Genomic DNA, 53,270 nt, shown 5'->3' with positions numbered 1-53,270 from the left:
ACTCATGGCATTCAGCCCTTCTTCGTGGTCGTTCGGAGGCTCGGAGATTCGGTTCAGTACGTGGAGGACAGCGATCCGCTGGCGGCACCGGCCATGAGGATCGCGATGACCACGATGATCCAGATGAGGCCGGCGGCGAGGCCGACGTAGCCGATGATGAGGCCCGCGATCGCGAGACCACGGCCCTGCTCGCCGGTCTTCTTGATCTGGCTGAGCGCGATGTGGCCGGTGATGACGGCCGCCAGCGAGACGAAGAAGGCCGACACGAGCGAGACGATCGCGAGGACGTTGGTCTTGCCGGCAGGCGCCTGGGCGTACGCCGGCTGGCCGTAGGCGGGCGCCGGCTGGCCGTAGGCGGGCGCAGCGGGCTGGCCGTATGCCGGAGCCGCGGGCGGCTGCGGCGCACCGTACGCGGGAGCGGCAGGGGCGGCAGGCGCAGCCGGAACCTCGGTCGCAGCCGGCGGGACCGGCGGGACCGGCGGCACGGCGGGCTGTTCGGGAAGGTTCGGATCGGTCACGGTGCAGGGTCCCCTCGAAGTCGTCGACTGCGTTCCCACCACAGTGGCAGGCGCTCCCGGGCGCCGTCAACGACGGCGGCATCCGGTCTCCCGCTCACACTATCGCGCCACGCGCGCCGGTGCACGGACTATGCGACGCCTGCCGCCATCTGGATCTCGGTGGCCGGGAGCGTCGAGTCGGCTCCGAACTCGAGCGTCGACGGCGGATGCCCCGCCATCGCGAGCTGCGCGCCGAGCGCTGCGATCATCGCGCCGTTGTCGGTGCAGAGCGACAGCGGCGGAATGCGCAGTGCGATGCCCGCGGCATCCGCTCGCTCGATCGCCACTTCGCGGAGACGCGCATTGGCGACGACTCCGCCGCCGAGCAGCAGGCGCGGCACGCCGAGGTCGGTGCACGCGGCCACCGCCTTCGAGACGAGCACGTCGACGACGGCCTCGCGGAAGCTCGCGGCGACGTCGGCGAGCGGCACCGGTTCACCGGCGGCCTCGCGCTGCTCGACCCAGCGGGCGACGGCCGTCTTCAGCCCCGAGAAGCTGAAGTCGTATCGGTGGGCGATGAGGTCCTTCGGCTGCGTGAGCCCCCGTGGGAAGCGGATGGCGCGCGGGTCGCCGCCGATCGCCGCCCGGTCGATCTCGGGGCCGCCCGGGTAGCGGAGGCCGAGGAGCCTGGCGACCTTGTCGAACGCCTCACCGGCCGCGTCGTCGATCGTCTCGCCGAGGAGCTCGACGTCGGAGACGAGGTCGCGCACGAGCAGCAGCGAGGTGTGCCCGCCGGAGACCAGCAGCGCGACCGTCGGCGTCTCGAGCGGTGCAGCGGTGTCGAGCAGGTCGGCACCGACATGGCCGACGAGGTGGTTCACCGCGTAGATCGGCACGTCGAGCGAGAGGGCGAGCGCCTTCGCCGCCCCGACGCCGACCATGAGCGCACCGGCGAGACCGGGCCCGCTCGTCACCGCCACGGCATCGAGATCGTCGAGGGTGACGGATGCCTCGGCGAGCGCCGCCCGGATCGTCGGGCCGAGCGCCTCGAGGTGGGCACGCGCCGCGACCTCGGGCACGATGCCGCCGTACCGCGCATGCTCGTCCATGGAGGAGGCGATCGTGTTGGCGAGCAGCGTCGTGCCGCGGACGATGCCGACGCCGGTCTCGTCGCACGACGTCTCGATGCCGAGGATCAGCGGGGCTTCGCGGTTCATCGCTTCGCCTCCGCGTCGTTCGCCTCGAGCGGGGTCCGCTCGGCCGATGCGGCGCCCGTCGCACCCGCCTCGGCGGGCCGGGCCACCGCGGGCGGCACGGTCAGTCGCATGTGCACGGCGTCGATGCCGCCGCGGTAGTACCGACGGCGGATGCCGATCTCCTCGAAGCCGAGCGAGTCGTAGAGCGCCCGGGCGATGGGGTTGTCGGCGCGCACCTCGAGGAAGATCTCGGCGACGTGACGGCGACGGGCCTCGGTGATGAGCGCGTGCATGAGCCCGCGACCGAGGCCGATGCCCCGGATCGCGGGTGCGACCGCGATCGTCTGGATGTCGCCCTGCCCGCCGCCCGCGGGCGCGAGGAGGCCGGCGTAGCCGAGCAGGCCGGCGCCGTCGTCGTCGGCCTCGTCGTCGACCGCGATGAGGTAGTAGGCGTGCGGGCTCTCGAGTTCGCGGCGCATGGCGTCCTCCGGCCAGGCGTCGGCCTCGAACGTCTCGCGCTCGAGCACCATGATGCGGTCGAGGTCGGAGACCTTGGCACGCCGCATGAACACGCTCATCGCAGCACCTTCTTACCGGCCGAGGGGGTCACATCGGGCGCGCGCAGGTAGATCGGGGCATCGGCCGCGAGCGGCAGCCGGTCCGCCGCGAAGGCGAGTTCGGCGAGCATCCCGATCGCGCCCGCCGAGACGATCGTCGCATCGAATCGGATGCCTCGTGCGACCGGCACCTCGTCGCGCGGCACGAGTCCGGGCCCTCCGACCCGCACGGGCAGCCCGTCGCCGTCGATCCCGTCGTAGTCGGAGACGGCGAACTCTCGCCGACGGGCATCGGTGACCACCTGCAACGCCCCCGAGTCGCCCGCCGTGTACCGGCTCCAGGCGATCGCGTCGTGGCTGACCACCGGCACGAAGGGACGACCGATGCCGAGTGCGAAGGCGTGCGCGGCCGCGATGCCGACGCGGAGGCCCGTGAACGGACCCGGCCCCATGCCCGCGGCGACGCCCGACAGTTCTCGGCGGTCGATGCCCGACGTCGCGAGTGCGTCCCTGATGAAACCGCCGATCACCTCGGCGTGCCGCATCGTGTCGTCGGTTCCGGTCTCGGCGAGGCAGCGCAGTTCGCCCGTGGCCCGGTCGCGATCGACGACGGCGACACTCGTGCCCGTCGAGGTGTCGATCGCGAGAAGCATGCCCCCAAGCCTACGCGCGCGCGGCGTACGGGGTGTCCGCCCAGCGCGGGCCGTACCCCGTCGCGGTGACCGCGCGAGGCTCGTCGGCGTCGAGGGCCTGGTCCGGGTCGAGTGCCTCGTCGCCCGCGGCGTCCGCTGCGCGCTCGACCGCGCGACTCGCCCCGGTCGGCCGCTCGATGACGATCTCGAGCCAGGAGTCGGTGACGTCGTCGACGAGGCCTGCGCCCCACTCCACCACGACGACCGAACCCTCGAAGTCGAGGTCGAGGTCGTCGAGCAGCGCGGCGCTGCCGAGCCGATACGCATCGACGTGCACGAGCGGAGGGCCGCCGACGAGGCTCGGATGCGTGCGCGCGAGCACGAAGGTCGGGCTCTGCACGGGCCCGCGGATGCCGAGGCCGGCGCCGATGCCGCGCGTGAGCGTCGTCTTGCCCGCCCCGAGCGGGCCCGTGAGCACGACGACGTCGCCGGCTCGGAGCACCGCCCCGAGCTCACGGCCGAACGCCTCCATGGCCTCGCTCTCGGGCACCTCGAAGCGCATCATGCGCCGCCGAGGTAGCGGCGCGGCACGCGCGCGCCGATGCGGGTGACGATCTCGTAGCCGATGGTGTCGGCGGCGTCGCCCCACTCGTCGGCGGAGGGCGCACCCGTCTGCGGATCGCCGAAGAGCACCACCTCGTCGCCCGTCTCGACCGCGTCGTCGCCGACGTCGACGACGAACTGGTCCATCGCGATGCGCCCGACCACCGGACGGCGGGCTCCCCCGATCCAGACCTCGCCGCGGCCCGAGGCCTGTCGCGGGATGCCGTCGGCGTAGCCGAGCGGCACGAGCGCGAGGTTCGTCGGTCGATCGGCCCGCCAGGTGTGCCCGTACGAGACACCGGTGCCCGGCTCGATGCGTCGCACGGCGGCCACCCGCCCGCGCAGGGTCATCGCCGGGCGGAGCCCCAGGTCGGCTGCGGTCGTGCCGTCGCCGAACGGCGGGATGCCGTAGGCGCCGATGCCGATGCGCACGAGATCGAACCGCGCGGCGGGCAGGCGCAGCGCACCGGCTGTCGAGGCGAGGTGGCGCACCTCGGGCCGGAGTCCGGCGGCCGCGGCCTGATCGAGGCCGCGCTCGAACGCCGCGAGCTGAGCGGCATCCTCTTCGGGAGAGGTGTTGGCGAGGTGACTGAACAGACCGACGACGCGGATGCGCCCCGCGGCCTCGAGGTCGGCCGCACGGGCGACGCAGTCGGCCCACCCCTCGGGCGCGACGCCGCTGCGGCTGAGCCCGGTGTCGAGCTTCAGGTGCACGCGCGCGATTCGGTCGACGGATGCCGCGGCCTCGGCGATGGCCTCGAGCTGGCCTCGGGAGGAGACGCCGAGATCGATGTCGCGGGCGATCGCGGGTGCGAAGTCGGCCCCGGGGTCGTGCAGCCAGGCGAGCAGCGGCGCGTCGACGCCTGCGTCGCGGAGCGCGTGCGCCTCGGCGATGTCGGCGACGCCGAGCCAGTCGGCGCCGGCTTCGAGCGCCGCACGCGCGACGGGAACGGCGCCGTGTCCGTAGGCGTTCGCCTTCACCACCGCCATCGTGCGGGCCGGCGCCACCGCCGCCGCGAGGGTGCCGATGTTCTCGCGCACGGCGTCGAGGTCGACGACCGCTTCGCGGAACGGCGGCGCCGCGGCGTCGGACGCCGTGGTCACGATGCGTCCCCGGCGCCGGTCTCGAGCACGACGAACGCGCTCGCGATGCCGGCGTCGTGGCTCATCGTGAGGTGCACGCGGTCGATGCCGAGGCCGCTCGTGAGCTCGGCGATCGCGCCGGAGAGCTCGAAGTCGGGATTTCCGTGCACGTCCTGCACGATGCGCATGTCATGCCACCGGATCACGGTGTTCCCGCCGAGGGCCTTGATGAGGGCCTCCTTCGCCGCGAACCGGGCTGCGAGCGAGCGAGCCGGGCGGTCGCGTTCGCTCTCGGCGAACAAGCGCTCGCGGAGCGCAGGAGTACGGGTCAGCGACCGCTCGAACCGGGCGATGTCGACGACATCGATGCCGATTCCCGCGATCACGGCGCCATCTCCCGCACCCACGTGCTCACTCGACCGTGACCGACTTCGCGAGATTGCGAGGCTGGTCGACGTCGAGGCCCTTCGCCTGCGAGAGCTCCATGGCGAAGATCTGCAGCGGCACGACGGCGAGCAGCGGCTCGAAGAGCGGCGCCGCGAGCGGGATGCGCAGCACCTCGTCGGCGAACGGCAGCACCGCCGCGTCGCCGGCCTCGGCGATCGCGATGACCCGGGCGCCGCGCGCACGGATCTCCTGGATGTTCGAGACGACCTTCGGGTGCAGCGTCGCCGAGCCGCGCGGGCTCGGCACGACCACGAAGACGGGCTGTCCTGGCTCGATGAGCGCGATCGGACCGTGCTTGAGCTCGCCGGCGGCGAAGCCCTCCGCATGGATGTACGCGAGCTCCTTGAGCTTCAGCGCCCCCTCGAGTGCGATCGGGTAGCCGACGTGGCGACCGAGGAAGAGCACCGAGCGCGTGTCGGCCATCCAGTGAGCGAGCTGCGCGACCTTCTCGGACTCTGCGAGCACGAGCTCGAGCTTCTCGGGCACCGCCTGCAACTCGTGCAGCTGGGTCGCGATCGCCTCGGCCGACAGCGTGCCGCGCACCCGTGCGAGGTGCAGGCCGAACAGGTAGAGCGCTGCGATCTGGGCGACGAACGCCTTCGTCGAGGCCACGGCGACCTCGGGGCCCGCGTGCGTGTAGACGACCGCATCGGACTCGCGCGGGATCGTGGCGCCCTGCGTGTTGCAGATCGAGATCGTGCGCGCGCCCTGTTCGCGGGCGTACTTCACGGCCATGAGGGTGTCCATGGTCTCGCCCGACTGGCTGATCGAGACGACGAGCGTGTCGTCGTCGAGCACCGGCTCGCGATACCGGAACTCGTGGCTGAGCTCGACCTCGACGGGGATTCGCGCCCACTGCTCGATCGCGTACTTCGCGACCGTTCCGGCGTAGGCCGCGGTGCCGCAGGCGATGATCGTGATGCGACGGATGCCACGGAGCTCCTCATCGCCGAAGGACTCGAGCTCGGGGATCACCACGGCGTCGTCGACGACGCGGCCGAGGAGCGTCTTCGCAACGGCTTCGGGCTGCTCGGCGACCTCCTTGCGCATGAACGACGACCAGCCGCCCTTCTCGGCGGCGGACGCGTCCCATGCCACATCGAACGGCTCCACCTCGACGGGCTGACCGTCGAAGTCGGTGACGACGACGTCGTCGGCGGTGATCACGACGATCTGGTCCTGGCCGATCGCCAGGGCGCGCTTCGTGTACTCGACGAAGGCCGCGACATCCGACCCGAGGAAGTTCTCGCCGTCTCCCAAGCCGATGACGAGCGGGGAGTTGCGGCGGGCGCCGACCACGACGCCGGGCTCCGACCGGTGCACAGCCAGCAGGGTGAACGCGCCGTCGAGGCGCGACACGGTGTTGCGGAAGGCCTCGCGGAGGTCGCCGGTCGACTGGTACTCCTTGCCGAGCAGCACCGCTGCGACCTCGGTGTCGGTCTCGCTCTCGAACGAGTACCCCTCGGCGAGGAGTTCGGCCTTCAGCTCGGAGAAGTTCTCGATGATGCCGTTGTGGATGAGGGCGAGTCGCCCCTCGTCGCCGAGGTGCGGGTGGGCGTTGCTGTCGGTCGGTCCGCCGTGCGTGGCCCAACGGGTGTGGCCGATGCCCGTGCCGCCGTGGCGCAGCGGGTTCGCCTCGAGTTCGTCGGCGAGCACCTGGAGCTTGCCGGCGCGCTTGGCCGTCTCCATGAGGCCGTCGTCGTCGACGACCGCAACTCCTGCTGAGTCGTAGCCACGGTACTCGAGGCGACGAAGGCCTCCCATAAGGACGTCGAGGCTGTTGCGCTCTCCGACGTATCCGACGATTCCACACATGGGTGAGATTCTATCGGCGCGCCGCTGGGTGCCCGCTCCGTCTGACTACACTGGCACGGTGCCCGATCCGCAGAGCCCGTCGTCGCACGCGGCGCAGATCTCCCCGTTCATCGAACTCGATCGGGCCGACTGGGCCGCGCTCGCGCCCTCGATGCCGTCGCCCCTCCGGGAGACCGAGATCGTGCAGCTCCGCGGCCTCGGCGAACCGCTCGACCCTCGAGAGGTCGCCGAGGTCTACCTGCCGCTCAGCCGGCTGTTGAACCTCTACGTCGGCGGCACGAAGTCGCTGCACAAGGTCACGAGCGAGTTCCTGCGCGAACGCTTCGAATCGACGCCCTTCGTCATCGGCGTCGCCGGTTCGGTCGCCGTCGGCAAGTCGACCATCGCGCGCCTGCTGCGCGAACTGCTCGCTCGCTGGGAGCACACGCCGCGGGTCGAACTCATCACGACCGACGGATTCCTCTTCCCCAACGCCGAACTCGAGCGCCGCGGGCTCATGGCGCGGAAGGGGTTCCCCGAGTCGTACGACCGCCGCGCCCTGCTCCGTTTCGTGAGCGAGGTCAAGGCGGGCGCCGCCGAGGTGCGCGCACCGTTCTACTCGCACCTCGCGTACGACATCGTGAAGGATGCGCAGGTCACCGTCCGCCGGCCCGACGTGCTCATCGTCGAGGGGCTGAACGTGTTGCAGCCCCCGGGCCCCGGACACCGTCTCGCCGTCAGCGACCTCTTCGACTTCACCATCTACGTCGACGCCCGCACGAGCGACATCGCCCGTTGGTACGAGGAGCGCTTCCTGAAGCTCCAGCGCGGGGCGTTCGCGAACCCGCGCTCGTACTTCCACCGATTCGCGAGCCTCACCGAGGCGGAGGCTCGGGCGCGGTCCCGTGAGATCTGGCACTCGATCAACGAGCCGAACCTGCTGCAGAACATCCGGCCGACGCGATCGCGCGCTTCCCTCGTGCTCCGCAAGGGCTCGGATCACACCGTCTCGAGCGTGCTGCTCCGCAAGCTCTGAACGCACGGCCTCCCTTCCGGACGCGATGGCGTTCGAAGGCGGCGTCGGGAGGGACGCGGCGTCGTCAGGCGATGGCGAGTCGTTCGCGCACCACGGCCGCGAGGGAATCGGCGTGCCGCTCGGCGGCATCCTGCTCTGCGGCCTCGACCATGACCCGAACCATCGGCTCCGTGCCCGAGGGACGCAGCAGTACGCGACCGCTCTCGCCGAGCTCGGCTTCGACCGCAGCCACGGCGGCCGCGATCTCGGCATCGGCGGCGAGGGCGTGGTGGTCCACTCCGCGCACGTTCACGAGCACCTGCGGGTACACGGTCATGACCGAGGCGAGCTCGGCGATGGTCTTTCCCGTGCGCGCCATCTCGGCCGCGAGGTGCAGGCCGGTCAGCACGCCGTCACCGGTCGTCGCGAACTCGCTCATGATGACGTGGCCCGATTGCTCGCCGCCGAGCGCGAGCCCCTCGGCCGCGAGGGCCTCGAGCACGTAGCGGTCGCCGACCTTCGTCTCGACGACGCGGATGCCGTGTTCGGCCATCGCGCGGCGCAGGCCGAGGTTCGACATGACGGTCACCACGAGGGTGTCGTCGGTGAGCGTGCCGCGCTCCTTCATCGAGACGGCGAGGATCGCCATGATCCGGTCGCCGTCGACGACGTTGCCGTCGGCATCGACGGCGAGGCAGCGGTCGGCGTCGCCGTCGTGGGCGATGCCGAGATCGGCGCCGTGTTCGACGACGGCCGCTTGGAGCTTCTCGAGGTGCGTCGATCCGACGCCGTCGTTGATGTTCATGCCGTCGGGGTCGGCCCCGATGACGATGACGTCGGCGCCCGCGTCCGCGAAGGTCTGGGGCGACACTCCGGCCGCGGCGCCGTGGGCGCAGTCGAGCACGACCTTGAGCCCGTCGAGGCGGTGCGGCAGCGTGCCGAGCAGGTGAACGACGTAGCGGTCTTCAGCGTCGGCGAAGCGACGGACGCGACCGACTCCGTCGCCGACGGGAGCGAGCTTCTGCTTGCCGAGGAAGGACTCGATGCGGTCCTCGACCTCGTCGGGGAGCTTCGTGCCGCCGTAGGAGAAGAACTTGATGCCGTTGTCGGGCGCCGGGTTGTGCGACGCCGAGATCATGACGCCGAAGTCGGCGCCGATCGAGTCAATGAGGAACGCGGTCGCCGGGGTCGGGATGACCCCGGCGTCGAGCACGTCGACACCGGAGCTCGCGAGGCCCGCCGACACGGCAGCGGTGAGGAATTCGCCCGAGACGCGCGGATCGCGAGCCACGACGGCGACAGGGCGCCGGCCGGCGGCGCGAAGCTCGTCGGCGTGACGCCCTTGAGTGAGGACGGCGGCAGCCGCCTGGGCGAGGCCCAGGGCCAGGTCAGCCGTGAGTTCACGGTTGGCCAGGCCCCGGACCCCGTCGGTTCCGAAAAGCCGAGGCATGTACGGAGAACCGGACGCTGGGATCAGCGCTTCGAGAACTGCGGCGCCTTGCGGGCCTTCTTGAGACCGGCCTTCTTGCGCTCGATGACGCGAGCGTCACGAGTGAGGAAGCCCGACTTCTTGAGGGTTGCGCGGTTGTTCTCGCGGTCGATCTCGTTCAGCGCGCGAGCGATGGCGAGACGCAGCGCGCCTGCCTGGCCCGAGGGGCCGCCGCCCGTGATCTTCGCGACCACGTCGTACGAGCCGATGAGCTCGAGCACCGTGAACGGGTCGGTGATGAGCTGCTGGTGCAGCTTGTTGGGGAAGTAGGCTGCGAACTCGCGGCCGTTGACGGTGATGCTGCCGGCGCCGGGAACGAGGCGCACGCGGGCGATCGCCTGCTTGCGACGGCCGACGGCTGCGCCCGACACGTTGAGCACGGGGCGGGGGGTAGCGGGAGCTGCCTCGGGGGCACTCTCGGTGGTGTAGCTCTCGGGAGCCGCTTCGATCTGGTCTGCGATCTTCGCCATGGTGGTGTGAATCCTTATTTCGAGAACGTCGAGGGTGCCGGTATTACTGGGCGACCTGGGTGAGGGTGTACGGCTTGGGCTGCTGGGCCGCGTGCGGGTGCTCCGGGCCGGTGTAGACCTTCAGCTTCTTGAGCTGGGCCCGACCGAGCGAGTTCTTCGGGAGCATGCCGCGGATCGCCTTCTCGACGGCGCGGACGGGGTTCTTCTCGAGGAGCTCGGCGTAGCTGACGGCCGTGAGACCACCCGGGTACCCCGAGTGGCGGTAGGCCTTCTTCTGCTCGAGCTTCTGGCCGGTGAGGGCCACCTTGTCGGCGTTGACGATGATGACGAAGTCACCGGTGTCGACGTGGTTCGCGAAGATCGCCTTGTGCTTGCCGCGCAGCAGGGCTGCGGTGTGGCTCGCGAGGCGACCGAGGACGATATCGGTTGCGTCGATGACGACCCAGTCGTGCTGGATGTCGGACGGCTTGGGAGTGAACGTGCGCGTCACGGAAGTACTGCTTTCTGATCGAGTGAGGGGTTCGTGAATCCCACTCCGGTGGGTGTTCGCCCGCGATGCGTTCGAACGCCCTGGTGGAGGGCTCAACTTCGGATGCCGCCGCAGAGGACGGCACCAAAGGGCAAGCTTAGCGGGTCGAGACGCACGCGTCCAATCGGCCGCCCCTCACTCCCCCGCGTCAGCCTCGTCGTCGAGTCGCACGCTCAGCTCGCGCCGCGCCCGGGTCTGCGCGGCACGGACCTCGAGTTCATGATCGTCGGGATACCCCACCTCAGTGAGCACGAGCCCCTTCGCCGGCATGACCATGAACGCGTTCGTGCGTTGCCGGGCGCGGAGCAGCTCGGCCGGAGCGTCGAGGTCGAGGCGCCCCTCGCCGACCGCGACCGCAGCGCCGATGAGCGCGCGCACCATCGAGTGGCAGAAGGCGTCGGCCTGCAACGACGCCACGAGCACGCCGTCGGCGTCGCGTCGCCAGCGGTACGCCTCCAGGGTGCGGATGGTCGTCGCTCCGTCACGCGGCTTGCAGAATGCGGCGAAGTCGTGCAGGCCGAGGAGGTCCTGCGCCGCGGCATCCATGCGCTCGACGTCGAGGACGCGCGGACGCCACACCGTCCGGTGTCGCGCGAGTGGATCCCGGACGGCGGCGGCGTCGGCGATCCGATACTCGTATCGTCGCCAGATCGCCGAGAAGCGCGCATCGAATCCATCGGGCGCGAGCGCGGCCCCCGTCACCACGACATCGGCATCGGATGCCCCGATCACACCGGCCAACCTGCGAAGCAGCACCGCCGCGGGCCCCGTGTCCTCGGGTGCGGGCGAGTGACCGCGGCGCGCTCGCGTCACCGCGGCGAGGGCCGACCGTGGGACATCGAAGTGCGCCACCTGTCCCAGGGCGTGGACGCCGGCATCGGTTCGTCCGGCGACCGTCAGGCGCGGTGCCGTTCCGGTACGCCGGAAGAGGATGCCGAGGGCATCCTCGACGACCCCTTGGACCGTACGCAGTCCGGGCTGGCGGCTCCATCCGTTGAAGTCGGTGCCGTCGTACGCGATCGCGAGCCGCACGCGGACCGCGCCGTCGGCGTCGTCTCCGGGCACGACCGGGCCCGCACCGGGGCTCGACGACACGACGGATTCGGAGACGACCATGCCATCAAGCCTACGATCGCGCAGCGGACGTCGGCGCCGCGATCGGCAGCTCGGCCGGCATCGCCTCGCTCCGCGGCCGGCGCCCGGGGCCGCCGACGATGAGCGCGACGACCGCCGCGGTGACGAGCACCCAGCCCAGCAGCCCGTTCTGCCACGGAACGTAGCCGAACGCGAGCAGGACGCCGACGCCGATCACCGCGAACACGCTCCAGAGGAGCACGGCGGCGAGGGGCGTCGCGCGCTCGACCGGTTTCGGCCACAGCGACTCGATGCGCGGCACGACCACGCAGCATCCGGCGACGACGACGGCGATGGCGAGGATCCAGAGCGGACGGGTCGCCCACCACGCCGGCGAGAGCACCGGCGGGAACGGCAGGCCGAACGCGAGGTGGAGCGCGGTGACGACGGCCATCGCGAAGGTGTGCCAGAGGTAGATGACCATGCCGTAGACGCCGAAGACGAACACCCCGCCGAGCATCGGCCGCCACGACATCATTCGCCGGATGAGCGGCTGCGCGAGCGCGAACAGGCAGACCTGCCCGAGCGCCAGGGCCAGGATCGCCAGCGTCGGCGGATTGAGGTTATCGAGCATGTCGTGCGAGTACCCGAACCAGGTCACGAGCACGCCGATGACACCGTATGCGCCGACGGCGCAGAGCACGAGCACGAGTCGCGAGCGACGTGCGAACCAGCCGTCGCGGAGGCCGAATCCCAACTGTTGGGCGAACAGCCAGACGAAGATCCAGTTGAGTGCGCCGACCGGTGCTCCGAATCCTCGCACGAGCACGTCGACGACGATCACCGCAGCAGCGAGACCGAGGTACGCGGGCCATGGCGCATGACGGTGCAACCACGACATCGTCGGCACGAATGCCGTGCAGATCAGGTACACCGGGATGAACCAGAGCGGCTCGGCGAGTCGCACCGCGAACGTCCGGACGAACTCGCCGTCGACCCCGGCCAGCAGCATGCCCGCGAGCACCGCGCCGACGGCCGCGACGAGCAGGACGACCGGTTGCGCCAGGCGGATGGCGCGGATGCGGAGGTAGTGGGACACGGTCTCGCCGTGTCCGCGGAGCCGCCGCCACTGCGTGATCGATGCGAACCCGCCGCAGATGAAGAAGATGGGCATGATCATGAGCGGCCACGTCGCCCAGGCGAGCGGCTCGAACCCGTCGAGCGCGTTGAACGCCCGCAGCGGGTCGCCGCCGATGCCCATCTGCAGTGCATGCAGCAGCACGACGATCGGCAGGCAGAACGCGCGGGCGAAATCGATCGAGAGATCCCGGTCGACGGGGATGCGGACGGCGGTCACGCTGCTCCTCTTCGAGCACCGTTGACTGCGGCACCGAGAACAGATTCTGGCACAACGCGATTCGGCGCGATACGCCCGCTCCGGACCCGTTTCGGGACCCGGCGCGATGCGCTCGGATCTCGTCGTGCGGCCTCAGAACACGATCGTGTAACTGGTCTCGGTGGTCGCCGCTCGGAAGCCCATCCGCTCGTACAGCGCGAACGCCCCGGTCGGACTCGCCGCATCGACTTCGAGCGTCGAGTACTCGAGTCCGGCGGCGGCCGCGGCGGTGAGGTGGGCGGCCAGGAGGGCCTTCGCCACGCCGCGTCCGCGGTGCCCGCGCACGACGCCGACCAGTGGAACGTGCACGCTCGAGAACCCCTGCCCATGCCAGTCGGCTTCGTTCACCTCGCCGAGCACGAACCCCACGACGCGATCGCTCGCCTCGTCGATCGCGACGAAGGAGAGATCCGCGCGGAAGACGGCGCTCGAGACGAAGGCGCCCCATTCCTCCTCCGACCTCGGCTGGCTGCCCCAGTGGTCGCGGAACGCGTCGTTCCGGGCCGCTCTCACCTCGTCGGTCCGCGACGCCCGCAGCACCTCGACGCGGATGCCATCGCCGGCGGGGGCGACGTCGATCGGCTCCCCGAGGTCGCGGCGCAACCCGGCGAAGTACCGCGCGGCGGTGAAGCCCTCGGACTCGAGCAGCTGTCCGGCCCAGCGCGCACGGTCGTCGGAGAACCCCATGATCCAGCCCGGAAGCGGCAGGTCGGATGCTGCGAGCTGCTGGGCCGCTCGCGCACGCTGCCAGCCGAGGAGGAGGCGACCGATGCCGCGACGGCGCAGCTCGGGATGCACGCCCCCCACGAGGATCGTGCGCACCAGGGTGTCGCGACCGGGTGGGTGGTACGCGACTCCCCACGCCACCGCACGGCCGTCGGCATCGAGTGCCACGATCGAGTCCCGCTCGCGGTCGACGAACGACATCCCGAGGTCGTCGGCGAGCTCTTCTCTCGGAACCGCGTATTCGGGGTGGTCGGCGGCCGCCATCGCCGCCTCGAGCTCCACGATCCGGTCGAGGTCGTCGTCGCCGACCGGACGCCAGGCGTGCACGTCGCGGTGCGCGAGGTTCGGGAGCGTCTCGGGAGCCGTGATGCGCTCGAAGAGCGGCGACGGTTCGTGCTCGTTCACCGCTCCAGACTAGACGGCGTTCATGCTGCAGGGACGGCGAAGGGCCCCGGTGCACGCTCCGGGGCCCTTCGTGATCGAGCAGGAGGCTACTTGGCCTCGGCGGACTCCGCCTCGTCGGCGACGACCTCGGTCGTCTCCTCGGCTGCTGCGTCGGTCGCCTCGACCTCGGTCGTCTCCTCGACGACCTCGGCCGGAGCCTCCTCGACGACGGGCGCCTCGGCGGCGGCCGGCTTCGCGGCGCGCTTCTTCGGGGTCACGGGCTCGAGCACGAGCTCGATGACCGCCATGGGCGCGTTGTCGCCCTTGCGGTTGCCGACCTTCGTGATGCGGGTGTAGCCGCCCTCACGGTCTGCGACCTGCGGGGCGATGACCGTGAACAGCTCGTGCACGACGGTCTTGTCGCCGATGACGGCGAGCACGCGACGACGCGCGTGCAGGTCGCCGCGCTTGCCGAACGTCACGAGACGCTCGGCCAGCGGACGGAGGCGCTTGGCCTTCGTCTCAGTGGTGGTGATGCGCTTGTGCGTGAACAGCGCTGCAGCGAGGTTCGCGAGCATCAACCGCTCGTGGGCGGGGCCGCCTCCGAGGCGGGGGCCCTTCGTGGGCTTCGGCATGGTTCGTTCTCTCCAGTAGGTGGGGGGTGGTGGGCGACCGCGAGGTCTGCCTAGTTCTCGTCGTCGAAGCCCGTGTAGAAGTGGGCCCCGTCGAATCCGGGGACGGAGTCCTTCAGCGACAGGCCCATTTCGGTGAGCTTGTCCTTGACCTCATCCACCGACTTCTGGCCGAAGTTGCGGATGTTCATGAGCTGCGACTCCGACAGGGCGACGAGCTCGGACACCGTGTTGATGCCCTCGCGCTTCAGGCAGTTGTAGCTGCGCACCGAGAGGTCGAGGTCTTCGATCGGGATCGAGAGCTCGCTGGAGAGCACGGCGTCGACCGGCGCGGGGCCGATCTCGATGCCCTCGGCAGCCGTGTTCAGCTCGCGAGCGAGTCCGAACAGCTCGGTGAGCGTGCGGCCCGCCGAGGCGATCGCGTCGCGCGGCGTGATGGCCGGCTTCGACTCGACGTCGACCACGAGGCGGTCGAAGTCGGTGCGCTCGCCGGCACGGGTGGCCTCGACGCGGTAGGTGACCTTCAGGACCGGCGAGTAGATCGAGTCGACCGGGATCTGGCCGGCCTCTGAGTACTCGTTGCGGTTCTGGCTGGCCGAGACGTAGCCGCGGCCGCGCTCGATCGTGAGCTCGAGCTCGAACTTCGCCGAGTCGTTGAGCGTCGCGATGACGAGCTCGGGGTTGTGCACCTCGACACCCGCCGGAGCGGAGATGTCGGCTGCGGTGACCTCACCGGCACCCTGCTTGCGCAGGTACGCGGTGATGGGCTCGTCGTGCTCGCTGGAGACGACCAGGTTCTTGATGTTGAGGATGATCTCGGTGACATCCTCCTTCACGCCCGGAACGGTCGAGAACTCGTGGAGCACGCCGTCGATGCGGATGCTCGTCACGGCTGCGCCGGGGATCGAGGAGAGGAGGGTGCGACGGAGCGAGTTGCCCAGGGTGTAACCGAAGCCCGGCTCGAGGGGCTCGATCACGAAACGCGAACGGAACTCCGAGATGTTCTCTTCGGTGAGCGTCGGGCGCTGTGCGATCAGCACTGTTGATTCCTTTCGGCAGGGTGTCCGCTATATGACACCTGCGAGTACGAGGATCTTGAGTTGTGTGAGAGAACGGATGTCCCGGCGATCGAGGAGGGCCCGGCTGAGCCGGACCGCTCCTCGATCACCGGGAGGGAATCAGACGCGGCGACGCTTGGGCGGGCGGCATCCGTTGTGAGCCTGGGGCGTCACGTCGTTGATGCTGCCGACCTCGAGGCCTGCGGCCTGGAGCGAGCGGATCGCGGTCTCGCGGCCGGAGCCGGGACCCTTGACGAACACGTCGACCTTCTTCATGCCGTGCTCCTGCGCCTGGCGGGCGGCCGACTCTGCGGCGAGCTGCGCGGCGAACGGGGTCGACTTGCGCGAGCCCTTGAAGCCGACGCCACCGGAGGAGGCCCAGCTGATCACGGCACCGTTGGTGTCGGTGATCGAGACGATCGTGTTGTTGAACGTCGACTTGATGTGGGCCTGGCCCACGGCGATGTTCTTCTTTTCCTTCTTGCGCGGCTTGCGAGTAGCCGCCTTGGGTGCTGCCATGTGTGAAATCTCCTAGATCTGGCGACGAGCGGTTACTTGCGGCCGGGCTTCTTCTTGCCGGCGACGGTGCGCTTCGGGCCCTTGCGGGTACGAGCGTTGGTCTTGGTGCGCTGGCCGCGGACCGGGAGACCGCGACGGTGGCGGATGCCCTCGTACGAGCCGATCTCGACCTTGCGGCGGATGTCTGCGGCGACCTCGCGGCGGAGGTCGCCCTCGACCTTGAAGTTGCCCTCGATGTAGTCGCGCAGCGCGATGAGCTGGTCGTCGCTGAGGTCCTTCACGCGGATGTTTCCGTCGATGCCGGTCTCGGCGAGCGTGGTGAGCGCTCGCGTGCGGCCGACGCCGTAGATGTAAGTCAGTGCGATCTCCACGCGCTTCTCGCGCGGGATGTCGACTCCTGCCAGACGTGCCATGTGTGGCTTCTCCTGTTTCGAAGTGGAGGTGTGGAGCAACGCCGGTGCCCGAGCCTCCGACTCGAGGTGTCCCCGCGGCATCCGTGGATGCCGGCGGTTCTGGCGTTGCCGATGTATTCAGTTGTGGGGTGCGGGGCGCGAGCGCCCCGCCGTCTGGTGACTAGCCCTGGCGCTGCTTGTGGCGCGGGTTCGACTTGCAGATGACCATGACGCGGCCGTGGCGGCGAATCACCTTGCAGTGGTCGCAGATGGGCTTGACGCTGGGGTTGACCTTCACGATTGTTCCTTGATGTGTCGCTGTCCTCGTACCCGCGAGATGTCGCGGGCCGTTACTTTCCGAGCAGCCGTTACTTGTAGCGGTAGACGATGCGGCCGCGCGTCAGGTCGTATGGGCTCAGCTCGACGATCACGCGGTCCTCGGGGAGGATGCGGATGTAGTGCTGGCGCATCTTTCCTGAGATGTGCGCGAGGACCTTGTGTCCGTTCGTGAGTTCCACCCGGAACATCGCGTTCGGGAGGGCCTCGACAACCGAGCCTTCGATCTCGATGACGCCGTCTTTCTTGGCCATAGCCTCACTATCGCTTGGAGTTGGGATGCTGGTCGTGCGATGGTTCTGCTCGCTGCGCTGAATTCCCCTGAATCAGGGGCCGTCAGGCATGCCGAAGCAGGCGTGCAGAACACCAAGGATCAACTCTAGGTGATTCCGAGCGTTTTCGCCAGTCGAGCCCGGTGCACGCCTCGGACCCGCCGTCAACCGGTGCGTCAACCGGCGCGTTGGGACGACGCGACGGTCCGCACGAGCTGCTGCTGCAGCGGATGACCCGCGTCGATGCCGTTCACGTCGCGAACGAACGCGACCGGATCCACCGTGCCGACGAGCGCCTGCAGTTCGACGCTCTCGGGATCGCTCGGAACGTCGAACCTCAGCGCGGCACCGACCGCGGCGAGCAGGCCGTCGACCGGCAGCCCGCGTTCGGCGAGCTCCGCGGCCGGAGCGATGAAGCGCTCGCGCCGGCCGAGCTTTCGAAGCGGCTGCCGCCCCACTCGCTCGACCGTGTCGGGCAGCTCGGGGTTCGCGAACCGTCGCAGGATCGTCGCGCGGTACTCGGCCTGCTGCTCCTCGGTGAAGTCGTGCTTGGCGACGATGAGCGCAGACGTCTCCTCAAGCGCACGCTCGACGGCGACCGCGACGCCGTCGTCGGCGAGCGCGTCGCTGATGCGCTCGTGCCCGGCGAGGAAGCCGAGGTACGCCGTGGCGGCGTGTCCGGTGTTCACGGTGAAGAGCTTGCGCTCGATGTACGGGGCCAGGTCGTCGACGAAATGCGCTTCCGCGATCGCCGGCGGCGAGTCGCCGAACGGCCCGCGTTCGATCGCCCACTCGAAGAAGGTCTCGACGGTGACGTCGAGACCGGCGTCGGGAGCCTGGGCGGGCACGATGCGATCGACCGCGGTGTTCGCGAACACCGCGCGAGCGGCGAGCGCGGGCCATTCGGCCGGATCGACGAGCGCGACCATCTCGTCGCGCAGCACGTCGGTCGCGTTGATGGCGTTCTCGCAGGCCATGATCGCGAGCGGCGGGGCATCCGTCGCCCTCGACCGCAGCGCCGTCACGAGGTGCGGGGCGATGAAGCGGAGGATCGTCGGGCCGACGGCCGTCGTGGCGATGTCCGCCGTCGCGAGTTCGGCGGCCAGCGCCGAGGCATCCGTGGCGCTGTTCACCGCGCGGAAGCCGTCGACGACCCGGTCGCGCGCACCGGCGCCGACCTCGTGCACGGTGTACGCGTCCGCCTCGGCGAGGTCGCCGATCAGCGCGGCGTTGACGTCGGCGAAGACGACCTCGTAGCCGGCTTCGTGGAGCAGGAGCCCCACGAAGCCGCGACCGATGTTGCCGGCACCGAAATGCACCGCCTTCACGAGTCGTTGACCTCCGAGAGCAGCGAGTAGATCTCCTCGGCCGACCCTGCGTCGACGAGCGACTGCACCGAGTCGTCGTCGGAGAAGATGATCGCGATCTTGGAGAGGATCTCGAGGTGCTCGTTGTCGAGCCCCGCGATGCCCACGACGAAGCGCACGGGCTCGCCGCCCCAGTCGACCGGCTCGTCGTACCGCACGAACGAGAGCGCGGATCGCACGATCGCGTCCTTGCCCTCGTTCGTGCCGTGCGGTATCGCCAGGAGGTTGCCCATGAACGTCGAGACGGATCCCTCCCGCTCGAGCATCGAGTCGAGGTACTCGGGCCGTACGGCACCGGTGTCGACGAGGATGCGTCCCGCTTCGCGGATCGCGTCGTCTCGACCGGCGGCCCGTGTCGCGAGCCGCACGTTCTCGGGAGAGAGGATCTGTTCGGTCATGGGCTTTCCTTTCAGCGAACGCCTTCGGACTCCAGCAGGTGCACGATCTCGTCGTACTTCGGCGAGTTCATGAAGTTGTCGACCGAGACGTGCAGGGCGTTCGGCGACTGCCGTCGGGCCCGGTCGGTGAGGTCCTGGTGGGTGATGACGAGGTCGACGTCGTCGGTGAGGTTGGCGATCGCCTTGTTCGTGACGTCGACGCTGTCGATGCCGGCCTTCTTGATCTTGTTGCGCAGCACCGTGGCGCCCATCGCGCTCGAGCCCATGCCCGCGTCGCAGGCGAACACGATCGTGTGGATCGGCTTCCGCTCGAAGGCGGCCTCCTCGCCCTCGGCGAGCAGTGCACCGCCGGCTGCCGCGACGTCGGCCTGCAGGTTGTGCAGCACGCCGCTCTCCTTGCCCTTGTTCGCCTCGGTCTGCGCGATCGCGGCGGAGAGGTCGCCGGCTCCCTCCCTCGCGAGGTCGCGCTTGCGACTCGCGCGAAGGATGATCGCCGCGACGAGGAACGAGACGCCCGCGGAGAGCACGACCGACAGGATCACGCCGACGTAGCTGTCCGACGCCGTCTGGGCGATCACCGCGATGATGCTGCCCGGCGCCGCCGGCGCCCGCAGGCCGCTGTTGAACAGGACGTTCGTCGCGACGCCCGTCATGCCGCCGGCGATCGCCGCGACGATCAGCAGCGGCTTCATGAGCACGTACGGGAAGTAGATCTCGTGGATGCCGCCGAAGAACTGGATGATGATCGCGGCCGGGGCGGTCGCCCGCGCCATGCCGATGCCGAAGAACGTGAACGCCAGGAGGATGCCGAGGCCGGGTCCGGGGTTCGCCTCGACCAGGAACAGGATCGACTTGCCGGTCTCGGACGCCTGCTGGGTGCCGATCGGCGTGAACACGCCGTGGTTGATCGCGTTGTTCAGGAAGAGCACCTTGCCGGGCTCGACGAGGATCGACAGGAGCGGCAGCAGCGAGAGGGCGACCAGCCAGTCGACCGCCGCCTCGAGCGCGTTGCTGAGCCACTCGACGACGGGGCCGAATGCGAGGTAGCCGACGATCGCGAGACCGAAGCCGAGGATGCCGGCCGAGAAGTTGTTGACCAGCATCTCGAAGCCGGCCTTGACCTTGCCCTCCCAGATGCGGTCGACCTGCTTCATGAGCCACGCCGCGAGCGGGCCCATGATCATGGCGCCGAGGAACATCGGGATGTCGGTGCCGACGATCACGCCGACCGTGGCGATCGAGGCGACGACGCCGCCGCGGGTGTCGTAGATGAGCCGGCCGCCCTGGTTGGCGATGAGCAACGGCAGCAGGTAGGTGATCATCGGGCCGACGAGTTCGGCGAGCGACTCGTTCGGCGTGAACCCCGCCGGGATGAAGAACATCGTGACGATGCCCCAGGCGATGAAGGCCGCGATGTTCGGCAGGATCATGTTCGACAGGAACGAGCCGAACCTCTGGACGGCGACGCGGGCTCCCCCGGGCCGCTTCGTGTCCGCTGACGTCGTTGTCATGGCAGTGCCTCTCTGGTGGTCACGACCCGGTGTCCCGGGTCGAGGTGATCTCGGTCGCGACGGCGACTGCCGCCGCTCTTGCTTCGGCCGCTCCCTCAGCGGCCAGGGCTGCCCGGGCGAGCGCGTTCGCGTCGCTCAGGCTGTACCGCGCGAGGGAGGCGCGGACATCTGCGAGTGCCGATGGCGACATCGACAGGCTGGTGGCTCCGAGCCCGACGAGCACGACGGCGAGGAGCGGGTCGGCGGCGGCCTCGCCGCAGATGCCGACGGGCTTGCCGACTTCGGCGCCGGCCGCCCCGACGTCCGCGATGAGGCGGAGCACGGCGGGGTGCCAGGGGTTCTGGAGGTTCGCGACCGTGCCGAGCAGCCGGTCGGCGGCCATCGTGTACTGCGTGAGGTCGTTCGTGCCGATCGAGGCGAAGTCGCAAGCGGCGAGCACCCGGTCGGCCACGAGGGCGGCCGACGGCGTCTCGACCATGACCCCTGCGACGCGGATGCCGAGCTCCCGTGCGAGCCCGGTGAAGTACCTGGTCTCCTCGACGGTCGCGATCATGGGCGCCATGACCCACAGCTCGGCGTCGGTCGCCGCATCGGCGGCGGCGAGCGCGGTGAGCTGCTCGCGAAGGATCGCCTCGGAGTGCCGCAGCGCACGGATGCCGCGGAGCCCGAGCGCCGGGTTCTCCTCATGTGCGTCGTTCAGGAACGACAGCGGCTTGTCGGCGCCGGCGTCGAGCACGCGCACGACGACCTTCTTCCCGGCGAACGCCGTCAGCAGCCGCGTGTACTGGGCCTGCTGGTCGGTGATGCTCGGTGCAGTGTCCTCGTCGAGGAAGAGGAACTCGGTGCGGAACAGGCCCACTCCTTCGGCTCCGAGCCGAAGCGCCTCGGCCGCGCCGTCGGCCGACCCGAGGTTCGCGAGGAGCGGCACCGCGGTGCCGTCGGCGAGGGCGCCGGGCACGATCGGAGCGCTCGAACGCACCGCTCGCTCCGCGATCCTCGACTTCGCCGAGGCGATCTCCTCCGCCGAGGGGTCGGCGAGGACGATGCCGCGTTCGGCGTCGACGACGATGGTGTCGCCGTCGGCGAGGCTCGCGGCATCCGTCGCCCCGACGATCGCGACGATCGACTTCTCGCGGGCGAGGATCGCCGTGTGCGAGGTCGGTCCTCCGTCGATCGTGACGAGGCCCTGCACCTGGTCGAGATCCAGCGTCGCCGTGTCCGCCGGCGCGAGGTCCCTCGCGACCAGGATGAACGGGTGGCCGGGATCGGGCACGCCCGGCGCCGGCAGCTTCAGGAGGTGCGCGATGACGCGCTGCGAGATGTCGTCGAGATCGGCGGCCCGCTCGCCCATGTAACCGCCCATGCCGGCGAGCAGGTCGCGATAGGAGCCGAACGCCTCGAACACGGCGCGCTCGGCGGTCTTGCCGGCCTGGAGCCGCGTCACGACCTCGTCGAGGAGGCTCGGGTCCTCGGCCATCATGGCCTGCGCCTCGAGCACGTCCTTCGCGGCGCCGCCCGCCTGCGAGCCGCGACGTGCGAGTTCGGCGGCGACGACCGACAGGGACGCCTTCGCCCGTTCCGTCTCGCGCTCGGGGTCGAGGTGGCTCGGCCGGTCGACCGGCTCCGGCAGCCGCTCGGCCATGCGCACGACCTGGCCGACGGCCACCCCCTGGCCGATGCCCGTACCCGTGATCTCCATCATTCGCCCTCTCGAATCAGTTCGAAGGAAGACGGACGCCACGCGCTATTCGTCGTGGTCGGTGCCGAGCAGTTCGACGAGCGAGTCGAGCACAGCCGATTCGTCGTCGCCCTCGACGACGAGGGTGACCTCGTCGCCGTGGTCGATGCCCTGCGAGATGACGCCGAGGATGCTCGCCGCGTTGACGGGCTTGCCGCCCGACTTGCTGAGCGTGACCGTGGCGCCCGAGGCGACGACGGCCTGGGTGAAGAGCTTCGCCGGCCGTGCATGCAGGCCGTGCGTCGATCCGATTCGAACTGTTCGTTCCAGCATGTTTCCGGCCCCCGTCGCGAGTATCCGTTCCCTCGTTCACCATAGCCGCCCGCCGCGGATGAGGGAGCGGTGGGCACCGCACGGCGGGTCACGATCGCGCCTCACGCGAGGCGAGTGCGAGTTCGAGCAGTGCATCCGGGTCGGCGCCGACGGCCGCATCGGCCGGGAGCAGGACCAGGTCGACGGATGCCGCGGCCGCGCGTTCGCGAACCGCGGCGAGCCGATCTCCGAGGTGGGCGCCGACGAGCAGCACGTCCGCTCCGATGAGGGTCGTCGCCAGCTGCGACTCCCCGCTCGCCGCCACCTCGATGCTCATGCCCCGGGCGTCGGCGGCACGCCGGATCCGCATCGCGACGAAGGTGCTCGAGGCGCCGGCACCGCAGACGACGATGATGCGCATGGGTGCCTCCTCGCTCCGCCCTGGCGGTCTCCGTCGATCGTCGGCTCGCACTGCGCCGTCCTCCCCTCGATTGTGCGGTGTCGGCCGGTACCGCACCAGCACACTCGCTTCCGCACCCCCGGAAGCCGTTCTCGCGAACGGGGAGGCGGCCTCGGATGGTTGACTGTGTGCACCGTCCGGAGTTCGGGCGTCTCAGCAGGAGGACCCGTGGCCGAGAACTGGGAGCGACTCGTCGCCGCGCTCGCCGAGCGCACCGGGTGGACGACCGCGGCCGAATTCTCCGCGCTCCTCGGCGTGACGCCTCGGACCATCCGCAGCTACGCCGCCAACGCCAACTCCGATGCGGGCAGGCTCATCGTCGAGTCCGGGCCGCTCGGATACCGGCTCGATCGTGCGGCATGGGCGGCCGCCTCCTCGCAACGCTCCGCCGGTGCCGGCGCCCTCCCCGCGGCCCGGGTCTCGCAGCTGATCAGGGAGCTGGTCGATGCGAGCGACGGCATCGACGTCTACGAGGCCGCTGAGGCGTTCCACGTGAGCGAGTCGACGATCGAGGCCGACCTCGGCCGCGTCAGGGCGCGGCTGGCCGGCAGCGGCCTCTCGCTCGTGCGGAGCGGCGAACGCGTGCGCCTGCGCGGAACGGAGTCGGCGGCGCGGAAGCTCCTCGCCTCGCTGTTCCACGAGGAGGCCGCCCGGGGCAGCCGAGGGGCCGACGGCCTGCGCGCCGCGTTCCCAGAACTGCCGGCCTTCCGCGAGGCGCTCGTCGCCGAACTCGCCGCGGCCGGATACGCGCCCAACGCCTACGCGCTGGACGACGTGCTGCTGCACATCGCCATCGCCGTCGACCGCATCGGCCGCAACCGGCCCCTCGATGCCGATGAGCCGGCACCGCGGGCGCCCGCCGACGGAGAGGCTCCGCTCGGGCAGCTGCTCGACCGGGTCATCCGCCGGACGTTCGGCACCCGCGTCGGCGACGCCGAACTCGCCCACCTCTCGAGGTTGCTGGGCAACCGGGCCGCCACCCGTTCGCTGGCGACGGCGGATGCCTCGCGGCCGATGCCCTCATCGCGGGCCGAGCTCGTGCGCGCCGTCGTCGGCCGCACCGCCGAGGAGTACCTCGTCGACCTCGACGACGACGAGTTCATCGATCGGCTCGCCCTGCACGTCGACAACCTCGTCGCCCGCTCGGCCGAGCGCCGCCCGTCCCGGAATCCGCTCACCGCCGCCATCAAGTCGGCGTACCCGCTCATCTACGACCTGTCGGTCTACATCGCGCACGAGCTCTCGCTCGCCGAGGGCATCGTCGTCGACGATGACGAGATCGCCTACATCGCGATGCACGTGGGCGCGTATCTCGACCGGCAGCGATCGAGCGCCGATCGCGTGCGGGTGATGATCGTGGCGCCGGCCTACCACGACGTGCACCTGACCCTCGCGGAGCGCATCGGTGCCGCGTTCCCCGACGAGATCGAGCTCGTCGGCGTCGTCGATGCCGTCGACGACCCGGCGCGCGTCCAGGCCGAGCTCGTCGTCTCGGTGCTGGAGCCCGCACAGCCGGTCGAGCACTTCGTACGGGTCGCGGTGTTTCCCACCGACGCCGATCTCGAGCGCATCCGCACCGAGGTGGCGGGCATCCGGAGCATGCGGCGTCGAGCCCGCCTCGCCGTCGCGCTCTCCGAGTACATCGCTCCCGAACTCTTCGTGCGCGGCCTCCGCGGGCACGATCCCGAGTCGGTCATCCGCATGCTCGGCGAGCGCATGATCGACGCCGGGGTGATCGACCACGCCTATGTCGATTCCGCCCTCGAACGGGAGCGGCTCTCCTCGACGGCCTTCACCGAGCACCTCGCGGTGCCGCACGCGATGACGATGTCGGCGGCCAGCACCGCGATCGCGATCGCGATCGACGAGGAGCCGATCGAGTGGACGGGCGCCCGGGTCAACGTCGTGGCCCTCATCGCGTTCTCGGAGGACGGACGGGCCCGCTTCCAGGAACTGTTCGACCAGTTCGTCGAGGCGTTCAGCGATCGCGCGAACATCGATCGGCTCGTGAGCGACGCCACGGACTATCCGGGGCTGCTCGCTGTGCTCGCGCGGCTCATGGAGCCGTGACGCGCAGCCCGGAGCGGTGCCGGGCGATCAGGCGATCGGCGTCGGCCGCACGCCGAACGGCGCCATTCCCGCTGCGCCGCCGTCGGGCGCGGTGAGCACCCAGATGCCATCGGCGTGCACCGCGACCGAGTGCTCCCAGTGGGCGGCATCCGAGCCGTCGGATGTCGTCACGGTCCAGTCGTCGTCGCGCGTGAAGGTGTCGATGGCGCCGGCGACGATCATGGGCTCGATCGCCACCACGAGCCCCGGCTTCACGGCCGGCCCGCGCCGATCCACTCGATAGTTGAAGACCGGCGGTTCCTCGTGCATCGACCGTCCGATGCCATGGCCGACGTAGTCGGTGAGGATGCCGAAGTCGCCCTCGCTCCGCACGAACTCCTCGATCGCGGCGCCGACCTCGTTGAGGTGGGACGAACCGGCGAGGGTGGCGATGCCGACCCACAAGGCCTGCTCGGTGACCCTGCTGAGCTCTCCGCGAGCGGCGACGACATCGGGTCGTGCGGCATCGGGCAGCACCGCGGTGAACGCCGAATCGCCGTTCCAGCCGTCGAGCTCGGCACCGCCGTCGACCGAGACGATGTCGCCGGCCCGGAACGGGCGATCGCCGGGGATCCCGTGCACGACATCGTCGTCGACCGAGACGCAGAGCGTGTGCCGGTAGCCGGGAACGAGCTGGAAGTTCGGACGCCCGCCCCCATCGCGGATCACGCGTTCGGCGGCGGCGTCGAGTTCGAGCGGCGTCGCACCCGGCACGAGCAGCCGGCGCGTCTCCGCGAGCGCCGCAGCGGTCAGCTCACCGGCGGCCCGCATCGAGCGGAGCTCGGCAGGCGACTTGTAGATCGACCGACGGAACACCGATGCGCTCAGGCGGTGACGCCGTTGGGCGCGAGTCCGCGTGCGGCGAGAGCCGAGAAGATGCGCTCGGTCACCTCGTCGAGCGAACCGACGCCGTCGATGCGCACGACGATGCCGCGCGGGCGGTACACGTCGAGGATCGGGGCGGTCTCCCGCTCGTAGATCGCGAGTCGGTTCGCGATGACCTCTTCGGTGTCATCGGTGCGGCCCTGCTCGACTGCGCGATGCCGCAGGCGGGCGATGCTCTCCTCGCGGGGCACCTCGAGCTCGATGACCGCGTCGAGCGACTCGCCGCGCGCCGTGAGGAACGCATCGAGGTCGTCGACCTGGCCACGGTTGCGCGGGTAGCCGTCGAGGAGGAAGCCGCCCGCGGCATCCGGCTGCTCGAGCCGATCGCGCACGAGCTCGCTCGTGAGCTCGTCGGGAACGAGGTCGCCCGCCTCGATGATCGCCTGCACGCGCTTGCCGAGCTCGGTGCCGCCGGCCACGTTGGCTCGGAAGATGTCTCCGGTGGCGACCTGGGGCACTCCGAACGCCTCCGCGACGAGCACGCCCTGCGTTCCCTTGCCGGAGCCCTGGGGCCCGACGATCAGGAAGCGAGCTGAGCCGGTTGCGGAAGCCGTCATCGGAGAAGTCCTTCGTAGTGTCGCTGCTGGAGCTGGGCGTCGATCTGCTTGACCGTCTCGAGGCCGACACCGACGATGATGAGGATCGAAGCGCCGCCGAAGGGGAAGTTCTGGTCGGCGCCCACGACCGCGAACGCGATCAGCGGGATCAGCGCGATCGCACCGAGGTACAGCGAGCCCGGCAGCGTGATGCGCGTGAGCACGTAGTCGAGGTACTCGGCGGTGGGGCGTCCGGCCCGGATGCCCGGGATGAAGCCGCCGTACTTCTTCATGTTCTCGGAGACCTCGTCGGGGTTGAACGTAATCGCCACGTAGAAGTACGTGAATCCGACGATGAGCAGGAAGTACATCAGCATGTAGAGCGGGTGGCCGCCCTGCGTGAGGTTGTTCGTGATCCACACGACCCACGGCTGCGGCGTCTCGCCGGCGGCCGGCGTGTTGAACTGCGCGATGAGTGCGGGCAGATACAGCAGCGACGAGGCGAAGATGACGGGCACGACGCCGGCCATGTTGACCTTGATCGGGATGTACGTGTTGTTGCCGCCGTACGTGCGCCGGCCGACCATGCGCTTCGCGTACTGCACCGGGATGCGCCGCTGCGACTGCTCGACGAAGACCACGGCGACCACGACCAGCAGGCCGATGGCGAGCACGATCGCGAAGACGTCCCAGCCGCGGGCGATGCCGATGGCCCAGAGCGAGCCGGGGAAGGTCGCGGCGATCGAGGTGAAGATGAGGAGCGACATGCCGTTGCCGATGCCGCGCTCGGTGATGAGCTCGCCCATCCACATGATGAGGCCGGTACCGGCGGTCATGGTGATCACCATGAGCAGGATCGCGTACCAGGCGTCGTTCGTGATGAGCTGCGAGCACTCGGGGGCACCCGACGGGAAGAGCGCGCCGGAGCGGGCGACCGTGATGAGCGTCGTCGACTGGAGCACGCCGAGCGCGATCGTCAGGTAGCGGGTGTACTGCGTGAGGCGGCCCTGACCGGCCTGACCCTCTTTGTAGAGCGTCTCGAAGTGAGGGATCACCACGCGCAGCAGCTGCACGATGATCGACGCCGTGATGTAGGGCATGATGCCCAGCGCGAAGATCGACAGCTGGAGCAGCGCGCCGCCCGAGAACAGGTTCACGAGGTCGTAGAGCCCCGCAGCGCCTGCCTGGTTCGCGGCGAGACACGCCTGGACGTTGCCGAAGTCCACGAACGGCGCGGGAATGAACGAACCCAGCCGGAACAGGGCGACGATGCCCAGCGTGAACCCGAGCTTGCGGCGAAGATCCGGCGTGCGGAAGATCCGCCCGATGGCGTTGAACACTCGTCCTCCTGTTGCTCCGTGTGGAGTCAGTCCATATGCGGCTCGAGCCAGTCGAGACCCCCGTGAATCATACGCGAGGTCCCGACTGGCTCGTGCAATCGGTGCTGTTCCGGTCTACTTGACCGAGCCGCCGGCGGCGACGATCTTCTGCTCAGCCGAGCCGGAGACCTTGTCGACCGCGACGGTGAGCTTCACCTGGATGTCGCCGTTGCCGAGAACCTTGACGCGCTCGTTCTTGCGAACGGCGCCCTTCTCGACGAGGTCGGCGATCGTGACGTCGCCGCCCTTCGGGTAGAGCTCGGCGAGCTTCTCCAGGTTCACGACCTGGTACTCGACGCGGAACGGGTTCTTGAAGCCGCGGAGCTTCGGCGCACGCATGTGGTACGGAAGCTGGCCACCCTCGAACCCGGGGCGGATGTTGTTGCGAGCCTTCGAGCCCTTGGTACCGCGACCTGCCGTCTTGCCCTTCGAACCCTCACCGCGTCCGACGCGGGTCTTGTCCTTCTTGGCACCGGGAGCGGGGCGGAGGTGGTGGACCTTCAGCACCTGCTCGCGCTTCTCAGCGACGTCCGCCTTGGGGGCGGCCTTCTTGGCGGGTGCAGCCTTCGCGGGGGCCTTCTTCGCCGGAGCCTTGGCGGCGTCGGCCGAGTCGGCCTTCGCTGCTGCGGCCTTGGCGGGGGCCTTCTTCTCGGCAGCAGCCTTGGGGGCTGCCTTCGCGGCGGCGGGCTTGTCGGCCGTCTTCTTCGCCGGAGCCTTCTTGGGGGCTTCGGCGGCGACGTCCTTCTTCTCGTCAGCCATTAGTCAATCTCCTCAACCTTCACGAGGTGCGCGACGGTGTTCACGTAGCCGCGGTTCTGCGAGTTGTCCTCGCGAACCACCGAGTCACCGATGCGCTTGAGTCCGAGGCTGCGCAGCGTGTCGCGCTGGTACTGCTTCTCGCTCACCTTGGACTTGATCTGGGTCACCTTCAGCTGCTTGGCCATCAGGCACCTGCCTTCGCTGCTGCGGCGGACTCTGCCGCCTGGGCCTCGGCACGCAGCAGACGGGCCGGAGCGACCTCGTCGTAGGCGAGGCCACGACGGGCTGCGACTGCACGCGGCTCTTCGAGCTGCTGCAGGGCGGCGACCGTGGCGTGCACGATGTTGATGGTGTTCGACGAACCGAGCGACTTGCTCAGCACGTCGTGGATGCCGGCGCACTCGAGCACCGCACGCACGGGACCACCGGCGATGACACCGGTACCGGCCGAAGCGGGGCGGAGCAGGACGACGCCGGCTGCAGCCTCACCCTGGACGGGGTGCGGGATGGTCGCGCCGACGCGAGGAACGCGGAAGAAGTTCTTCTTCGCCTCCTCGACGCCCTTCGAGATCGCGGTCGGGACCTCGCGGGCCTTGCCGTAGCCGACGCCGACGAGTCCGTTGCCGTCACCCACGACGACGAGCGCCGTGAAGCTGAAGCGACGGCCGCCCTTGACGACCTTCGACACGCGGTTGATGGTCACGACGCGCTCGAGGAACTGGCTCTTGTCGGCGTCACGGCCACCGCGGTCGCGGCCACCCTGGTTGCGGTCACGACCGCCACCGCGACGGTTGTCGCGCTCGTTCCGAGCCGGCTCCGAAGCTGCTGCCGTCTCGACGGGTGCTTCTGCGGTCACCTCGGTCTCCTTCGTAGTGTTCTCGCTCACAGGTTGAGCCCTGCCTCTCGCGCTCCATCGGCGATCGCTGCGACACGACCGGCGTACTTGTTGCCGCCGCGGTCGAAGACGACGGACTCGATGCCGGCCTTCTTCGCACGCTCTGCGACGAGCTCGCCGACCTTCTTGGCCTTGGCGGTCTTGTCACCGTCGAACACACGGAGGTCTGCCTCCATGGTCGAGGCGCTGGCGACGGTCAGGCCCTTGCTGTCGTCGACGACCTGGACGAACACGTGACGTGCCGAACGGGTGACGACGAGGCGCGGACGCAGCTCGGTGCCGACGACCTTCTTGCGAAGGCGGGTGTGGCGGCGCGAACGCGCAGCCGTCTTGGTCTTCACAGCCATGATTACTTACCTGACTTTCCGGCCTTGCGACGCACGACCTCGCCGGCGTAGCGGATGCCCTTGCCCTTGTACGGCTCGGGCTTCTTGATCTTGCGGATGTTCGCGGCGACCTCGCCGACCGCCTGCTTGTCGATGCCCGCGACCGTGATCTTGTTGTTGCCCTCGACGGTCAACGTGATGCCGGTGGGTGCGTCGACGACGACGGGGTGCGAGAAACCGAGCGCGAGCTCGAGCGACGAGCCCTTCTGCGCGACGCGGTAACCGGTTCCAACGATCTCGAGTGCCTTGCTGTAGCCCTGGGTCACGCCGATGATCTGGTTGGCGATGAGGGTACGCGTGAGGCCGTGCAGCGAGCGCGAGGTGCGCTCGTCGTCGGGGCGGGTGACGAGAACCTGGTTCTCTTCGAGCTTGACCTCGATGGGGGCGGCGACGGTGAGCGCGAGCTCGCCCTTCGGGCCCTTCACCGAAACGGCCTGGCCGTCGATCTTGACCTCGACGCCCGCGGGGATGTCGATGGGGAGACGTCCGATTCGTGACATGGAACTACCACACGTAGGCGAGGACTTCTCCGCCTACGCCCTTCTTCTCGGCCTGACGGTCGGTGAGCAGACCGCTGGAGGTGGACAGGATGGCAACGCCGAGGCCGCCGAGCACCTTGGGGAGCTCCGTCGACTTCGCGTAGACGCGGAGGCCGGGCTTGGAGACGCGCTTGATGCCAGCGATCGAACGCTCGCGGTTGGGGCCGAACTTGAGCTGCAGCGTGAGCGTCTTGCCCACGCGAGCGTCAGTCAGCTCGAAGTCCGCGATGTAGCCCTCCTTCTTCAAGATCTCGGCGATGTTCGCCTTGAGCTTGGAGTTGGGCATCGACACGGAGTCGTGGTGTGCGGAGTTCGCGTTCCGCAGACGGGTCAGCATGTCAGCGACCGGGTCGGTCATCGTCATGACGAGTATTTCCTTACGTTCACCAGGTTTCAGCGCCCGTTACACGAGCGATGACCTGTGGTGTCGGTCTCCCGCGGATGCGGAGGACCGGATCGGATGCTGCGGGCGCGAGCCCGCAGCATCCGTGGTTCAGTTGGCGGCGTCGGCCGACTTGAAGGGGAAGCCGAGCTGCTTGAGCAGCGCGCGGCCCTCTTCGTCCGTCTTGGCGGTGGTCACCACAGTGATGTCCATGCCGCGGACGCGGTCGATCTTGTCCTGGTCGATCTCGTGGAACATCGACTGCTCCGTGAGACCGAAGGTGTAGTTGCCGGTGCCGTCGAACTGCTTGTCCGAGAGGCCGCGGAAGTCGCGGATACGGGGCAGTGCGAGCGAGAGCAGGCGGTCGAGGAACTCCCACATGCGGTCGCCACGGAGGGTGACGTGCGCGCCGATGGGCTGTCCCTCGCGCAGCTTGAACTGCGCGATGGACTTGCGAGCCTTCGTGACCTGCGGCTTCTGGCCGGTGATCTTGGTGAGGTCGGCGATCGCGCCGTCGATGACCTTGCCATCGCGTGCGGCCTCGCCGACACCCATGTTCACGACGATCTTCACGAGACCCGGAACCTGGTGCACGTTGGTGTAGCCGTGCTCCTCGGTGAGGGCCTTCGAGATCTCGTCCCGGTACTTGGTCTTCAGGCGCGGCTGGATTTTGCCAGCCTGCGTAGCCGTGTCGGTCATTACAGGTCCTTACCTGACTTCTTTGCGTAACGGACGCGGACGGTCTTGTCGACGCCGTCCTTCGTCACGGTCTCGATGCGGAAACCGACGCGGGTCGGCTTCTTCGACTCGGGGTCGACGAGCGCGACGTTCGAGACGTGGATCGGGGCCTCGACGGTCTCGATGCCGCCGGTCTTCGAGCCGCGCTGCGTCTGGCCGACGCGAACGTGCTTCGTCACGAAGTTGATGCCTTCGACGACGACGCGGTTCTCGGCGACGAGCACCTCGAGGACCTTGCCCTGCTTGCCGCGATCTCCGCCGCGAGCCTGGCTGCGGCCCGAGATGACCTGAACGAGGTCACCCTTCTTGATGTTGGCCATGACTAGATAACCTCCGGTGCCAGCGAGATGATCTTCATGAACTTCTTGTCGCGGAGCTCGCGACCGACCGGTCCGAAGATACGGGTGCCGCGGGGGTCACCATCGTTCTTCAGGATCACTGCGGCGTTCTCGTCGAACTTGATGTAGGAGCCGTCGGGACGACGGGTCTCCTTGACGGTGCGGACGATGACGGCCTTGACCACATCGCCCTTCTTGACGTTGCCGCCGGGGATCGCGTCCTTGACGGTCGCGACGATGGTGTCACCGAGGCCGGCGTACCGGCGCTTCGAGCCACCGAGCACGCGGATCGTGAGGAGCACCTTGGCGCCGGTGTTGTCGGCGACCTTGACTCGTGATTCCTGCTGAAGCACTTTGAATCTCCTTCTTTCAAGTAAGCCCGGGGCTTACTTGGCCTTCTCGACGATCTCGACGAGGCGCCAGCGCTTCGTGGCGGAAAGGGGACGGGTCTCGCTGATCACGACGAGGTCGCCGATGCCGGCGGTGTTCAGCTCGTCGTGAGCCTTGACCTTCGAGGTGCGGCGCAGAACCTTGCCGTACAGCGGGTGCTTCACGCGGTCCTCGACCTCGACGACGATGGTCTTGTCCATCTTGTCGCTGACGACGTAGCCGCGACGAACCTTGCGGTAGCCGCGGACGAGCTCGGCCGCGGTGTCGACCTCGGCCGAAGCCTTCTTGGTCTCAGCCATGATCAGGCCTCCTTCGTCTCTTCGACCTCGGCTGCAGCATCAGCGGATGCCTCGGCCTTGGCCTTCTTCGTCTTCTTCTCGGCCTTGACCGGAACCTCGACCGGCGCGGGCGTTGCCCGGATGCCGAGTTCGCGCTCGCGGATGACCGTGTAGATGCGCGCGATGTCGCGCTTGACCGCCCGGAGGCGGCCGTGGCTTTCGAGCTGACCCGTGGCCGACTGGAAGCGCAGGTTGAACAGCTCTTCCTTGGCCTTCTTCAGCTCGTCGACGAGTCGCTCGTCTTCAAAGGTGTCGAGCTCGACGGGGCTGAGCTCCTTGGTGCCGACGGCCATTATGCGTCGCCCTCCTCGCGCTTGATGATGCGTGCCTTGAGGGGCAGCTTGTGGATGGCACGGGTCATGGCCTCACGAGCGAGTTCCTCGGAGACGCCGGAGACCTCGAAGAGGACTCGACCCGGCTTGACGTTCGCGACCCACCACTCGGGCGAACCCTTACCGGAACCCATGCGGGTTTCGGCCGGCTTCTTCGTGAGCGGACGGTCGGGGTAGATGTTGATCCACACCTTGCCGCCACGCTTGATGTGACGCGTCATGGCGATACGAGCGGACTCGATCTGACGGTTGGTCACGTACGCGGGGGTCAACGCCTGGATGCCGAACTCACCGAAGGTGACCTTCGTGCCGCCGGTGGCGTGGCCCGAACGGCCGGGGTGGTGCTGCTTGCGGTACTTGACTCGACGGGGAATCAACATGGTTATGCCTCAACTCCTGCTGCCACCGGCTCCTGCGCCTTGGGCGCACGGCGGGGACGGTCACTGCGCTCGGGGCGCGACGACTTCTGGTTGGCCTGCTCGCGGGCGAGCTCCTTGTTGGTGATGTCGCCCTTGTAGATCCAGACCTTCACACCGATGCGGCCGAAGGTGGTCTTCGCCTCGTAGAAGCCGTAGTCGATGTTCGCGCGGAGGGTGTGCAGGGGCACACGGCCTTCGCGGTAGAACTCCGAACGGCTCATCTCGGCGCCGCCGAGGCGGCCGGAGACCTGGATGCGGACGCCCTTGGCGCCGGCGCGCTGAGCACCCTGCAGGCCCTTGCGCATCGCGCGGCGGAATGCCACACGAGCGGAGAGCTGCTCGGCGATGCCCTGAGCGACGAGCTGAGCGTCGGCCTCGGGGTTCTTCACCTCGAGGATGTTCAGCTGGATCTGCTTGCCGCTGAGCTTCTCGAGGTCGGCGCGGATGCGCTCGGCCTCGGCGCCGCGGCGGCCGATCACGATGCCGGGACGAGCCGTGTGGATGTCCACGCGGACACGGTCGCGGGTGCGCTCGATCTCGATGCGCGAGACACCGGCACGGTCGAGCGACGTCTGCAGCAGTCGACGGATCTTGATGTCTTCTGCAAGGTAGTCGGCGTAGCGCTGACCGGGCTTCGTCGAGTCGGAGAACCACCGCGACACATGGTCGGTGGTGATGCCGAGACGGAAGCCGTACGGGTTTACTTTCTGACCCATTACTTCGTACCCTCCTCGGGCGTGGCGAGCACGACGGTGATGTGGCTCGTTCGCTTGTTGATGCGGAAGGCACGACCCTGAGCGCGCGGCTGGAATCGCTTGAGGGTGGTGCCCTCATCGACGAATGCGCGGCTGATGTAGAGGTCCTGCTCGTCCAGGTAGGTGTTCGTGGCATCGGCCTTGACGCGAGCGTTCGCGATGGCCGAGGCGACGAGCTTGTACACCGGCTCGCTCGCACCCTGGGGGGCGAACTTCAGGATGGCGAGTGCCTCCTGTGCCTGGCGGCCGCGGATCATGTTGACGACGCGGCGGGCCTTCATGGGGGTGACGCGGATGTGTCGCACGCGTGCGATCGACTCCACCATTTCTTCTCCTCCTTCACGTCACCGCTTAGCGGCGACGGCCCTTCTTGTCGTCCTTCACGTGTCCACGGAAGGTGCGGGTGGGGGCGAACTCGCCGAGCTTGTGACCCACCATGGTCTCGGTGACGAACACCGGGATGTGCTTGCGACCGTCGTGCACCGCGATGGTGTGACCCAGCATGGCCGGGATGATCATCGAGCGGCGCGACCAGGTCTTGATGACGTTCTTGCTGCCGGCCTCGTTCGCCGTGATCACCTTGCGAAGCAGGTGGTCATCGACGAAGGGGCCCTTCTTCAGACTGCGTGGCATCTTCTACAACTCCTACTTGCGCTTCTTGCCGACGTTACGGCGGCGAACGATGAGCTTGTCGCTGGGGAGGTCGCGCTTGCGCGTGCGGCCTTCCTTCTGGCCCCAGGGGCTGACGGGGTGACGTCCACCGGACGTCTTGCCCTCGCCACCACCGTGCGGGTGGTCGACCGGGTTCATGGCGACACCGCGGACGGTCGGGCGGACGCCCTTCCAGCGCATGCGGCCGGCCTTGCCCCAGTTGATGTTCGACTGCTCGGCGTTGCCGACCTCGCCGACGGTCGCGCGGCAGCGCGCGTCGACGTTGCGGATCTCGCCCGAGGGCAGGCGCAGCTGGGCGTAGGGGCCGTCCTTCGCAACGAGGCGAACGGATGCTCCGGCCGAGCGTGCCATCTTGGCACCGCCGCCGGGGCGCAGCTCGATGGCGTGCACCACGGTACCGGTGGGGATGTTCTTCAGCGGCAGGTTGTTGCCGGGCTTGATGTCGGCGCCGGGACCCGACTCGACGATGTCGCCCTGCGACAGCTTGTTCGGAGCCAGGATGTAGCGCTTGGTGCCGTCGACGAAGTGCAGCAGCGCGATGCGCGCGGTGCGGTTGGGGTCGTACTCGATGTGAGCGACCTTGGCGTTGACGCCGTCCTTGTCGTTGCGCTTGAAGTCGATCACGCGGTACTGGCGCTTGTGGCCACCACCGATGTGACGCGTCGTGATGCGGCCCTGGTTGTTGCGACCACCGGTCTTCGGCAGCGGGCGGAGCAGCGACTTCTCAGGCGTGGAGCGAGTGATCTCCGCGAAGTCGGCGACCGACGAACCGCGACGACCGGGAGTCGTGGGCTTGTACTTACGAATAGCCATTCTTATTCCTCTGCTCCCTAGCCGACAGCCGTGAAGATGTCGATCGAGCCGGACTTGAGGGTGACGATCGCGCGCTTGGTGTCCTTGCGCTTGCCCATGCCGAACCGGGTACGGCGGGTCTTGCCCTGGCGGTTCAGGGTGTTGATCGACGCCACCTGGACGTTGAAGATCTTCTCGATGGCGAGCTTGATCTCGGTCTTGTTCGAACGGGGGTCCACGATGAACGTGTACTTGCCCTCGTCGATCAGGCCGTAGCTCTTCTCCGAGACGACGGGCGCGATGATGATGTCGCGCGGGTCCTTGTTGTTCGCGGCGGCGGTCATGCCGAGACCTCTTCCTTCTTCGCCGTCTTCGAGGCCACGAAGGACTCGAGGGCAGCGGTGCTGAAGACGATGTCGTCCGAGACGAGCACGTCGTAGGCGTTCAGCTGGTCGACGCGCAGCACGTGCACGGTCGGGATGTTCCGAACCGCGCGCTGCGAGAGCTCTTCACCGTGCGTGAGCACGACGAGGAAGCGCTTGGCCGGAGCGATCGCTGCGAGGAGCGAGACGGCTTCCTTGGTCTTCGGCGTCTCGCTGGCCGTGAAGGCCGTGACCGCGTGGACGCGGCCGCCGCGAGCGCGGTCGGAGAGCGAGCCGAGGAGGGCCGCTGCGATCATCTTCTTGGGCGTGCGCTGCGAGTAGTCACGCGGCTGCGGGCCGTGAACGATGCCACCGCCGGTCATCTGAGGAGCGCGGATCGAACCCTGACGGGCGCGGCCGGTGCCCTTCTGCTTGAACGGCTTGCGACCGGCGCCGGAAACCTCGCCGCGGGTCTTGGTCTTGTGCGTGCCCTGGCGCGCTGCTGCGAGCTGGGCGACGACGACCTGGTGGATGAGCGGGACGTTGGTCTGCACGTCGAAGAGTTCGGCGGGCAGCTCGACCGAGCCGGACTTCTTGCCGGTCGCGTCGAGCACGTCAATGGTGTTGGCGGTAGCCATGGACTACGCCCCCTTCACTGCGTTGCGGACGAAAACGAGACGGCCGCGAGCACCGGGAACCGCGCCCTTGACGAGCAGCAGGCCCTTCTCGGCGTCGACGGCGTGCACGCGGAGGTTGAGCACGGTCACGCGCTCGCCACCCATGCGGCCGGCCATGCGCATGCCCTTGAAGACGCGGCTGGGCGTCGACGAGGCACCGATGGAACCGGGCTTGCGGTGGTTGCGGTGCGAACCGTGCGAAGCGGAGACACCCTTGAAGTTGTGGCGCTTCATGACACCGGCGAAGCCCTTGCCCTTGCTCGTGCCGACGACGTCGACGAGCTGGCCGGCCTCGAAGGCACCCTCGACGGGGAGCTCCTGGCCGAGGGAGTACGACGCGGCGTCCGCGGTGCGGACCTCGGTCAGGTGGCGACGGGGGGTCACGCCTGCGGCGGCGAAGTGGCCGGTCGCGGGCTGGTTGACCTTGCGCGGGTCGATGGCGCCTGCAGCGATCTGCACAGCCTCGTAGCCGTCGTTCTCGACGGTGCGGAGCTGGGTGACCACGTTGGGTGCGATCTCGATGACGGTCACGGGCACGAGCTTGTTGTTCTCGTCCCACACCTGGGTCATGCCGAGCTTGGTGCCGAGCAGACCCTTCACGTTCTTGGTAGCGGAAGACATCTGTTACCTCAGAGCTTGATCTCGATGTTGACGTCGGCCGGCAGGTCGAGTCGCATGAGCGAGTCGACGGCCTTGGGCGTCGGGTCCACGATGTCGATGAGGCGCTTGTGGGTGCGCATCTCGAAGTGCTCGCGGCTGTCCTTGTACTTGTGGGGCGAGCGGATGACGCACACCACGTTCTTCTCCGTCGGAAGCGGCACCGGACCGACGACCGTGGCACCCGCGCGGGTCACCGTGTCGACGATCTTGCGTGCCGAGGTGTCGATGACCTCGTGGTCATACGACTTCAGTCGAATGCGGATCTTCTGTCCCGCCATTGCTGACTCTCTCTCTGTCAAGGCGTCTTACCCCTTCCGAGGGCATCGGACGCCGCGTAGCTACTCCGTGTGAAGCACCACTGTTCTTCTGTCAAAGGCCGGTGATCGAGCCTGTCGAAACCACCCGCCCGGTGAGACCGGGGCGGTGCTCTCGACACGCTCGACCTTCGAGCCCACCGGCGCGCACGCAGACATGGTCGCCCATGGCGTTGTGTGTGTCGGATTGTCTGTTCTCCTGCCTGCGGCCTAACCTGACCCCTGCGTGAGCCCCGTTGGAACGAGGTGAGCCGGGTGGTTATGCACTGCCTGACAGTGATCCGATCAGCGCGCACGAGTGCACGCGTTCGAAATGTTGAACTCAACGAGTTTGCCACAATGAGGCCCTTCGTGCAACCCGGGCGTGTCGCGCCCGGCGCGGTTCACAGGGATGTCGCAGACGAGGGCGTCCCGAGCGCGCGACATCCGTGATGGAATCGACGTGACGACCAGGCTGGAGGCGTACATGACCGAGCACGCGCATCAGGTGAGCGACCGCATCGGACCGGGCAGCGTCTCGGTCACCCGCACCGGGCAACGCACCTTCGAGGGCATGAACGAACGCGGGTCGACGGTCCTCATCGGGCCGGCGGAGGCCGAGGGGCACTTCACGCCCGGCGAGCTGCTGAAGCTCGCGCTCGCGGGCTGCGCCGGCATGAGCGCCGACCGGGTCGCCGCTCGGCGCCTCGGCGACGACTTCGCGATGACGGTGTGGGCTCACGGCACCTCCGACTCCGACAACCGGTATTCGCGCGTCGACGAGGAGCTCCTGCTCGACCTCTCCTCGCTCGACGAGGCCGAGCGCGCGAAGCTCATCGAGGTCATGGTCAAGGCGATCGACCGCTCGTGCACCGTCGCCCGCAGCGTGCACGGCAGCATCGATCTCGAGACGACGATCGACGGTACACCCGTCTGAGAGGCCTCGCTCGAAGCCGGGGCGTCAGTCCCGATCGCTGCGCGAGCAGGCGACGTTGCGCTCGGCCGCGACGCCCGGAGCGACCACACCGGCGCCGACCACGAGGGCGATGACGCCGGCCAGTGCGCCGATCACGACCGCCGGGCGGGCGCGCAGGCCGTTCGCGGGAGTGCGGAACGGGTCCTCGATGTACCGCTTCGAGAGGCCGGCAACGAGGAACGAGAGCGCGACGAGCAGCACCATGAGCCAGGGCGGGCTCGGCATTCCGGTGAGGTACGGCACGAACATGAAGATCGGCCAGTGCCACAGGTAGAGCGAGTACGACACGTCGCCCATCCACTGCACCGGCCGCAGCGCGGCGAGTCGGGCCGGAGACCATGCGAGCTGCGGCATGCCGGCCCAGATCACCGCGAGCGTGCCGACGACGGGCACCAGCACGATCGCGCCGGGGAACAGTTCGGGCGAGCGGAACGTGACGATCGGCACGGCGATGAGCACGAGTCCTGCGATCGACACGACGGAGCGCACCCCCTCGTGCCCGCGAAGCGGTGTCGCGGCGACGAGGGCGAGGAGTCCGCCCACGCCGAACTCCCACGTGCGCGTGAACGTCGAGAAGTAGGCGAGATCGGGGTCCTGCGCCGTCAGCACGACGCAGTGCACGAACGATGCCGCCGTCACCGCGCCGAGCAGGAGCAGGAGCACTCGCCGGGATCCGACTCCCCTGCGCGCCGCGAACCAGATGGCGACGATCAGCAGCAGCGGCCAGAACAGGTAGAACTGCTCCTCGACCGAGAGCGACCAGAAGTGCTGCACGGGCGTCGACTCGAGATCGGCCCGTCGCGGGATCTGGGAGTCGACCGCGAGCTGCCAGTTCTCGTAGTAGAGCGTGCTCGCGACGATCTCCCTGAACCAGGAGCGCCATTCGCGCTGGGGCACGAGCACGATCGTGAGCACCGAGACCACGGCCAGCACGGTGACGGCGGCCGGGAGGATGCGCCGAGCCCGCCGCAGGTAGAAGGTGCGGAGCGAGATGCGCCCCCGCTGCTCCGCATCTCGGAGCAGCAGCCCGGTGATCAGGAAGCCGGAGACGACGAAGAACACGTCGACGCCCATGTAGCCGGCCGGAGCCACAGCGGGCCACCCGTGGTGGAGCACGACTGCTCCGACGGCGAGCGCCCGGAGAGCCTGGATCTCTGGGCGAACCGTCGATCGAACGAATGGCGTGGGGGAAGCTGCCATCTTTCTCAGCGTAGAACCCTCGGACCGCGCAGGGAAGGGGTTGCGCTCCGGGTACGCGAAAGGGGCCGGGCCTGAACAGATGCAAGCCCCGACCCCTGCCGGGTACGCGAAAGTGGCCGGGCCCGAACAGATGCAAGCCCCGACCCCTGTCCGGGTACGCGAAAGGGGCCGGGCCTGAACAGATGCAAGCCCCGACCCCTGCCGGGTACGCGAAAGGGGCCGGGCCCGAAGGCCCGACCCCTGTCGGCGATCAGTAGGAGAACCTACTTGACGATCTTGGTGACCGTTCCGGCACCCACGGTGCGGCCACCCTCACGGATGGCGAAGCCGAGGCCCTCTTCCATGGCGATGGGCTGGATCAGCTCGACGCTCATGTCGGTGGTGTCGCCGGGCATGACCATCTCGGTGCCCTCGGGCAGCGTGATGACGCCGGTGACGTCGGTGGTGCGGAAGTAGAACTGCGGGCGGTAGTTCGCGTAGAACGGGTTGTGACGCCCGCCTTCCTCCTTGGAGAGGATGTACGCGGTGCCCTCGAAGTTCGTGTGCGGGGTGACCGAGCCGGGTGCGACGACGACCTGGCCGCGCTCCACGTCTTCGCGCTTGGTGCCACGAAGGAGCAGACCGCAGTTCTCGCCGGCCCATGCCTCGTCGAGCTGCTTGTGGAACATCTCGATACCGGTGACCGTGGTCTTCTGCGTCGGGCGGATGCCGACGATCTCGACCTCGGAGTTGATCTTCAGCGTGCCACGCTCGGCGCGGCCCGTGACGACGGTTCCACGACCGGTGATCGTGAAGACGTCCTCGACCGGCATGAGGAAGGGCTTGTCCTTGTCGCGCACGGGGTCGGGGATGAACTCGTCGACCTTCTCCATGAGCTCGAGAATGGAGTTGACCCACTTCTCGTCGCCCTCGAGCGCCTTGAGGCCCGAGACGCGCACGACCGGCGCGTCCTCGGCGAAGCCCTGGCTCGCCAGCAGCTCGGAGACCTCGAGCTCGACGAGCTCCAGGATCTCCTCGTCGTCGACCATGTCGGACTTGTTCAGCGCGACGAGCAGGTACGGCACGCCGACCTGCTTGGCGAGCAGCACGTGCTCGCGCGTCTGCGCCATCGGGCCGTCGGTCGCCGCGACCACGAGGATCGCGCCGTCCATCTGAGCCGCACCGGTGATCATGTTCTTGATGTAGTCGGCGTGACCCGGGGCGTCGACGTGCGCGTAGTGGCGCTTCGGCGTCTCGTACTCGACGTGCGAGATGTTGATCGTGATGCCGCGCTGGCGCTCTTCGGGAGCGGAGTCGATCGACGCGAAGTCGCGCTGCACGTTGGTGGCCGACGGGTACTTGTCGGCGAGCACCTTCGAGATCGCTGCGGTGAGCGTGGTCTTGCCGTGGTCGACGTGACCGATCGTTCCGATGTTGACGTGCGGCTTGGTCCGCTCGAACTTGGCCTTAGCCACTGTGGGTCCTCCTCAGGACTCGTGTAGAACCGCCGGGCGCTGGATTGCGACCGGAGGTCTACGGGGGTTGTGTTGATATGTTACGCGAACCGGAAGGTTCGTGCGTATCGGACTATTCGCCCTTGTTCTTCTGGACGATCTCGTCGGCCACAGCCTTCGGGACCTCCGCGTAGCTCTGGAACTCCATCGAGTACACCGCGCGACCAGAGGTCTTCGACCGAAGGTCGCCGATGTAACCGAACATCTCCGAGAGCGGGACGTGCGCACGCACGACCTTCACGCCTGCGGCATCCTCCATGGACTGGATCTGACCGCGACGCGAGTTCAGGTCGCCGATGACGTCGCCCATGTACTCCTCGGGAGTACGGACTTCGACGGACATCAGCGGTTCGAGCAGAACGGGGTTCGCCTTGCGAGCGGCTTCCTTGAAGCCCATCGAGCCGGCGATCTTGAACGCCATCTCCGAGGAGTCGACGTCGTGGGCGGCACCGTCGAGGATCGACGCCTTGACGCCGACCATCGGGTAACCGGCGAGGATGCCGTACTGCATGGCATCGCGGAAGCCGGCATCGATCGAGGGGATGTACTCGCGCGGGATGCGGCCACCGGTGACCTTGTTCTCGAACTCGTAGATCTTGTCGCCCTCGATCTCGAGCGGCTCGATCGCGAACTGGATCTTCGCGAACTGGCCGGAACCACCGGTCTGCTTCTTGTGGGTGTAGTCGTGCTTCTCGACCGCGCGCTTGATCGTCTCGCGGTACGCGACCTGGGGCTTGCCCACGTTGGCCTCGACGTTGAACTCGCGCTTCATGCGGTCGACCAGGATGTCGAGGTGGAGCTCGCCCATGCCCTTGATGACCGTCTGACCGGTCTCCTGGTTCTGCTCCGTGCGGAAGGTCGGGTCCTCTTCGGCGAGCTTCTGGATCGCCGTGCCGAGCTTCTCCTGGTCGGCCTTGGTCTTCGGCTCGATGGCGACCTCGATGACGGGCTCGGGGAAGGTCATCGACTCGAGGACGACCTGGTTGTTCGGGTCGCAGAGGGTGTCACCGGTGGTGGTGTCCTTCAGGCCGATCACCGCGTAGATGTTGCCGGCGGTCACCGAGTCGATCGGGATCTCCTTGTTGGCGTGCATCTGGAAGATCTTGCCGATGCGCTCCTTCTTGCCCTTGGTCGAGTTGACGACCTGGGCGCCGCTGTCGAGGCGACCGGAGTAGACGCGCACGTAGGTGAGGCGACCGAAGAACGGGTGCACCGCGACCTTGAACGCGAGAGCCGTGAACGGCTCCGAGGCGTCGGCGTGACGCATGACGATCTTCTCTTCGTCGCGAGCGTCGTGCGCCTCGATGGCGGGCACGTCGAGCGGCGACGGGAGGTAGTCGATGACGGCGTCGAGCATGGGCTGCACACCGCGGTTCTTGAACGCCGAACCGCAGAGCACGGGGTAGATCTCGGAGTTGACGGTGAGCTTGCGGATCGCGGCCTTGATCTCGGCCACGGTCAGCTCTTCGCCGCCGAAGTACTTCTCCATGAGCTCGTCGCTCGTCTCGGCGACGACCTCGAGCAGCGCGGTGCGGTACTCGGCGGCCTTGTCGACGAGGTCGGCGGGGATCTCCTCGATGGCGTACTCGGCGCCCATCTTGACGTCACCCTTGGCGTCGCCGCGCCACGTGAGCGCACGCATCTCGACCAGGTCGACGACGCCCTCGAACGCGGACTCCGAACCGATCGGGAGCTGCAGCACGAGGGGCTTCGCGCCGAGGCGGCTGATGATGGTGTCGACCGTGAAGTAGAAGTCGGCGCCCAGCTTGTCCATCTTGTTGACGAAGCAGATACGCGGGACGTCGTACTTGTCGGCCTGGCGCCAGACGGTCTCGGACTGGGGCTCGACGCCCTCCTTGCCGTCGAAGACGGCGACCGCACCATCGAGCACGCGGAGCGAACGCTCGACCTCGACCGTGAAGTCCACGTGGCCGGGGGTGTCGATGATGTTGATCTGGTTCTTGTTCCAGTAGCAGGTCACGGCGGCAGACGTGATCGTGATGCCGCGTTCCTTCTCCTGCTCCATCCAGTCGGTCGTCGAGGCGCCGTCGTGGGTCTCGCCGATCTTGTGGTTGACGCCCGTGTAGAACAGGATGCGCTCGGTCGTGGTGGTCTTGCCGGCATCGATGTGCGCCATGATGCCGATGTTGCGGACCTTGTTCAGGTCGGTGAGCACGTCTTGTGCCACGGGGGTTCCTCCGGAGATTCAGGAAGGGAAAGGGAGTGGGAGCGGATGCCGCGAGCCGCGGCTGCGGCATCCGCTCTGCCTGCTACCAGCGGTAGTGGGCGAAGGCGCGGTTCGACTCGGCCATCTTGTGGGTGTCTTCGCGGCGCTTGACCGCGGCACCCAGGCCGTTCGAGGCGTCGAGGATCTCGTTGGTGAGACGCTCGGTCATCGTCTTCTCGCGACGAGCCTTGGCGTAGCTGGTGAGCCAGCGGAGTGCCAGGGTGTTGGCGCGGTGGGGCTTGACCTCGACGGGGACCTGGTAGGTCGAGCCGCCGACGCGACGCGAACGCACCTCGAGGGTCGGGCGCACGTTGTCGAGCGCCTTCTTCAGGGTGGCGACGGCGTCCTGGCCGTTCTTCTCGGCGACGTTCGAGAGCGCTTCGTAGACGATGCGCTGCGCGAGGTCCTTCTTGCCGTCGACGAGGATCTTGTTGACGAGCTGGCTGACGACGGGCGACCCGTAGACGGGGTCGGCGACGACGGGGCGCTTCGGAGCGGGTCCCTTACGAGGCATTACTTCTTCTCCATCTTCGCGCCGTACTTGCTGCGGCCCTGCTTGCGGTTCTTCACGGCCTGCGTGTCGAGCGCGCCGCGGACGATCTTGTAGCGCACACCGGGGAGGTCCTTGACACGACCACCGCGGATGAGCACCATCGAGTGCTCCTGGAGGTTGTGGCCCTCACCGGGGATGTAGGCGGTGACCTCGGTGCCGTTGGAGAGCTTCACACGAGCGACCTTGCGGAGCGCGGAGTTCGGCTTCTTCGGGGTGGTGGTGTACACACGCGTGCACACGCCGCGCTGCTGGGGGTTCGCCTTCAGGGCGGGAGCCTTGGTCTTGGTGACCTTCGGCGAGCGGCCCTTGCGGACCAACTGCTGAATGGTTGGCACTGCTTCTCCTTGTTGGTGCTGCACGGTGACAGCGTTTGATGGAATTCACATCACGACCCACCGGCACCGCAGAGTTGCAGCGCCTTGGTTGGTGGGTATGCCGTGGGGGCGAATCGCCCGATGCGTGCACATCATCTCGGCCCGTCTCGCACCGGTCCTGCAGGCGCGATTCGAGCGCGCGACAACGCGCACACCCGATCAATGGTAATGCGCCGTAACCTCGCGGTCAAATGACGGCGGATGCGGCGGGGTCGCCCACTCCCCCATTCTCCAGTCAGGCCGGCGGGTCTGGGGCGCGAACCGGGATGTCGAGGCCGAGCTCGACGAACGGGGTGACCAGCACCGTGTACTGCTCAGGGGACAGCCGGTGGCGTGTCTGGATCGCTCGCGCCGCCGTGGAGATCGCCGCCCGGGCATCCGAGTGGAGCCCGAAGAGGCGTTCGTCGAGTGCGTCGGCACGAGGATGGAGCGCCTCACGAATCCGACGATCGAGCTCGGAGTTCGCGCTCGCAGACGGACCCGCCGCATCGCTCGCCTCCTTGCCGCCCTCGGTCCACAGGTCGACCTGACGCTCGAAGGCCGCTTCGAGATCCGCCGCAGGCAGCGCCGTCGCCGCATCGACGAACCGCGTCGTCTCGGTGTCCAGCATCAGTTCGTTGCACCCGGAGTCATGCGTGCGATCGTATCGAGGTCCGGGCGAATGTCTCGGGCACGGTTGTCCTCACTCGGCCGCTGCGACGGGCGTCATGCGGCTGATCTTCACGATATTCGGGGTGTGGAACTCCTGACGAATCTCGCCCGTGCGCTTGTCGATGAAGATCGCGAGATTGTCCCAGCGGGCGAATGCCTCGACACCGTCGAGGTAGAACTGCCGTGAGCCCCAGACCGGCAGATAGTCCTCCTCGTCCTCGAACCACTCATCGGCGATGTAGAGGTCGCCCGAGATCGCGGGCGGGTGCTCGACGAAGTACCGTTCGAGCGCCTGGCGTGCCTCATCCATCGCCGGTCAACTCGGCCAGCCCGGCGAGTCGAGTTCGCGGTCGAGATCGGCGAGCAGGTCCTCGATCTGCGGCTCGACGAGGCGCTCGACGGCGTTGCCGATGCGGTACCTGTGCTGTGCGAGCTCGACGCAGATGCGCCGGCCGAGCTGCTTGGCGAACTCGTCGGCGAGACGCACCTCCTCGCGGAGCGCCTCCTTCTCCTCAACGGTGAAGGGGCGCGGTGCGGGCTCGGCTGCTTCGGCTGCGGCATCCGCTTCGAGGCCTGACAGCGTGAACAGGAACGGCTGGTCGGGTACGGGCTCGGGGTCGACGTCGAGGCCCAGGAACTCGGGCTCGAGGCCCTCGCCGGCACGATACGGGCGGCGAGCCTTGCGCTCTTCCGCGAGTCGGATCTCGCGGTGCAGCATGGGCAGGTTGCGCGCCGTGTAGTCGTCGACCGCCAGGTCGATGACCCCCTTCATGCGCATCGAGAAGGCGTGCTGCACCGGGTGCGGCACATCGACGTCGAGGCCGGCGGCAGCCAGGATCGGCGAGCCGAAGCACCGCGTGCAGAGGCGCACGCGGGCACGATGCGTGCCAGGTCGCCACCGGGGCAGCCATGCCAGCCACCGGTCGACCTCGTGGCTCACGCGCGCCTCGATCGAACCCTGCATCAGGTTCACGATACTGCCGCCGCGCAGTCCGCGTCACAGAACGGCGAGCGGATGGCGCGCCGACGCGCCGTTCACTCGTCTTCGTCGCGCTCCCACGGCCACCGCGGGCGCTCCATGCCGGAGTCGCGACCGCGCGCCACCAGCACGGCGAAGGAGGCAGTCACGGCGGCGAGCGCGGGAATGAGCAGACCGAACCAGCCGATGCCGAATCCGAGGCCGAACAGCAGTGCGGCGAGCAGCGTGCTGCCCTCGCTCGCCAGGGCGTAGCCGACGACCGAGACGACGACGAAGGCGAGCCACGTCCAGGCCGCCGCGAGGATGACGCTCGGCCAGATCCGGTCGGGGCGGCGCAGCGTGACGGCGAGGTTCAGCAGCAGGGCAACCACGGATGCCCCGATCGCCGCCGGTGCCACGAAGAGTCCGGCCTCGGGGTCGACGACCACCTCGACGCCCGTGAAGAGGCTCACGAATCCGTACGCGCAGACGACGAGGGCGAGATCGAGCGCCGCGGCGAAGGCGGCCACGATCCAGGCCGTGCGGCGCGGGTCCATGCCTTCGAGCGTACGCCGCCGTCCGACGGGCGCGGTCCCGCAGGTTCGCCTCCGTCGATCCCGGCCCGGTGCCCGGCCGTGGATAGAGTCGGGAGTCCCCGATCGAAAGGCCCGCCGATGCCGTCCGCCCGTTTCGATGCGCCCCTCGACCTCGCGAGAGTGCAGTCGGCCGGGCTCTGGAACTCGCGGCTCATCCTCGTCGGCGCCCTGATCGCAGCGGCATCCGTCCTCGCGGCCTGGGGTGCGGTCGCCACCGGCTGGGGCAACTGGTTCACGACCACGGTCATCGTGATCGCGGCCGCGGCATCCGTCTCGCTCGTGATCTCCAGTCTCATCCGGCGACGGATGCTGCTGCTCCTCGTCGGAGGTTCCGGAACCGCCTGCTCGATCGCCGAGTCCGGCATCACCCTCGCCGGGGCCCCCGAGATCGCATGGGGCGACCTTGAGTTCATCGCGATCCTGAACGATCGCCCGCGCACCGACCGTCTTCGCGGGGTTCCGCTGTTCGGCCGCCTGGGCGAACTGACGATCAAGGCCGGCAGCGGCACGATCCTCTGCGAGATCGCGGTGCACGACGGCGAGGCGCTCCGGCGACGATTCCCCAGTGGCGCGGCAGCCCGACGGGTCACCCTCTACGGACGGTGGCCCGACGGCTCCCGACGCGGGGTGCTCCCCCTGCTGCTGGATGCGGTGCTCTCGGAACCTGCGACGGAAGCCGCGGTCGCCGCGATCCTCTCAGCCGCGACCGAACACGGTGTTCCGACGGCGATGCACGACTCGACCGTCGCGAACCTCCGATGGAAGGCGCCGAGACTGGACCCCGAATGGCCGAGGCCCGTCAGCTGAGCGCGCCGCTCGCCGTGCGGCTCACCAGCCTTCGCAGTCCTTGCACGCGAGACTCACGGGGTAGAGGCCGACTTCGGGGTTCTTCAGGAGCGCCCACGCCTCAGCGCCCTTGTCTTCGGCGATGAGCGACGCGGCGCGGCGCAGCATCGGCTCCGCTTCGCGGTGCCAGGCGAGGTAGCCCGTGTCGTCGATACCGGCGACGCCGTTCGCGAGGATGCCCTGCACGACGCCGAGTCGCTCGGTCACCTCTGGGAAGTACTCCGCCCGTGCCTGCGCCCGGAGGCCGGACTGCACGAGTTCGCGAATCGGTTCCTTCAGTTCCGCGCAGCGCGCGGCGAGGGCTGGTTCCGTCATCGTCGCCCTCCCCTACTCGAAGCTCGACAGCGGAGTGCGCTGTCCTTCGCGGAACAGGTCGAGGCCGGTCGGCAGGTCGAGCGACGAGGCCACGTAGAGCACGCTCGAATCGTGGGCGACGAAGATCGATCCTCCGCCGCGGACGGCGCGGACGACGGCGACGCCGAGATCATCGGGCAGCGGCACGACGTTGAGCGGACCGGCATCGGCCTGGCCCGCGTCGCGAGCGAGCTGTTCGAAGAGCGCGCGTGCCGTCTCGGCGAGCTCTCGCTGCTCGGATGAGAGCGCCTCGGGGTCGACGACCTCGGGCCTCCACTCGGCGGCACCTGAATCGACCATCTCGTTCCACTCCCTCGAAGCTGCTCGCTCGCCGGCTCGCGGCGGATGCGCATGACGGATGCCGCACCACAGGGCACCGTAAGTCCGCTGTCCACCCTAACGCCATGGGCAGTTCTCCCCATGGGCGGAGCCTGCCCCGGCACCCTCGAACGGCTATCGTTGAGCGCATGTTCGAGGATCTCAGACGGGCGTTGGCCGAGCGCGGGTTCACCACTCGTGAGGTGGCGCTTCCCGGCGACGATCGGGAACCGCTGCAGGGCGGCCTCGTGCTCCGGCCGGCACCTGCCGGCTTCGAGCTCGTCACCATCGACTACGGCGTCGCCGCTCCGCTCGGCCGGTGGGCGGATGCCTCGCACGCCGCGGCCGGACTCCTCGACTACGTCGACCGGGAGCTGCCCGCTCCCGAGCGGCCGAACCAGGCCGCGTTCGACTTCCTCGGCGAGGCCGCCGCCGTGCACTACGACGAGCTTCGCGGTCGACTGGCCGACGGCACGTCGCTGCTGATCCAGCTGCCGCCGCGACTCGCGCTCGACCGCATCGGCGCCTTCGACGGCATCATGCTCTTCCCCGCCGGCACCTCGGTCGAGCAGCGCGCGCTGCCGCCGACGGCGCTCACCGACGGGGCATCCGTTCACCGCTTCGTGACGTCTGGCGACGTGCTCGTTCGCGCTCAGATCGTGCCGCCGTGGTTCGGCCAGCCTGGCGGCGGTCTGCGCTTCACCATCGCCGACGACTTCGTCGGCATCCGCGACCTCGTCGTGACCGACCGCCTGCGCCGCGTCGAGCTCCAGCCGGTCACCGCGTAGCGGCTCGGCGAGCCTTCGTCGATCGATCGCTGCCGACTCAACCGACCCTGAACAGCGGCCGTCCGGCGACGTCGAGCATCGACTCGATGAGTTCGTGCTCGGAAGCCGCTGCGTACCGCGAGAGCTTCACCGCCTGCTGTGATCCGGCAGAGCCGGCCGGGAACGAGGCCGAGCGGGCTTCCCCCGCCTCCGCCCAGTGCAGCTCGACGCCTCCGTCGACACCCTCTTCGAGGACGAACCCGGATTGCAGCGCACTCTCGGCGATCGGCAGCGCGACCCGCCTCAACCGCTGGCGCGCCCGAACGTTGACCGCGATCTGCTGGATCAGGACCCGGCGCACGACCCCCAGGTCGGCGCTCGAGACGATGACCCGGCCCGGACCGCTCCGCTCCCGTCGCAGCAGCTCGTAGCGGCCGTCTCGCTCGTGGATCTCGTACCGCACCTCCATGTCGCCGATGCACAACAGCGCATCATCCGACGGGAACGGCACCACACGGCCGAGTTTCGCGAACGCGAACAACTCCGCGTCCGTGGCGGATTCCTCAGTGTCGACCATGCTCCATCCTCTCGTGTCGGTGCCCGCCATACCGGCTTCGGGTCGGCATCGCGTCTGGGCGTCGCGCTGGGAACCCCGCGATACGGACCTTCGCCGCGAACGCCAGGCGGTCGGCATCGCCAATAGGGAAGTGCTCAGTCGTCGTCGAAACTGCGATGCTGCTCCGGAACGTAGAACGCGCTCCGCGGGACCTCTCGACCTGATGCGCTGTCGAAGATCTGGATTCCCTGTCCGTCATCGACCAGCTGGAGGTCGGACCCCACAGGGAAGTCGTAGATTCCGATCAACGCCGGCTCGATCGCACAGAGTTCGTTGAAATCGGTGATGACCCAATTGCCGGATTCCGACAGGTATTCGCTCGAATCGACATCGCTCATGATGCGCCACCCGTTGTCGGCCGCCTGACGGGACGGCTTCCGCACCATCCAACGCACTCGGCCGGCCCCCGACAGGACGTTCTTCGTGGCGAGGCCGGCGCCCGCCCCCGGGATGAACTCGGGATACGAGGTTGCCATGTTCAGGCGCCTTCCGGGATCTGGAGGTGGTGGTCGCTGAGGAACTGCTCGATTCGCGCCCTCAGTTCGTGCCGACACGCGCTCTTCACCAACGCAATCGCACGCCAACGCGTCGCAGCACCACTCCGGGTTCGATTCCGGGGCTAGTTGGCCTCGGCCAGCAGACTCTTCAACCATTCGGGGCGGTGCGCGTCGTCGCGCGGGAACTTCTCCAGATCTGTCGCGAACGCGATCGGATCGACCCCTGGCTCGGTGAATGCCGGCTCATTGTCGTAGTCGAACCGAGTCGTCACGGCCATATCAGACGTCACGACGAGCTCCATCGTGTACCAGGTCCCCTTGCCGGGCTGATACATGACCGACCGCAGCTCCCGAGAGCGCGACTTCGCCTCCGAACCGGAGAAGACCTTCACAGAATCCTCTCCCCGCTCGACGTAGAGGAAGTACTCGGTGGTCGGAGCGAGAATCAGCGCGCGGAAACGAAGCCGATCCCACGGCCCCGTCACGCTTGCGACCAGATCACGCGCGATCGCTTCGGTCAGTTGCGACTGTCTGATGAAGGGAGGGACGTCGCTCGAATCGCTGTCGGTCGACACCGCATCAGACATTCAAGAACTCCTTTTCGAAGGGAACGCCGTTCTCCGTCCAACGCACCTCGACGACGTCTGGGACAACACTGCCGTCTGGATAGTGCGGGCGGATGTCCACCTCGATTCTAGTCGTTGGATCAGCCTTCAGCAGGGCACGCCAACGATTCTCGAGGTTGTAGAACGTGTCTCCGGAACCGCGATTGATCTCGGCGAGCATCGCGACCAGGTTCGTGTACTCGCCGCCGCCGCCGTAGTCGTTGCCGAAGAGGTGCCCGCCGTCGTAGCCGGTGCCGCCCTCGTTCCCAACCCGCGACTGAACCGACTCCGAGCGATCTGCGTCGCCGCTCGTCAGGTGGTCGGTGTGCGCGAGGATTGTGCGGCCGTCGGCATCAGTGCTGAATACATGGTCCTGATTGACACCGGCGTGAGTCGACGAAACCGCAGGGTGAACCACGTATGTCGTGTTCGGCTGAGGCCGCATGAGGTCGGCATTGAGCTTGCGGATTCCACCGTAGGTGGTCTCGACGTAGATCACCTTTCCGTCGGCGTCGGTGTAGAACTCACCTCTGCCCTCGACGCGATACAACGTGTTCGGCTCGAGGTCGTCTCTGGCCGCGAACGGGCGGCGCGGGGTCGGTCCCTGATCACGAGGAACGCTGATCTCGTTGTGCACGGCCGGACGAGGGAAACCGTTCGGCGTCGGCGCTGTCGAACTCGCTGAGGGAGAGGCCGCACCCCTCGAGTGCGAACCGCCTGCGTCTGCCGCGGTCGTGGGCGGTGCTGCACCGCGTGGCGCGGGCGCGTCGTGCACGGGCGCGGCATCCGGCGTATACATGCCGTCGGCCCCGTCGACCTCGGTCCGGCGCACGATCCCGTTGTCGAGCAACTCGTCGACCGTCATCGGCTGACCACTTGCGTCGAGGATGCGCACCTGCATTCCGCCCCCGTCGCGACCGAATGCGGGCGCGATCTCGGAAACCTCGATGCGCACGCCCGCGGGGAGGCGACCGGTCATCTCGTAAACGGAGTACGGGTCGCTCAGATTGCTCGGCGGCAGGGACCGCATCTCGAACGCCGTACCGGGGAACGACAGGAATGACCCCCACGGCCCGCCCATGCGGTCGAGCTCGTCGCCGTAGTCCGCGATGAAGGAGTCGACGTCGTGGTACTCCACGAAGGAGCCCACGTTGCCGCCGTCGTTGCCCGGGTAGACCGCCCATCCGTTCGCGTCGGTGTATCGTGCCTCCCACTCCGTACGCGAGAGTGCGTTCCCGTTGGCGTCGTATCCGTACTCGGCGCCGGGATCCGTGATGAGGTGCGCGATCTCCGGCGAGAGGTTCGCCGCACCCGGGTGGGCGAACGCGTCATCGAGACGACTGCTCTGGCCCGGGGCACGCGCGTCACCGTAGTTCGGATCGATCGGATTGTGCGTCACACGGTCGGGCACCCGCTGCCACCCTGGACCGTTGTCGGCACCCGAGAGCACCGGGTCGCCCATCTCCGGGCTCCACGCGTCAGTCGGCGTCGTCGACGAACCGTCGGTCGAGTCGCCTCGGGCCGACGAATCGGCCTCGCCGGCCTTCGGCGATGCGTCGCCATCCGCCGCGGGCGCCGTGGCATCCGGGTTCGTGCTCGGAGCCGACGAATCAGCCGCGGGAGCGACGGGCACCACGTTGTCGGGGTGGATCGAAGCGTCCCAGTTCGTGGCGTTCGGCTCGTGCGGCGGGAACGGCGTCATCGTGCCGTTCTGCGCATCGAGCGTCCACACCGTCGTGCCGTCGAAGTAGGCGTTGAACCAGTGGCCTGCGCCGCTCGAGCGGTCGACACCGACCACGCAGTGCGAGCCCTCGCCCTGGGCGACGAGAGAGTCGATCACCTGCTGGGGCGTCATCGCCGTCTGCGGGATGCCGGTGCGCGCCTCCATCTCGGGAGTGGAGAGCGTGCCCGTCGGCGCCTCCGCCACGGGCTTGCCGTTCAACGCGTCGTTCAGGTTCGACGACGTGTTGCCGCAGTTGTTGTTGAACTCGCTCTTCGGGTTCAACGGCTCGAAGTTCGGGTTGATCGCCTTCAGCGCATCGAGGATCTGCTGCAGCGTCAGCTTGGTCGGCGGGTTCGAAGGCGCAGCGGATGCCGCGTCGGCATCGCTGCCCGAGTCACCGGGCGTCGCGGGGTCGGCCTGCGGCGTGCCCGCCGAGCCGTCGGCCGATGGGGCGTTGCCGTCGACCTGCGCAGCGGGGTGCGCGTTCGCATCCGCCTGGCCGTTCGTCGTGCTCGCCGCGGCGTCGGGCTTGCCGTTGAACGGCGTCGCCGTGCCGGGGAGCTTGGGGCGCTGCATCGCGAGCACGCCGGCGGCGGCTCCGCCGCCGACCACACTCGCGGCAACGGCCTCCGCGTCGAGGGCGCCGTCGGCATCTGCGTCGGCCGAGTCGCCGGACTGGGCGTCGGCGTCCGATGCGTCGCCGTCGACCGCGGTGTCGGTCGCGGACGTCGGGGCGTCGGCGTCCGTGGCGGAGCTCGCCGTGGTGGAGCCGGCGCCGCTCGCAGCAGCGACGGGAGCGTCGTTCGACGAGGAGTCGACGGTCGTCGAGTCAGCCGTGGGTGCGTCGGTGGTCGACGACGAATCGGTCGCCGTCGACGTGTCGATCGTGGAGGCCTCCGGCGAGGAGGACTCGGCCGACGGAGCATCGGTCGACGAAGAATCAGGCGACGAACCATCCGTCGACGAAGAATCAGGCGACGAACCATCCGTCGACGAAGAATCAGGCGACGAACCATCCGTCGACGAAGAATCAGGCGACGAACCATCCGTCGA

Annotated in this window: 70 protein-coding genes (1 of these 70 running past the window's edge); 5 read left to right on the top strand and 65 right to left on the bottom strand. The window is 68.5% G+C overall.

Translation table 11 applies throughout. The features are described 5' to 3' along the window. From ACFTQE_RS06825 to glmS, 9 genes are all read right to left on the bottom strand, one after another. Positions 1-6: the 5' end (the start) of a hypothetical protein gene (locus ACFTQE_RS06825; RefSeq protein WP_376924326.1), read on the bottom strand. The gene continues 690 nt to the left of window position 1, outside the view; 6 of the gene's 696 nt are visible here — the first part of the coding sequence; the start codon lies at positions 4-6; its stop codon lies off the left edge, out of view. 47 nt (positions 7-53) lie between these two features. After that, positions 54-518 carry a DUF4190 domain-containing protein gene (locus ACFTQE_RS06820; RefSeq protein WP_376924325.1) on the bottom strand — a complete coding sequence of 155 codons (465 nt, stop codon included), beginning with the start codon at positions 516-518 and terminating at the stop codon, positions 54-56. A gap of 128 nt (positions 519-646) precedes the next feature. Continuing rightward, positions 647-1,714 carry a tRNA (adenosine(37)-N6)-threonylcarbamoyltransferase complex transferase subunit TsaD gene (tsaD, locus tag ACFTQE_RS06815; protein ID WP_376924324.1) on the bottom strand — a complete coding sequence of 356 codons (1,068 nt, stop codon included), beginning with the start codon at positions 1,712-1,714 and terminating at the stop codon, positions 647-649. Continuing rightward, positions 1,711-2,271: a ribosomal protein S18-alanine N-acetyltransferase gene (gene rimI / locus ACFTQE_RS06810; RefSeq protein ID WP_376924323.1), complete on the bottom strand. Its 561-nt coding sequence runs from the start codon at positions 2,269-2,271 to the stop codon at positions 1,711-1,713. The genes tsaD and rimI overlap by 4 nt, the downstream gene beginning before the upstream one ends. Then, the gene (gene tsaB, locus ACFTQE_RS06805; protein ID WP_376924322.1) at positions 2,268-2,903 is read right to left on the bottom strand and encodes a tRNA (adenosine(37)-N6)-threonylcarbamoyltransferase complex dimerization subunit type 1 TsaB; all 636 of its coding nucleotides are present in this window, start codon (positions 2,901-2,903) and stop codon (positions 2,268-2,270) included. Before tsaB ends, rimI begins: the two co-directional genes overlap by 4 nt. A 10-nt stretch (positions 2,904-2,913) precedes the next feature. Further along, positions 2,914-3,447 carry a tRNA (adenosine(37)-N6)-threonylcarbamoyltransferase complex ATPase subunit type 1 TsaE gene (gene tsaE, locus ACFTQE_RS06800; protein ID WP_376924321.1) on the bottom strand — a complete coding sequence of 178 codons (534 nt, stop codon included), beginning with the start codon at positions 3,445-3,447 and terminating at the stop codon, positions 2,914-2,916. Continuing rightward, positions 3,444-4,589: an alanine racemase gene (gene alr, locus ACFTQE_RS06795; protein ID WP_376924320.1), complete on the bottom strand. Its 1,146-nt coding sequence runs from the start codon at positions 4,587-4,589 to the stop codon at positions 3,444-3,446. The genes tsaE and alr overlap by 4 nt, the downstream gene beginning before the upstream one ends. After that, positions 4,586-4,954: a holo-ACP synthase gene (locus tag ACFTQE_RS06790; RefSeq protein WP_376924330.1), complete on the bottom strand. Its 369-nt coding sequence runs from the start codon at positions 4,952-4,954 to the stop codon at positions 4,586-4,588. Before ACFTQE_RS06790 ends, alr begins: the two co-directional genes overlap by 4 nt. 25 nt (positions 4,955-4,979) lie before the next feature. After that, positions 4,980-6,830: a glutamine--fructose-6-phosphate transaminase (isomerizing) gene (glmS, locus tag ACFTQE_RS06785; RefSeq protein WP_376924319.1), complete on the bottom strand. Its 1,851-nt coding sequence runs from the start codon at positions 6,828-6,830 to the stop codon at positions 4,980-4,982. Here glmS and coaA point away from each other — a divergent pair. Next, positions 6,829-7,845, top strand: a complete 1,017-nt coding sequence (coaA, locus tag ACFTQE_RS06780; RefSeq protein WP_376924318.1) for a type I pantothenate kinase — start codon at positions 6,829-6,831, stop codon at positions 7,843-7,845. The two genes, glmS and coaA, sit on opposite strands and share 2 nt — an antisense overlap. A gap of 64 nt (positions 7,846-7,909) precedes the next feature. Here the strand turns inward: coaA and glmM are convergent, their stop codons facing one another. The 18 genes from glmM to ACFTQE_RS06690 form a co-directional block, all read right to left on the bottom strand. Then, complete coding sequence (gene glmM, locus ACFTQE_RS06775) at positions 7,910-9,274, bottom strand: phosphoglucosamine mutase (protein WP_376924317.1); 1,365 nt, start codon at positions 9,272-9,274, stop codon at positions 7,910-7,912. A 23-nt stretch (positions 9,275-9,297) separates the two neighbouring features. After that, a complete protein-coding gene (gene rpsI / locus ACFTQE_RS06770; protein ID WP_375835150.1) occupies positions 9,298-9,783 on the bottom strand; it encodes a 30S ribosomal protein S9 in 486 nt (161 codons plus the stop codon). 43 nt (positions 9,784-9,826) lie between these two features. Next, on the bottom strand, positions 9,827-10,273 hold the full coding sequence (gene rplM / locus ACFTQE_RS06765; protein ID WP_056010815.1) for a 50S ribosomal protein L13: 447 nt from the start codon (positions 10,271-10,273) through the stop codon (positions 9,827-9,829). A gap of 174 nt (positions 10,274-10,447) precedes the next feature. Beyond that, positions 10,448-11,428, bottom strand: a complete 981-nt coding sequence (locus ACFTQE_RS06760) for a tRNA pseudouridine synthase A (protein ID WP_376924316.1) — start codon at positions 11,426-11,428, stop codon at positions 10,448-10,450. Positions 11,429-11,438: 10 nt separating this feature from the next. Next, positions 11,439-12,743: an acyltransferase gene (locus ACFTQE_RS06755; protein ID WP_376924315.1), complete on the bottom strand. Its 1,305-nt coding sequence runs from the start codon at positions 12,741-12,743 to the stop codon at positions 11,439-11,441. A 132-nt stretch (positions 12,744-12,875) separates the two neighbouring features. Continuing rightward, on the bottom strand, positions 12,876-13,913 hold the full coding sequence (locus ACFTQE_RS06750; protein ID WP_376924314.1) for a GNAT family N-acetyltransferase: 1,038 nt from the start codon (positions 13,911-13,913) through the stop codon (positions 12,876-12,878). 86 nt (positions 13,914-13,999) lie between these two features. Beyond that, positions 14,000-14,527, bottom strand: coding sequence for a 50S ribosomal protein L17 (gene rplQ, locus ACFTQE_RS06745; protein ID WP_376924313.1), 528 nt, complete (start codon positions 14,525-14,527; stop codon positions 14,000-14,002). Between the two features lie 50 nt (positions 14,528-14,577). Next, complete coding sequence (locus ACFTQE_RS06740) at positions 14,578-15,564, bottom strand: DNA-directed RNA polymerase subunit alpha (RefSeq protein WP_022893850.1); 987 nt, start codon at positions 15,562-15,564, stop codon at positions 14,578-14,580. Positions 15,565-15,702: 138 nt separating this feature from the next. Next, on the bottom strand, positions 15,703-16,101 hold the full coding sequence (gene rpsK, locus ACFTQE_RS06735; protein ID WP_022889749.1) for a 30S ribosomal protein S11: 399 nt from the start codon (positions 16,099-16,101) through the stop codon (positions 15,703-15,705). Between the two features lie 32 nt (positions 16,102-16,133). Then, the gene (gene rpsM, locus ACFTQE_RS06730; protein WP_074260121.1) at positions 16,134-16,514 is read right to left on the bottom strand and encodes a 30S ribosomal protein S13; all 381 of its coding nucleotides are present in this window, start codon (positions 16,512-16,514) and stop codon (positions 16,134-16,136) included. 160 nt (positions 16,515-16,674) lie between these two features. Continuing rightward, positions 16,675-16,791 (bottom strand): 50S ribosomal protein L36, encoded by a 117-nt coding sequence (rpmJ, locus tag ACFTQE_RS06725; protein WP_005050492.1) that lies wholly within the window; start codon positions 16,789-16,791, stop codon positions 16,675-16,677. 70 nt (positions 16,792-16,861) lie between these two features. Beyond that, a complete protein-coding gene (gene infA / locus ACFTQE_RS06720) occupies positions 16,862-17,083 on the bottom strand; it encodes a translation initiation factor IF-1 (protein WP_021759551.1) in 222 nt (73 codons plus the stop codon). Between the two features lie 194 nt (positions 17,084-17,277). Beyond that, positions 17,278-18,429 carry a mannitol-1-phosphate 5-dehydrogenase gene (locus tag ACFTQE_RS06715; RefSeq protein WP_376924312.1) on the bottom strand — a complete coding sequence of 384 codons (1,152 nt, stop codon included), beginning with the start codon at positions 18,427-18,429 and terminating at the stop codon, positions 17,278-17,280. Next, entirely contained in the window at positions 18,426-18,866 is a 441-nt protein-coding gene (locus tag ACFTQE_RS06710; RefSeq protein WP_376924311.1) for a PTS sugar transporter subunit IIA, read from the bottom strand. Before ACFTQE_RS06710 ends, ACFTQE_RS06715 begins: the two co-directional genes overlap by 4 nt. An 11-nt stretch (positions 18,867-18,877) precedes the next feature. Beyond that, a complete protein-coding gene (locus ACFTQE_RS06705) occupies positions 18,878-20,377 on the bottom strand; it encodes a PTS mannitol transporter subunit IICB (RefSeq protein WP_376924310.1) in 1,500 nt (499 codons plus the stop codon). A 19-nt stretch (positions 20,378-20,396) separates the two neighbouring features. After that, positions 20,397-22,079: a phosphoenolpyruvate--protein phosphotransferase gene (gene ptsP, locus ACFTQE_RS06700; protein ID WP_376924309.1), complete on the bottom strand. Its 1,683-nt coding sequence runs from the start codon at positions 22,077-22,079 to the stop codon at positions 20,397-20,399. Between the two features lie 42 nt (positions 22,080-22,121). Then, positions 22,122-22,388: an HPr family phosphocarrier protein gene (locus ACFTQE_RS06695; RefSeq protein WP_375835166.1), complete on the bottom strand. Its 267-nt coding sequence runs from the start codon at positions 22,386-22,388 to the stop codon at positions 22,122-22,124. 88 nt (positions 22,389-22,476) lie between these two features. Then, positions 22,477-22,788, bottom strand: coding sequence for a PTS sugar transporter subunit IIB (locus tag ACFTQE_RS06690; protein ID WP_376924308.1), 312 nt, complete (start codon positions 22,786-22,788; stop codon positions 22,477-22,479). A gap of 207 nt (positions 22,789-22,995) precedes the next feature. Here ACFTQE_RS06690 and ACFTQE_RS06685 point away from each other — a divergent pair, with 207 nt between their 5' ends. Beyond that, positions 22,996-24,897 (top strand): BglG family transcription antiterminator, encoded by a 1,902-nt coding sequence (locus ACFTQE_RS06685; protein ID WP_376924307.1) that lies wholly within the window; start codon positions 22,996-22,998, stop codon positions 24,895-24,897. Between the two features lie 27 nt (positions 24,898-24,924). On the opposite strand, the gene map is transcribed toward ACFTQE_RS06685, so the two are convergent. From map to rpsJ, 23 genes are all read right to left on the bottom strand, one after another. Continuing rightward, the gene (gene map, locus ACFTQE_RS06680) at positions 24,925-25,752 is read right to left on the bottom strand and encodes a type I methionyl aminopeptidase (protein WP_376924306.1); all 828 of its coding nucleotides are present in this window, start codon (positions 25,750-25,752) and stop codon (positions 24,925-24,927) included. Positions 25,753-25,760: 8 nt separating this feature from the next. Next, positions 25,761-26,378: an adenylate kinase gene (locus tag ACFTQE_RS06675; protein ID WP_376924305.1), complete on the bottom strand. Its 618-nt coding sequence runs from the start codon at positions 26,376-26,378 to the stop codon at positions 25,761-25,763. Continuing rightward, positions 26,375-27,697, bottom strand: coding sequence for a preprotein translocase subunit SecY (gene secY / locus ACFTQE_RS06670; protein ID WP_376924304.1), 1,323 nt, complete (start codon positions 27,695-27,697; stop codon positions 26,375-26,377). Before secY ends, ACFTQE_RS06675 begins: the two co-directional genes overlap by 4 nt. Positions 27,698-27,811: 114 nt before the next feature. Next, positions 27,812-28,495, bottom strand: coding sequence for a 50S ribosomal protein L15 (gene rplO / locus ACFTQE_RS06665; protein ID WP_375835176.1), 684 nt, complete (start codon positions 28,493-28,495; stop codon positions 27,812-27,814). After that, positions 28,495-28,680 carry a 50S ribosomal protein L30 gene (gene rpmD / locus ACFTQE_RS06660; protein WP_375835177.1) on the bottom strand — a complete coding sequence of 62 codons (186 nt, stop codon included), beginning with the start codon at positions 28,678-28,680 and terminating at the stop codon, positions 28,495-28,497. The genes rplO and rpmD overlap by 1 nt, the downstream gene beginning before the upstream one ends. Then, the gene (gene rpsE / locus ACFTQE_RS06655; protein WP_375854776.1) at positions 28,680-29,381 is read right to left on the bottom strand and encodes a 30S ribosomal protein S5; all 702 of its coding nucleotides are present in this window, start codon (positions 29,379-29,381) and stop codon (positions 28,680-28,682) included. Before rpsE ends, rpmD begins: the two co-directional genes overlap by 1 nt. Next, on the bottom strand, positions 29,378-29,737 hold the full coding sequence (gene rplR, locus ACFTQE_RS06650; protein WP_056010846.1) for a 50S ribosomal protein L18: 360 nt from the start codon (positions 29,735-29,737) through the stop codon (positions 29,378-29,380). Before rplR ends, rpsE begins: the two co-directional genes overlap by 4 nt. Positions 29,738-29,739: 2 nt before the next feature. Next, complete coding sequence (gene rplF / locus ACFTQE_RS06645) at positions 29,740-30,276, bottom strand: 50S ribosomal protein L6 (protein ID WP_376924303.1); 537 nt, start codon at positions 30,274-30,276, stop codon at positions 29,740-29,742. 4 nt (positions 30,277-30,280) lie between these two features. Next, positions 30,281-30,679, bottom strand: a complete 399-nt coding sequence (rpsH, locus tag ACFTQE_RS06640; RefSeq protein WP_056010852.1) for a 30S ribosomal protein S8 — start codon at positions 30,677-30,679, stop codon at positions 30,281-30,283. A gap of 129 nt (positions 30,680-30,808) precedes the next feature. Continuing rightward, on the bottom strand, positions 30,809-31,396 hold the full coding sequence (gene rplE, locus ACFTQE_RS06635) for a 50S ribosomal protein L5 (RefSeq protein WP_056010855.1): 588 nt from the start codon (positions 31,394-31,396) through the stop codon (positions 30,809-30,811). Then, positions 31,396-31,755 (bottom strand): 50S ribosomal protein L24, encoded by a 360-nt coding sequence (rplX, locus tag ACFTQE_RS06630; protein WP_056010858.1) that lies wholly within the window; start codon positions 31,753-31,755, stop codon positions 31,396-31,398. Before rplX ends, rplE begins: the two co-directional genes overlap by 1 nt. 2 nt (positions 31,756-31,757) lie before the next feature. Then, the gene (gene rplN / locus ACFTQE_RS06625; protein ID WP_056010861.1) at positions 31,758-32,126 is read right to left on the bottom strand and encodes a 50S ribosomal protein L14; all 369 of its coding nucleotides are present in this window, start codon (positions 32,124-32,126) and stop codon (positions 31,758-31,760) included. A 33-nt stretch (positions 32,127-32,159) separates the two neighbouring features. After that, positions 32,160-32,462 (bottom strand): 30S ribosomal protein S17, encoded by a 303-nt coding sequence (rpsQ, locus tag ACFTQE_RS06620; RefSeq protein ID WP_375835182.1) that lies wholly within the window; start codon positions 32,460-32,462, stop codon positions 32,160-32,162. Positions 32,463-32,464: 2 nt separating this feature from the next. Then, positions 32,465-32,794, bottom strand: a complete 330-nt coding sequence (gene rpmC / locus ACFTQE_RS06615; protein ID WP_074260109.1) for a 50S ribosomal protein L29 — start codon at positions 32,792-32,794, stop codon at positions 32,465-32,467. After that, positions 32,794-33,213, bottom strand: a complete 420-nt coding sequence (gene rplP / locus ACFTQE_RS06610; RefSeq protein WP_056010870.1) for a 50S ribosomal protein L16 — start codon at positions 33,211-33,213, stop codon at positions 32,794-32,796. The genes rpmC and rplP overlap by 1 nt, the downstream gene beginning before the upstream one ends. Before the next feature lie 2 nt (positions 33,214-33,215). Continuing rightward, positions 33,216-33,968 (bottom strand): 30S ribosomal protein S3, encoded by a 753-nt coding sequence (rpsC, locus tag ACFTQE_RS06605; protein WP_056010873.1) that lies wholly within the window; start codon positions 33,966-33,968, stop codon positions 33,216-33,218. Continuing rightward, on the bottom strand, positions 33,968-34,333 hold the full coding sequence (gene rplV / locus ACFTQE_RS06600) for a 50S ribosomal protein L22 (protein WP_074260108.1): 366 nt from the start codon (positions 34,331-34,333) through the stop codon (positions 33,968-33,970). The genes rpsC and rplV overlap by 1 nt, the downstream gene beginning before the upstream one ends. 25 nt (positions 34,334-34,358) lie before the next feature. After that, on the bottom strand, positions 34,359-34,640 hold the full coding sequence (rpsS, locus tag ACFTQE_RS06595; protein WP_056010880.1) for a 30S ribosomal protein S19: 282 nt from the start codon (positions 34,638-34,640) through the stop codon (positions 34,359-34,361). 12 nt (positions 34,641-34,652) lie between these two features. Then, entirely contained in the window at positions 34,653-35,492 is an 840-nt protein-coding gene (gene rplB / locus ACFTQE_RS06590) for a 50S ribosomal protein L2 (RefSeq protein ID WP_074260107.1), read from the bottom strand. Between the two features lie 17 nt (positions 35,493-35,509). Further along, positions 35,510-35,815, bottom strand: a complete 306-nt coding sequence (rplW, locus tag ACFTQE_RS06585) for a 50S ribosomal protein L23 (RefSeq protein WP_056010886.1) — start codon at positions 35,813-35,815, stop codon at positions 35,510-35,512. Next, a complete protein-coding gene (gene rplD / locus ACFTQE_RS06580; RefSeq protein WP_375835185.1) occupies positions 35,812-36,471 on the bottom strand; it encodes a 50S ribosomal protein L4 in 660 nt (219 codons plus the stop codon). The genes rplW and rplD overlap by 4 nt, the downstream gene beginning before the upstream one ends. A gap of 3 nt (positions 36,472-36,474) precedes the next feature. Beyond that, positions 36,475-37,131: a 50S ribosomal protein L3 gene (gene rplC, locus ACFTQE_RS06575; RefSeq protein ID WP_332062636.1), complete on the bottom strand. Its 657-nt coding sequence runs from the start codon at positions 37,129-37,131 to the stop codon at positions 36,475-36,477. Between the two features lie 8 nt (positions 37,132-37,139). Further along, complete coding sequence (gene rpsJ, locus ACFTQE_RS06570; RefSeq protein WP_017201594.1) at positions 37,140-37,448, bottom strand: 30S ribosomal protein S10; 309 nt, start codon at positions 37,446-37,448, stop codon at positions 37,140-37,142. A gap of 478 nt (positions 37,449-37,926) precedes the next feature. Between rpsJ and ACFTQE_RS06565 the strand changes: the two genes are divergently transcribed. Next, entirely contained in the window at positions 37,927-38,400 is a 474-nt protein-coding gene (locus ACFTQE_RS06565) for an OsmC family protein (RefSeq protein WP_376924302.1), read from the top strand. A gap of 24 nt (positions 38,401-38,424) precedes the next feature. On the opposite strand, the gene ACFTQE_RS06560 is transcribed toward ACFTQE_RS06565, so the two are convergent. The 9 genes from ACFTQE_RS06560 to ACFTQE_RS06520 all read right to left on the bottom strand — a co-directional run bounded on the left by ACFTQE_RS06560 (position 38,425) and on the right by ACFTQE_RS06520 (position 46,452). After that, a complete protein-coding gene (locus tag ACFTQE_RS06560) occupies positions 38,425-39,639 on the bottom strand; it encodes an acyltransferase family protein (RefSeq protein WP_376924301.1) in 1,215 nt (404 codons plus the stop codon). Between the two features lie 263 nt (positions 39,640-39,902). Further along, entirely contained in the window at positions 39,903-41,093 is a 1,191-nt protein-coding gene (gene tuf / locus ACFTQE_RS06555; protein WP_376924300.1) for an elongation factor Tu, read from the bottom strand. Positions 41,094-41,205: 112 nt separating this feature from the next. Next, positions 41,206-43,320 carry an elongation factor G gene (fusA, locus tag ACFTQE_RS06550; RefSeq protein ID WP_376924299.1) on the bottom strand — a complete coding sequence of 705 codons (2,115 nt, stop codon included), beginning with the start codon at positions 43,318-43,320 and terminating at the stop codon, positions 41,206-41,208. Between the two features lie 82 nt (positions 43,321-43,402). Continuing rightward, positions 43,403-43,873: a 30S ribosomal protein S7 gene (gene rpsG, locus ACFTQE_RS06545; RefSeq protein ID WP_056010907.1), complete on the bottom strand. Its 471-nt coding sequence runs from the start codon at positions 43,871-43,873 to the stop codon at positions 43,403-43,405. Continuing rightward, on the bottom strand, positions 43,873-44,247 hold the full coding sequence (gene rpsL, locus ACFTQE_RS06540; protein WP_022893888.1) for a 30S ribosomal protein S12: 375 nt from the start codon (positions 44,245-44,247) through the stop codon (positions 43,873-43,875). Before rpsL ends, rpsG begins: the two co-directional genes overlap by 1 nt. Before the next feature lie 274 nt (positions 44,248-44,521). Next, a complete protein-coding gene (locus ACFTQE_RS06535) occupies positions 44,522-44,896 on the bottom strand; it encodes a hypothetical protein (protein WP_376924298.1) in 375 nt (124 codons plus the stop codon). A gap of 72 nt (positions 44,897-44,968) precedes the next feature. Beyond that, positions 44,969-45,247 carry a hypothetical protein gene (locus ACFTQE_RS06530; protein WP_376924297.1) on the bottom strand — a complete coding sequence of 93 codons (279 nt, stop codon included), beginning with the start codon at positions 45,245-45,247 and terminating at the stop codon, positions 44,969-44,971. 6 nt (positions 45,248-45,253) lie between these two features. Beyond that, positions 45,254-45,901 carry a spermidine/putrescine ABC transporter substrate-binding protein gene (locus ACFTQE_RS06525; protein ID WP_376924296.1) on the bottom strand — a complete coding sequence of 216 codons (648 nt, stop codon included), beginning with the start codon at positions 45,899-45,901 and terminating at the stop codon, positions 45,254-45,256. Between the two features lie 71 nt (positions 45,902-45,972). Further along, positions 45,973-46,452 carry a DUF6121 family protein gene (locus ACFTQE_RS06520; protein ID WP_376924295.1) on the bottom strand — a complete coding sequence of 160 codons (480 nt, stop codon included), beginning with the start codon at positions 46,450-46,452 and terminating at the stop codon, positions 45,973-45,975. Positions 46,453-46,569: 117 nt separating this feature from the next. On the opposite strand from ACFTQE_RS06520, the gene ACFTQE_RS06515 reads away from it, so the two are divergent. Next, the gene (locus ACFTQE_RS06515; protein WP_376924294.1) at positions 46,570-47,298 is read left to right on the top strand and encodes a hypothetical protein; all 729 of its coding nucleotides are present in this window, start codon (positions 46,570-46,572) and stop codon (positions 47,296-47,298) included. 21 nt (positions 47,299-47,319) lie between these two features. On the opposite strand, the gene ACFTQE_RS06510 is transcribed toward ACFTQE_RS06515, so the two are convergent. Both ACFTQE_RS06510 and ACFTQE_RS06505 read right to left on the bottom strand, forming a co-directional pair. After that, entirely contained in the window at positions 47,320-47,652 is a 333-nt protein-coding gene (locus ACFTQE_RS06510) for a hypothetical protein (protein WP_376924293.1), read from the bottom strand. A 12-nt stretch (positions 47,653-47,664) separates the two neighbouring features. Then, positions 47,665-47,991 (bottom strand): hypothetical protein, encoded by a 327-nt coding sequence (locus ACFTQE_RS06505; RefSeq protein ID WP_376924292.1) that lies wholly within the window; start codon positions 47,989-47,991, stop codon positions 47,665-47,667. 167 nt (positions 47,992-48,158) lie between these two features. Here ACFTQE_RS06505 and ACFTQE_RS06500 point away from each other — a divergent pair, with 167 nt between their 5' ends. Next, on the top strand, positions 48,159-48,797 hold the full coding sequence (locus tag ACFTQE_RS06500; protein ID WP_376924291.1) for a TNT domain-containing protein: 639 nt from the start codon (positions 48,159-48,161) through the stop codon (positions 48,795-48,797). 37 nt (positions 48,798-48,834) lie between these two features. Here the strand turns inward: ACFTQE_RS06500 and ACFTQE_RS06495 are convergent, their stop codons facing one another. From ACFTQE_RS06495 to ACFTQE_RS06480, 4 genes are all read right to left on the bottom strand, one after another. After that, entirely contained in the window at positions 48,835-49,353 is a 519-nt protein-coding gene (locus ACFTQE_RS06495; RefSeq protein WP_376924290.1) for an Imm61 family immunity protein, read from the bottom strand. A 134-nt stretch (positions 49,354-49,487) separates the two neighbouring features. Further along, entirely contained in the window at positions 49,488-49,868 is a 381-nt protein-coding gene (locus ACFTQE_RS06490) for a DUF2185 domain-containing protein (protein ID WP_376924329.1), read from the bottom strand. Between the two features lie 143 nt (positions 49,869-50,011). Continuing rightward, positions 50,012-50,476, bottom strand: coding sequence for a hypothetical protein (locus ACFTQE_RS06485; RefSeq protein ID WP_376924289.1), 465 nt, complete (start codon positions 50,474-50,476; stop codon positions 50,012-50,014). Beyond that, on the bottom strand, positions 50,469-53,270 hold a 2,802-nt coding region (locus tag ACFTQE_RS06480), incomplete at its 5' end, for a glycohydrolase toxin TNT-related protein (RefSeq protein WP_376924288.1). The genes ACFTQE_RS06485 and ACFTQE_RS06480, both read right to left, overlap by 8 nt.

The sequence above is a fragment of the Agromyces sp. NPDC056965 genome, assembly GCF_042673425.1.
Classification (GTDB): Bacteria; Actinomycetota; Actinomycetes; order Actinomycetales; family Microbacteriaceae; genus Agromyces.
This window is presented reverse-complemented; position numbering and strand designations above follow the sequence as displayed.

Excerpts from the sequence above, each read along its gene's own strand:
- tsaD (WP_376924324.1), bottom strand. The coding sequence starts at position 1,714 with ATGAACCGCGAAGCCCCGCTGATCCTCGGCATCGAGACGTCGTGCGAC.
- rimI (WP_376924323.1), bottom strand. The coding sequence starts at position 2,271 with ATGAGCGTGTTCATGCGGCGTGCCAAGGTCTCCGACCTCGACCGCATC.
- tsaB (WP_376924322.1), bottom strand. The coding sequence starts at position 2,903 with ATGCTTCTCGCGATCGACACCTCGACGGGCACGAGTGTCGCCGTCGTC.
- tsaE (WP_376924321.1), bottom strand. The coding sequence starts at position 3,447 with ATGATGCGCTTCGAGGTGCCCGAGAGCGAGGCCATGGAGGCGTTCGGC.
- coaA (WP_376924318.1), top strand. The coding sequence starts at position 6,829 with ATGGGTGAGATTCTATCGGCGCGCCGCTGGGTGCCCGCTCCGTCTGAC.
- glmS (WP_376924319.1), bottom strand. The coding sequence starts at position 6,830 with ATGTGTGGAATCGTCGGATACGTCGGAGAGCGCAACAGCCTCGACGTC.
- glmM (WP_376924317.1), bottom strand. The coding sequence starts at position 9,274 with ATGCCTCGGCTTTTCGGAACCGACGGGGTCCGGGGCCTGGCCAACCGT.
- rpsI (WP_375835150.1), bottom strand. The coding sequence starts at position 9,783 with ATGGCGAAGATCGCAGACCAGATCGAAGCGGCTCCCGAGAGCTACACC.
- ACFTQE_RS06760 (WP_376924316.1), bottom strand. The coding sequence starts at position 11,428 with ATGGTCGTCTCCGAATCCGTCGTGTCGTCGAGCCCCGGTGCGGGCCCG.
- rplQ (WP_376924313.1), bottom strand. The coding sequence starts at position 14,527 with ATGCCGAAGCCCACGAAGGGCCCCCGCCTCGGAGGCGGCCCCGCCCAC.
- rpsK (WP_022889749.1), bottom strand. The coding sequence starts at position 16,101 with ATGGCAGCACCCAAGGCGGCTACTCGCAAGCCGCGCAAGAAGGAAAAG.
- rpsM (WP_074260121.1), bottom strand. The coding sequence starts at position 16,514 with ATGGCACGTCTGGCAGGAGTCGACATCCCGCGCGAGAAGCGCGTGGAG.
- infA (WP_021759551.1), bottom strand. The coding sequence starts at position 17,083 with ATGGCCAAGAAAGACGGCGTCATCGAGATCGAAGGCTCGGTTGTCGAG.
- ACFTQE_RS06710 (WP_376924311.1), bottom strand. The coding sequence starts at position 18,866 with ATGACCGAACAGATCCTCTCTCCCGAGAACGTGCGGCTCGCGACACGG.
- ACFTQE_RS06705 (WP_376924310.1), bottom strand. The coding sequence starts at position 20,377 with ATGACAACGACGTCAGCGGACACGAAGCGGCCCGGGGGAGCCCGCGTC.
- ptsP (WP_376924309.1), bottom strand. The coding sequence starts at position 22,079 with ATGATGGAGATCACGGGTACGGGCATCGGCCAGGGGGTGGCCGTCGGC.
- ACFTQE_RS06695 (WP_375835166.1), bottom strand. The coding sequence starts at position 22,388 with ATGCTGGAACGAACAGTTCGAATCGGATCGACGCACGGCCTGCATGCA.
- ACFTQE_RS06690 (WP_376924308.1), bottom strand. The coding sequence starts at position 22,788 with ATGCGCATCATCGTCGTCTGCGGTGCCGGCGCCTCGAGCACCTTCGTC.
- ACFTQE_RS06675 (WP_376924305.1), bottom strand. The coding sequence starts at position 26,378 with ATGACGGCTTCCGCAACCGGCTCAGCTCGCTTCCTGATCGTCGGGCCC.
- rplO (WP_375835176.1), bottom strand. The coding sequence starts at position 28,495 with ATGGCTGACGAGAAGAAGGACGTCGCCGCCGAAGCCCCCAAGAAGGCT.
- rpmD (WP_375835177.1), bottom strand. The coding sequence starts at position 28,680 with ATGGCCAAGCAGCTGAAGGTGACCCAGATCAAGTCCAAGGTGAGCGAG.
- rplR (WP_056010846.1), bottom strand. The coding sequence starts at position 29,737 with ATGGCTGTGAAGACCAAGACGGCTGCGCGTTCGCGCCGCCACACCCGC.
- rplF (WP_376924303.1), bottom strand. The coding sequence starts at position 30,276 with ATGTCACGAATCGGACGTCTCCCCATCGACATCCCCGCGGGCGTCGAG.
- rpsH (WP_056010852.1), bottom strand. The coding sequence starts at position 30,679 with ATGACGATGACCGACCCGGTCGCTGACATGCTGACCCGTCTGCGGAAC.
- rplE (WP_056010855.1), bottom strand. The coding sequence starts at position 31,396 with ATGACCGACACGGCTACGCAGGCTGGCAAAATCCAGCCGCGCCTGAAG.
- rplX (WP_056010858.1), bottom strand. The coding sequence starts at position 31,755 with ATGGCCAACATCAAGAAGGGTGACCTCGTTCAGGTCATCTCGGGCCGC.
- rpsQ (WP_375835182.1), bottom strand. The coding sequence starts at position 32,462 with ATGGCTGAGACCAAGAAGGCTTCGGCCGAGGTCGACACCGCGGCCGAG.
- rpmC (WP_074260109.1), bottom strand. The coding sequence starts at position 32,794 with ATGGCCGTCGGCACCAAGGAGCTCAGCCCCGTCGAGCTCGACACCTTT.
- rplP (WP_056010870.1), bottom strand. The coding sequence starts at position 33,213 with ATGTTGATTCCCCGTCGAGTCAAGTACCGCAAGCAGCACCACCCCGGC.
- rpsC (WP_056010873.1), bottom strand. The coding sequence starts at position 33,968 with ATGGGTCAGAAAGTAAACCCGTACGGCTTCCGTCTCGGCATCACCACC.
- rplV (WP_074260108.1), bottom strand. The coding sequence starts at position 34,333 with ATGGTGGAGTCGATCGCACGCGTGCGACACATCCGCGTCACCCCCATG.
- rpsS (WP_056010880.1), bottom strand. The coding sequence starts at position 34,640 with ATGCCACGCAGTCTGAAGAAGGGCCCCTTCGTCGATGACCACCTGCTT.
- rplB (WP_074260107.1), bottom strand. The coding sequence starts at position 35,492 with ATGGCTATTCGTAAGTACAAGCCCACGACTCCCGGTCGTCGCGGTTCG.
- rplW (WP_056010886.1), bottom strand. The coding sequence starts at position 35,815 with ATGACCGCCGCCGCGAACAACAAGGACCCGCGCGACATCATCATCGCG.
- rplD (WP_375835185.1), bottom strand. The coding sequence starts at position 36,471 with ATGGCTACCGCCAACACCATTGACGTGCTCGACGCGACCGGCAAGAAG.
- rplC (WP_332062636.1), bottom strand. The coding sequence starts at position 37,131 with ATGTCTTCCGCTACCAAGAACGTGAAGGGTCTGCTCGGCACCAAGCTC.
- rpsJ (WP_017201594.1), bottom strand. The coding sequence starts at position 37,448 with ATGGCGGGACAGAAGATCCGCATTCGACTGAAGTCGTATGACCACGAG.
- ACFTQE_RS06560 (WP_376924301.1), bottom strand. The coding sequence starts at position 39,639 with ATGGCAGCTTCCCCCACGCCATTCGTTCGATCGACGGTTCGCCCAGAG.
- rpsG (WP_056010907.1), bottom strand. The coding sequence starts at position 43,873 with ATGCCTCGTAAGGGACCCGCTCCGAAGCGCCCCGTCGTCGCCGACCCC.
- ACFTQE_RS06535 (WP_376924298.1), bottom strand. The coding sequence starts at position 44,896 with ATGCTGGACACCGAGACGACGCGGTTCGTCGATGCGGCGACGGCGCTG.
- ACFTQE_RS06530 (WP_376924297.1), bottom strand. The coding sequence starts at position 45,247 with ATGGATGAGGCACGCCAGGCGCTCGAACGGTACTTCGTCGAGCACCCG.
- ACFTQE_RS06525 (WP_376924296.1), bottom strand. The coding sequence starts at position 45,901 with ATGCAGGGTTCGATCGAGGCGCGCGTGAGCCACGAGGTCGACCGGTGG.
- ACFTQE_RS06520 (WP_376924295.1), bottom strand. The coding sequence starts at position 46,452 with ATGGACCCGCGCCGCACGGCCTGGATCGTGGCCGCCTTCGCCGCGGCG.
- ACFTQE_RS06515 (WP_376924294.1), top strand. The coding sequence starts at position 46,570 with ATGCCGTCCGCCCGTTTCGATGCGCCCCTCGACCTCGCGAGAGTGCAG.
- ACFTQE_RS06510 (WP_376924293.1), bottom strand. The coding sequence starts at position 47,652 with ATGACGGAACCAGCCCTCGCCGCGCGCTGCGCGGAACTGAAGGAACCG.
- ACFTQE_RS06505 (WP_376924292.1), bottom strand. The coding sequence starts at position 47,991 with ATGGTCGATTCAGGTGCCGCCGAGTGGAGGCCCGAGGTCGTCGACCCC.
- ACFTQE_RS06500 (WP_376924291.1), top strand. The coding sequence starts at position 48,159 with ATGTTCGAGGATCTCAGACGGGCGTTGGCCGAGCGCGGGTTCACCACT.
- ACFTQE_RS06495 (WP_376924290.1), bottom strand. The coding sequence starts at position 49,353 with ATGGTCGACACTGAGGAATCCGCCACGGACGCGGAGTTGTTCGCGTTC.
- ACFTQE_RS06490 (WP_376924329.1), bottom strand. The coding sequence starts at position 49,868 with ATGGCAACCTCGTATCCCGAGTTCATCCCGGGGGCGGGCGCCGGCCTC.
- ACFTQE_RS06485 (WP_376924289.1), bottom strand. The coding sequence starts at position 50,476 with ATGTCTGATGCGGTGTCGACCGACAGCGATTCGAGCGACGTCCCTCCC.